Annotated in this window: 58 protein-coding genes, 1 other RNA gene and 1 pseudogene (1 of these 60 cut by a window edge); 26 read left to right on the plus strand and 34 right to left on the minus strand. The window is 37.7% G+C overall.

The features are described from left to right. Position 1: 1 nt before the first annotated feature. The 8 genes from RM545_RS13335 to RM545_RS13370 form a co-directional block, all read right to left on the minus strand. Positions 2-2284, minus strand: a complete 2283-nt coding sequence (locus RM545_RS13335; RefSeq protein ID WP_311495781.1) for a TonB-dependent receptor — start codon at positions 2282-2284, stop codon at positions 2-4. Positions 2285-2349: 65 nt separating this feature from the next. Then, on the minus strand, positions 2350-2667 hold the full coding sequence (locus RM545_RS13340; protein ID WP_311495782.1) for a hypothetical protein: 318 nt from the start codon (positions 2665-2667) through the stop codon (positions 2350-2352). Between the two features lies 1 nt (position 2668). Then, entirely contained in the window at positions 2669-2974 is a 306-nt protein-coding gene (locus RM545_RS13345; protein WP_311495783.1) for a DUF6787 family protein, read from the minus strand. 46 nt (positions 2975-3020) lie between these two features. Further along, positions 3021-3437: a DUF6146 family protein gene (locus RM545_RS13350; RefSeq protein ID WP_311495784.1), complete on the minus strand. Its 417-nt coding sequence runs from the start codon at positions 3435-3437 to the stop codon at positions 3021-3023. Positions 3438-3477: 40 nt separating this feature from the next. Further along, positions 3478-4101: a DUF937 domain-containing protein gene (locus tag RM545_RS13355; RefSeq protein WP_311495785.1), complete on the minus strand. Its 624-nt coding sequence runs from the start codon at positions 4099-4101 to the stop codon at positions 3478-3480. A gap of 140 nt (positions 4102-4241) precedes the next feature. Next, positions 4242-5201, minus strand: coding sequence for a D-2-hydroxyacid dehydrogenase (locus tag RM545_RS13360; RefSeq protein WP_311495786.1), 960 nt, complete (start codon positions 5199-5201; stop codon positions 4242-4244). 212 nt (positions 5202-5413) lie between these two features. Beyond that, positions 5414-6478, minus strand: coding sequence for a 3-phosphoserine/phosphohydroxythreonine transaminase (gene serC, locus RM545_RS13365; protein ID WP_311495787.1), 1065 nt, complete (start codon positions 6476-6478; stop codon positions 5414-5416). 78 nt (positions 6479-6556) lie between these two features. Then, positions 6557-7618 (minus strand): acyl-CoA reductase, encoded by a 1062-nt coding sequence (locus RM545_RS13370; RefSeq protein WP_311495788.1) that lies wholly within the window; start codon positions 7616-7618, stop codon positions 6557-6559. A gap of 141 nt (positions 7619-7759) precedes the next feature. On the opposite strand from RM545_RS13370, the gene RM545_RS13375 reads away from it, so the two are divergent. Further along, positions 7760-8113 (plus strand): 4Fe-4S dicluster domain-containing protein, encoded by a 354-nt coding sequence (locus tag RM545_RS13375; protein WP_311495789.1) that lies wholly within the window; start codon positions 7760-7762, stop codon positions 8111-8113. Between the two features lie 16 nt (positions 8114-8129). Here the strand turns inward: RM545_RS13375 and RM545_RS13380 are convergent, their stop codons facing one another. Beyond that, a complete protein-coding gene (locus RM545_RS13380) occupies positions 8130-8879 on the minus strand; it encodes a C40 family peptidase (RefSeq protein WP_311495790.1) in 750 nt (249 codons plus the stop codon). A gap of 21 nt (positions 8880-8900) precedes the next feature. Further along, entirely contained in the window at positions 8901-10079 is a 1179-nt protein-coding gene (locus RM545_RS13385) for an acetyl-CoA C-acyltransferase (RefSeq protein WP_311495791.1), read from the minus strand. 113 nt (positions 10080-10192) lie between these two features. On the opposite strand from RM545_RS13385, the gene RM545_RS13390 reads away from it, so the two are divergent. Continuing rightward, positions 10193-12241 (plus strand): HD family phosphohydrolase, encoded by a 2049-nt coding sequence (locus RM545_RS13390; RefSeq protein WP_311495792.1) that lies wholly within the window; start codon positions 10193-10195, stop codon positions 12239-12241. Here RM545_RS13390 and RM545_RS13395 read toward each other — a convergent pair whose 3' ends face one another. Further along, a complete protein-coding gene (locus tag RM545_RS13395; RefSeq protein ID WP_311495793.1) occupies positions 12242-12685 on the minus strand; it encodes a transcription elongation factor in 444 nt (147 codons plus the stop codon). A 220-nt stretch (positions 12686-12905) separates the two neighbouring features. On the opposite strand from RM545_RS13395, the gene RM545_RS13400 reads away from it, so the two are divergent. Beyond that, positions 12906-13571, plus strand: a complete 666-nt coding sequence (locus tag RM545_RS13400; RefSeq protein ID WP_311495794.1) for a hypothetical protein — start codon at positions 12906-12908, stop codon at positions 13569-13571. Next, positions 13568-14296, plus strand: a complete 729-nt coding sequence (locus RM545_RS13405) for a DUF3307 domain-containing protein (RefSeq protein WP_311495795.1) — start codon at positions 13568-13570, stop codon at positions 14294-14296. Before RM545_RS13400 ends, RM545_RS13405 begins: the two co-directional genes overlap by 4 nt. Here the strand turns inward: RM545_RS13405 and RM545_RS13410 are convergent. Then, positions 14273-14680 carry a glyoxalase gene (locus RM545_RS13410; protein WP_311495796.1) on the minus strand — a complete coding sequence of 136 codons (408 nt, stop codon included), beginning with the start codon at positions 14678-14680 and terminating at the stop codon, positions 14273-14275. The genes RM545_RS13405 and RM545_RS13410 overlap by 24 nt on opposite strands. A 167-nt stretch (positions 14681-14847) precedes the next feature. Between RM545_RS13410 and RM545_RS13415 the strand changes: the two genes are divergently transcribed. The 4 genes from RM545_RS13415 to RM545_RS13430 all read left to right on the plus strand — a co-directional run bounded on the left by RM545_RS13415 (position 14848) and on the right by RM545_RS13430 (position 18028). Further along, positions 14848-16206: an NAD-dependent succinate-semialdehyde dehydrogenase gene (locus tag RM545_RS13415; RefSeq protein WP_311495797.1), complete on the plus strand. Its 1359-nt coding sequence runs from the start codon at positions 14848-14850 to the stop codon at positions 16204-16206. A gap of 12 nt (positions 16207-16218) precedes the next feature. Then, positions 16219-17091: a DUF72 domain-containing protein gene (locus RM545_RS13420; RefSeq protein WP_311495798.1), complete on the plus strand. Its 873-nt coding sequence runs from the start codon at positions 16219-16221 to the stop codon at positions 17089-17091. Between the two features lies 1 nt (position 17092). After that, the gene (locus tag RM545_RS13425) at positions 17093-17506 is read left to right on the plus strand and encodes an NUDIX hydrolase (protein ID WP_311495799.1); all 414 of its coding nucleotides are present in this window, start codon (positions 17093-17095) and stop codon (positions 17504-17506) included. Positions 17507-17638: 132 nt separating this feature from the next. Continuing rightward, positions 17639-18028: an acyl-CoA thioesterase gene (locus RM545_RS13430; protein ID WP_311495800.1), complete on the plus strand. Its 390-nt coding sequence runs from the start codon at positions 17639-17641 to the stop codon at positions 18026-18028. Between the two features lie 2 nt (positions 18029-18030). Here RM545_RS13430 and RM545_RS13435 read toward each other — a convergent pair whose 3' ends face one another. The 4 genes from RM545_RS13435 to RM545_RS13450 all read right to left on the minus strand — a co-directional run bounded on the left by RM545_RS13435 (position 18031) and on the right by RM545_RS13450 (position 21758). Continuing rightward, on the minus strand, positions 18031-18945 hold the full coding sequence (locus tag RM545_RS13435; protein ID WP_311495801.1) for a mechanosensitive ion channel family protein: 915 nt from the start codon (positions 18943-18945) through the stop codon (positions 18031-18033). A 103-nt stretch (positions 18946-19048) separates the two neighbouring features. Continuing rightward, positions 19049-20146, minus strand: a complete 1098-nt coding sequence (locus RM545_RS13440; protein ID WP_311495802.1) for an endonuclease/exonuclease/phosphatase family protein — start codon at positions 20144-20146, stop codon at positions 19049-19051. Positions 20147-20171: 25 nt separating this feature from the next. Next, positions 20172-21470 carry a mechanosensitive ion channel family protein gene (locus tag RM545_RS13445; protein WP_311495803.1) on the minus strand — a complete coding sequence of 433 codons (1299 nt, stop codon included), beginning with the start codon at positions 21468-21470 and terminating at the stop codon, positions 20172-20174. 3 nt (positions 21471-21473) lie between these two features. Further along, a complete protein-coding gene (locus tag RM545_RS13450; RefSeq protein ID WP_311495804.1) occupies positions 21474-21758 on the minus strand; it encodes a DUF3817 domain-containing protein in 285 nt (94 codons plus the stop codon). Positions 21759-21923: 165 nt separating this feature from the next. Here RM545_RS13450 and galE point away from each other — a divergent pair, with 165 nt between their 5' ends. Then, the gene (galE, locus tag RM545_RS13455) at positions 21924-22958 is read left to right on the plus strand and encodes a UDP-glucose 4-epimerase GalE (protein WP_311495805.1); all 1035 of its coding nucleotides are present in this window, start codon (positions 21924-21926) and stop codon (positions 22956-22958) included. 119 nt (positions 22959-23077) lie between these two features. Here the strand turns inward: galE and RM545_RS13460 are convergent, their stop codons facing one another. The 4 genes from RM545_RS13460 to RM545_RS13475 all read right to left on the minus strand — a co-directional run bounded on the left by RM545_RS13460 (position 23078) and on the right by RM545_RS13475 (position 25252). Further along, entirely contained in the window at positions 23078-23230 is a 153-nt protein-coding gene (locus RM545_RS13460) for a YqaE/Pmp3 family membrane protein (RefSeq protein WP_311495806.1), read from the minus strand. 30 nt (positions 23231-23260) lie between these two features. After that, positions 23261-24055 carry a DUF1206 domain-containing protein gene (locus tag RM545_RS13465; protein WP_311495807.1) on the minus strand — a complete coding sequence of 265 codons (795 nt, stop codon included), beginning with the start codon at positions 24053-24055 and terminating at the stop codon, positions 23261-23263. Between the two features lie 111 nt (positions 24056-24166). Beyond that, entirely contained in the window at positions 24167-24784 is a 618-nt protein-coding gene (locus tag RM545_RS13470) for a YqaA family protein (RefSeq protein ID WP_311495808.1), read from the minus strand. Between the two features lie 93 nt (positions 24785-24877). Beyond that, a complete protein-coding gene (locus RM545_RS13475; RefSeq protein WP_311495809.1) occupies positions 24878-25252 on the minus strand; it encodes a hypothetical protein in 375 nt (124 codons plus the stop codon). A 226-nt stretch (positions 25253-25478) separates the two neighbouring features. Between RM545_RS13475 and RM545_RS13480 the strand changes: the two genes are divergently transcribed. Together RM545_RS13480 and RM545_RS13485 are read left to right on the plus strand one after the other, a co-directional pair. Next, complete coding sequence (locus tag RM545_RS13480) at positions 25479-26192, plus strand: SDR family oxidoreductase (RefSeq protein ID WP_311495810.1); 714 nt, start codon at positions 25479-25481, stop codon at positions 26190-26192. Between the two features lie 298 nt (positions 26193-26490). Next, positions 26491-27237, plus strand: a complete 747-nt coding sequence (locus RM545_RS13485; RefSeq protein ID WP_311495811.1) for an SDR family oxidoreductase — start codon at positions 26491-26493, stop codon at positions 27235-27237. A gap of 82 nt (positions 27238-27319) precedes the next feature. Here RM545_RS13485 and RM545_RS13490 read toward each other — a convergent pair whose 3' ends face one another. Then, positions 27320-28315 (minus strand): NADP-dependent oxidoreductase, encoded by a 996-nt coding sequence (locus tag RM545_RS13490; protein ID WP_311495812.1) that lies wholly within the window; start codon positions 28313-28315, stop codon positions 27320-27322. Positions 28316-28443: 128 nt separating this feature from the next. Between RM545_RS13490 and RM545_RS13495 the strand changes: the two are divergent. The 3 genes and pseudogenes from RM545_RS13495 to rpsA all read left to right on the plus strand — a co-directional run bounded on the left by RM545_RS13495 (position 28444) and on the right by rpsA (position 32357). Next, positions 28444-29318, plus strand: a pseudogene (locus RM545_RS13495) (IS1595 family transposase). A gap of 190 nt (positions 29319-29508) precedes the next feature. Beyond that, positions 29509-30213, plus strand: a complete 705-nt coding sequence (cmk, locus tag RM545_RS13500) for a (d)CMP kinase (RefSeq protein ID WP_311495813.1) — start codon at positions 29509-29511, stop codon at positions 30211-30213. A gap of 290 nt (positions 30214-30503) precedes the next feature. Next, positions 30504-32357 (plus strand): 30S ribosomal protein S1, encoded by a 1854-nt coding sequence (rpsA, locus tag RM545_RS13505; protein ID WP_311495862.1) that lies wholly within the window; start codon positions 30504-30506, stop codon positions 32355-32357. Positions 32358-32954: 597 nt separating this feature from the next. Here the strand turns inward: rpsA and RM545_RS13510 are convergent. From RM545_RS13510 to RM545_RS13520, 3 genes are all read right to left on the minus strand, one after another. Then, complete coding sequence (locus RM545_RS13510) at positions 32955-33617, minus strand: DsbA family oxidoreductase (protein WP_311495814.1); 663 nt, start codon at positions 33615-33617, stop codon at positions 32955-32957. A gap of 143 nt (positions 33618-33760) precedes the next feature. Then, on the minus strand, positions 33761-34153 hold the full coding sequence (locus tag RM545_RS13515; RefSeq protein ID WP_311495815.1) for a response regulator: 393 nt from the start codon (positions 34151-34153) through the stop codon (positions 33761-33763). Next, complete coding sequence (locus RM545_RS13520) at positions 34140-37262, minus strand: PAS domain-containing protein (protein WP_311495816.1); 3123 nt, start codon at positions 37260-37262, stop codon at positions 34140-34142. The genes RM545_RS13515 and RM545_RS13520 overlap by 14 nt, the downstream gene beginning before the upstream one ends. A 170-nt stretch (positions 37263-37432) precedes the next feature. Between RM545_RS13520 and pyrR the strand changes: the two genes are divergently transcribed. From pyrR to RM545_RS13560, 8 genes are all read left to right on the plus strand, one after another. Continuing rightward, positions 37433-37972 (plus strand): bifunctional pyr operon transcriptional regulator/uracil phosphoribosyltransferase PyrR, encoded by a 540-nt coding sequence (gene pyrR, locus RM545_RS13525; protein WP_311495817.1) that lies wholly within the window; start codon positions 37433-37435, stop codon positions 37970-37972. A 6-nt stretch (positions 37973-37978) separates the two neighbouring features. Next, a complete protein-coding gene (locus RM545_RS13530; RefSeq protein ID WP_311495818.1) occupies positions 37979-38911 on the plus strand; it encodes an aspartate carbamoyltransferase catalytic subunit in 933 nt (310 codons plus the stop codon). A 40-nt stretch (positions 38912-38951) separates the two neighbouring features. Then, positions 38952-39284, plus strand: coding sequence for a ribonuclease Z (locus RM545_RS13535; RefSeq protein WP_311495819.1), 333 nt, complete (start codon positions 38952-38954; stop codon positions 39282-39284). A 33-nt stretch (positions 39285-39317) separates the two neighbouring features. After that, a complete protein-coding gene (locus tag RM545_RS13540) occupies positions 39318-40226 on the plus strand; it encodes a ribonuclease Z (protein ID WP_311495863.1) in 909 nt (302 codons plus the stop codon). A gap of 158 nt (positions 40227-40384) precedes the next feature. Next, on the plus strand, positions 40385-41029 hold the full coding sequence (gene pdxH, locus RM545_RS13545; RefSeq protein ID WP_311495820.1) for a pyridoxamine 5'-phosphate oxidase: 645 nt from the start codon (positions 40385-40387) through the stop codon (positions 41027-41029). A gap of 2 nt (positions 41030-41031) precedes the next feature. After that, entirely contained in the window at positions 41032-41517 is a 486-nt protein-coding gene (locus RM545_RS13550; RefSeq protein WP_311495821.1) for a SixA phosphatase family protein, read from the plus strand. Between the two features lie 3 nt (positions 41518-41520). Beyond that, the gene (gene ppk1 / locus RM545_RS13555) at positions 41521-43623 is read left to right on the plus strand and encodes a polyphosphate kinase 1 (RefSeq protein WP_311495822.1); all 2103 of its coding nucleotides are present in this window, start codon (positions 41521-41523) and stop codon (positions 43621-43623) included. After that, positions 43620-44513: a Ppx/GppA phosphatase family protein gene (locus tag RM545_RS13560; RefSeq protein WP_311495823.1), complete on the plus strand. Its 894-nt coding sequence runs from the start codon at positions 43620-43622 to the stop codon at positions 44511-44513. The genes ppk1 and RM545_RS13560 overlap by 4 nt, the downstream gene beginning before the upstream one ends. 241 nt (positions 44514-44754) lie before the next feature. Here RM545_RS13560 and RM545_RS13565 read toward each other — a convergent pair whose 3' ends face one another. Continuing rightward, positions 44755-45336 (minus strand): MiaE family protein, encoded by a 582-nt coding sequence (locus RM545_RS13565; protein WP_311495824.1) that lies wholly within the window; start codon positions 45334-45336, stop codon positions 44755-44757. Positions 45337-45338: 2 nt separating this feature from the next. Further along, positions 45339-47171, minus strand: coding sequence for a DNA polymerase III subunit gamma/tau (locus RM545_RS13570; RefSeq protein ID WP_311495825.1), 1833 nt, complete (start codon positions 47169-47171; stop codon positions 45339-45341). Positions 47172-47298: 127 nt separating this feature from the next. Here RM545_RS13570 and rnpB point away from each other — a divergent pair. Continuing rightward, positions 47299-47636, plus strand: an RNA gene (rnpB, locus tag RM545_RS13575) — RNase P RNA component class A. Here rnpB and RM545_RS13580 read toward each other — a convergent pair. From RM545_RS13580 to RM545_RS13600, 5 genes are all read right to left on the minus strand, one after another. Beyond that, positions 47634-48428, minus strand: a complete 795-nt coding sequence (locus RM545_RS13580) for a glycoside hydrolase family 16 protein (protein WP_311495826.1) — start codon at positions 48426-48428, stop codon at positions 47634-47636. The genes rnpB and RM545_RS13580 overlap by 3 nt on opposite strands. Before the next feature lie 78 nt (positions 48429-48506). After that, entirely contained in the window at positions 48507-48887 is a 381-nt protein-coding gene (locus RM545_RS13585; protein ID WP_311495827.1) for a hypothetical protein, read from the minus strand. A gap of 4 nt (positions 48888-48891) precedes the next feature. Beyond that, entirely contained in the window at positions 48892-49431 is a 540-nt protein-coding gene (locus tag RM545_RS13590; protein ID WP_311495828.1) for an RsmD family RNA methyltransferase, read from the minus strand. Continuing rightward, complete coding sequence (locus tag RM545_RS13595) at positions 49431-50249, minus strand: DUF3822 family protein (RefSeq protein WP_311495829.1); 819 nt, start codon at positions 50247-50249, stop codon at positions 49431-49433. Before RM545_RS13595 ends, RM545_RS13590 begins: the two co-directional genes overlap by 1 nt. Continuing rightward, the gene (locus tag RM545_RS13600) at positions 50236-50886 is read right to left on the minus strand and encodes a hypothetical protein (protein WP_311495830.1); all 651 of its coding nucleotides are present in this window, start codon (positions 50884-50886) and stop codon (positions 50236-50238) included. Before RM545_RS13600 ends, RM545_RS13595 begins: the two co-directional genes overlap by 14 nt. A gap of 120 nt (positions 50887-51006) precedes the next feature. Between RM545_RS13600 and RM545_RS13605 the strand changes: the two genes are divergently transcribed. Continuing rightward, on the plus strand, positions 51007-52452 hold the full coding sequence (locus RM545_RS13605; RefSeq protein WP_311495831.1) for an ATP-dependent DNA helicase: 1446 nt from the start codon (positions 51007-51009) through the stop codon (positions 52450-52452). Between the two features lie 406 nt (positions 52453-52858). Next, positions 52859-53575, plus strand: a complete 717-nt coding sequence (gene kdsB, locus RM545_RS13610) for a 3-deoxy-manno-octulosonate cytidylyltransferase (protein ID WP_311495864.1) — start codon at positions 52859-52861, stop codon at positions 53573-53575. Here kdsB and RM545_RS13615 read toward each other — a convergent pair. From RM545_RS13615 to RM545_RS13625, 3 genes are read right to left on the minus strand one after another with little or no spacing between them, the layout of a single operon-like run. Next, a complete protein-coding gene (locus RM545_RS13615; RefSeq protein WP_311495832.1) occupies positions 53572-54879 on the minus strand; it encodes a cryptochrome/photolyase family protein in 1308 nt (435 codons plus the stop codon). The two genes, kdsB and RM545_RS13615, sit on opposite strands and share 4 nt — an antisense overlap. After that, positions 54880-55578 (minus strand): SDR family NAD(P)-dependent oxidoreductase, encoded by a 699-nt coding sequence (locus RM545_RS13620; protein ID WP_311495833.1) that lies wholly within the window; start codon positions 55576-55578, stop codon positions 54880-54882. 13 nt (positions 55579-55591) lie between these two features. After that, complete coding sequence (locus tag RM545_RS13625) at positions 55592-56110, minus strand: SRPBCC family protein (RefSeq protein ID WP_311495834.1); 519 nt, start codon at positions 56108-56110, stop codon at positions 55592-55594. 161 nt (positions 56111-56271) lie between these two features. On the opposite strand from RM545_RS13625, the gene RM545_RS13630 reads away from it, so the two are divergent. Next, positions 56272-56482: the 5' end (the start) of a DUF2911 domain-containing protein gene (locus RM545_RS13630; RefSeq protein WP_311495835.1), read on the plus strand. 635 nt of this gene lie beyond the right edge of the window; only the first 211 of its 846 coding nucleotides appear in the window; it begins with the start codon at positions 56272-56274; its stop codon lies off the right edge, out of view.

Genomic DNA, 56482 nt, shown 5'->3' on the forward strand with positions numbered 1-56482 from the left:
TTTAAATATTCCAGAGAAGGGAAACCAGGATGTTTCTTCCAATATTGGAAATGCCATCTGGTTTTAGCCTGGAGAGGTGTGAAATGTAGTCTTTGTTGAGAAGATTATTTCCGCTGATGTTTATTTCTACAGAAGAAGCTCCTAATTCCAATTCTCCTCCTAATCCTGCTCCTAAAAGTCCGTAGCCTCCGGTTCTTGTTTCAAAAGTACTCACGTTATTCTGATCAAAAACGTTTTTCAGCCTTATAAATGCGTACTTATTGGATAATTGCTGATCACTGTCGAATTCTACTCTAAAGGTATTTGTGAGGGAATTGGCCGGAATAAGAGGAAGGTATTCATCATTTTCCAATTTTCCTGTCACGGTTTCAAAACTGCTTTCCAGGTGCAGCCAGTCCAGTGGGTGCGGATGAATGTGGAAGCCTAGTTCCCCGCCATACAATGTAGCATCCCCTTGCGTATAATTATAAACCAGATCATCTTCAATAAATTCTCCGGAAGGACTTAGGAAGATATAATCATTTACCGAATTGTGGAAAGCATTGGCAAAAGCTTCAAAATGTTCATTTCTCCATTCCAGGGAAAGGTCTACCTGGAAATTCTGCTCATTATTAAGATTGGCATTTCCAATTTCGTACCTGTTTGCGCCATGATGTGAGCCATTGGAAGTCAGTTCGGCTAAATTAGGAGCCCGGAATCCACTGGCGAGGTTTAATCTTACAATAAATTTGCTCTGGTATTGGTATTTAGCTCCAATTGCACCATTTATACTATTAAAAGAGCGATCCACAGCTGTAATAAAAGATTCTTCTCCATCATGCCCATAGTTTTCGCTGTCGATTGTTCGGTTGTCATACCGCAGACCACCCTGAAAATCCCAGCTTTCGAGATGAAAATGTGCCGTACCAAATATTCCGAAGTCAGCCATCTCTGCATCGGGAATTAAAATTTCTTCACCAAAGTTGGAATTTGTCTGGTGCATGCCCTGCACTCCAAGTATAGTCTCGAAATTTCCCGTTTTTGGCAGGTTATACTTCAAATTATAGTTGAGGGATTCCAAATGCATTTCTAAAGCAGGATGACCTTCTTCGTGCTCCTCATGCTCCTCATGTTCTTCGTGTTCTTCTTCACCTTCATGTTCTTCTTCCTCTTCATGAGCATGCTCTTCTTCAAATTCTTTCCTGTTATTAAACTGATATCCAATTTTAAGGTCGAGGCTCGAATTTGGCAAATACAGGCGGTTGTCCAGGCTTACAATATGATTATCAATTTCCTGGTAGGGGAGAAGCGGTTCTTTTTCAGTATTTTGAATACCGATCTCTTCAGGGATTCCAATATTGGATCGGTTAAAATTATATCGTAAATCTGCTTTATACCGGGCATCCTGATAGCCAAAACCTCCTTTAAAGTCCGTTTCATTAAATCTGGTATTTGTGACTCTGGTGCCGTTTCCGGTTTCATAATCACTATGTGCAGCATAACTTCCGCGGGCGATAAACTTCAATTTATCACCAGATGTTTGGGTCATTGCACTTGCCTGATAACCTAAAGTATTGCTAAAATAACTTCCATCAACTTCTGCATTAGTGGTATTTGCCTGCGCATACCTTTCCGGATTGAGATAGAGCACACCGCCAATTGCATCGCTTCCGTAGAGAAGGGAAGCAGGGCCTTTTATAACTTCCACACTTCCTATTCCTTTTGAACTAATTCCAAGTCCGTGTTCATCTCCATATTGCTGGTTTTCCAGCCTTACGCCCTGGGTATAAACGAGAACGCGGTTAGAACTGAGTCCGCGTATTACTGGTTTGCCAATCCCAATTCCGGTGGTAATGCTTTCTACACCGGGCATTTGGGAAATTCCATCGGCCAGCGTAATAGCTCCTTTCCGGTTCAATGTTGAAACGCTTTCGCGATCTACTTTCATCACGTTCTCACTTTGCAGCTGGTGGAAAGGTGTAGAAACGATGACCTCTTCCATTTCTATAGCAGAAGGTTGAATTGTAATGCTTATTTCTTCGGAAGGAAGTCTAATTTCCCTTGAAAATGAACTGTAACCCACAGAAGAAATTACAAGCTTGTAAGTTCCTTCAGGAATATCGCTAAAACTGAAATTGCCTTTAAAATCTGAAAGTGTCCCTTTTTCCAGTTGAGGCAGGTATATTGTTGCACTTATGACAGGTTCACCTGTTTCGGCATCGGTGACGGTTCCTGAAAAGTGATTTTGGGCATATATAAACGGTGTGACTGCCAGAAGCAGCACAAATAAAATTTTGCTTTTCATGTAATATTTTAAATGATTAGTATAACATTCTTACCCAAAAGTATTTTGGGATTAAAAGACGGAAGTTATACGTGCTGAGGAGGCCCTCTTAGCTCAAAAGGAAGCTTTTGATAATCACTTAAAAACTGATAATAATTGAAAATAACTTTTTGCTGAACCTTAACTTCTACAGGTTCAAACGCAAGGAATTCCAGTTGAAGCCCGGGATTTTTATGAAACTTGTAGAGCTCACAATCCACGGATTTTGCATGATAGTGGGTTTCGGCATAATCATCACACAGTTGATGCCCGTGACCACTAAAAATATGCGCAAAGCTTACTGCCGATGGCAATAGTATCAGCACAGTAGAAAGGACAAGAAATATGTTCTGAAAGAATTTCAAATTATAGTCGGAGGAGTTTAGCCATTCCTAACCTGGAAAGCATCTTTTTTTCAAAAGCCCAGAAAAATTGAAACTGACCAAATAACCAACCAAAAGAAACAAGAAGTACCTGGTAAACAGGAAAAATAAGTAAAATCCTAAGAGACCAGTAAAGAAGCCAGTGTGAAGTTTGCTGGTGCAATCCAAGAAATTCTACTAAAGGTCCCGCAAGCTTTGCAGAAGAGGAACCCGTAACAGCAAATACGACCAGGATCACAAGAATTTGCCAGTTGGAATCTATTCCCCAATGTTTTTTTAACTTCTCCATGCTGCAAATATATTAAATGAAAGAAAACAACACGAACTTCTGTAAGTTAAATACGTGTGGGTACGGGAAACCGCTGGTTATATTGCCGGCTGAAATAGACAAAATAGTTGTAAAGCAAATAGTTTACTTCGTAACCATAATCTATACGGGGTTCATAATTTATTTCATTGACATACAAATTGGGATCGAAACGCTGTGGCTGCATAACGCGATTATTGTATTCTATAACCAGTTGGCGGTTTTTATTCTCCAGGTAGTTCTGTGAATAGTAGCCTTCTGGTTGTGCAATAGAGTTAATGAAAAGATTAAATCCGGGTTCAATAATAATTATTTCATATTCAAGGCTGTCGTTAGCAATTCTAACGGTGTCATTCTTGGCGTTTGTAAGTCGCATACTCCTTTTCGAAGACCCACAGCTATAAATAAAAAGGCCCAGAAGGAGCACGTAAATTATGTTCTTCATCACTTTATTTTAAAATTTCTATTCAAGAATTATTCCCAAATTACTTTCCGCCGGTGAACCCACCGAGAATACTTCCGCCTTCTTTTCCTTTTTTGCCACCACCAAGCACCATTCCGGTAACATCATCAATAATATTTCCATCGTTGTTTTTGTCAATCAGGCTCTTTATAAGAGAAGAGTCGTGAGCTGAGCTTGCTCCCATTAGTGATTCTATTAAACCGGGAAGTCCATCAGCTTTTACTCCGTCTATTCTTTTCTGGCTTCCAAGCAGGCTCATAATAACCGGAGCTGCCAATTTCAGAATGGTGCTAATGGAGTCTTTGCTCATTCCCAGGGTTTTCGACAAAGTTTCCTCAATAATATCTTTTTGTCCTCCCAGTACATTTTCAAGAACTTTAGCTCCTTCTCCCGTGATTTCCCCTGTTTTTGAATTCTGAAGGTTTTCCAGAAGATCACCTTTGTGTTTATCGTCACTAAGAGCTTTGTCAAGAGCTTTAGCGCCTTCTTCTTTTTCTGAATTGTTCTTTAGCGCACCGAGGATTAACGGCATTCCCATCACTAAAGCTGAAGTGATATCGTCCTTACTTTCATTGGTCTCTTTATGCGCTTTTTCAATTAAGTTTTCTCCCGGTTGCGTATTAAGAATATCTAATATTGATGCCATAACTTTTAATTTTTTTATAAAATTCAATTTACAGCTTTCAAAAGAGGGAGAGCGTTAAAGAAATACTACAATCACATTTAACAATAAACAATAAACAATAAACAATGAACAATAACTTACAGGAATAGCTTAAGAAGTATTTATGAATTATTCTTGAGGGCAGCAATTACTTTTTCTGCCAATTCTACTCCAATCCTTTCCTGCGCTTCTATTGTTGAACCACCGATATGCGGACTAAGCGAAACTTTTTCATTCATAAGCAGCTTGATGGCCGGAGAAGGTTCATTTTGGAAAGTATCAAGTCCTGCGAAGGCAAGTTTTCCGCTTTCCAGCGCTTCCAGAAGGGCTTCTTCGTCTATCACTCCTCCGCGGGAAGCATTTACAATACCTGCGCCGTCTTTCATCGCGTTTATTTCCTGCTTGCCGATAACTGGCGTTTTTTGTGCAGGAACATGAAGCGTAATAAAATCTGAATGTTTTACAAGCTGATGGATTGGTTCTGTTCTTATTGGAATGGTAATGCTTTGATGATTATAGAATTCGAGGGTGATTTTTGCTTCTCCAACTTTAATATCGCTGGCGATAACCTTCATTCCCAGGCCAAGGGCGATTTTTGCCACTTCCCGGCCAATTCTTCCAAAACCGATAATTCCCAAGGTTTTATCACGCAATTCCCGTCCCGGGGCATAAGATTTTTTTAAATCTCTAAAGCGGGAATCACCTTCCAGCGGCATATTCCTGTTTGAATCGTGTAAAAACCGGATTCCGCTGAACAAATGAGCAAAAACAAGCTCTGCTACTGCGTTGGAAGAAGCTTCAGGAGTATTAAATACTTTCAGTCCTTTACTTTCAGCATATTTTACGTCGATATTGTCCAAACCAACTCCGCCGCGGCCAATAACTTTAAGATTTGGGCACGCATCTAAAAGTTCTTTGCGTATTTGGGTGCCACTACGGACTAAAATCACATCAATTTGATGCTCATTGAGGTAATTTATGAGCTGTCCCTGCGCTACTTTGGTTACAATGACTTCAAATCCTTCTTTTTCAAGGTTATCAATGCCATTCTGCGATATTCCTTCGTTTACTAATACTTTCATCTTTTTCATTTAAAAATGGTGAGGGTTCAAAAATGCCAATTATCGACCTGCTGAAATATTTCAGATGAAATTGATAACGGCAAAATTATTTTTTCCTTTTCGGTTTTACTCGATAATCGAGATTTTAACGCTCCGGGACTTGCCTCGAAATCGAAAATTATTTCCTCTTAATGCTTTGGGCTTGAACCGAAGAAGTTTACTTTAGAAGATGTTTAAGCTTCTTTTTCCAGCTTCTTCATCACATCTACCAAAACCTGTACACTTTCCAAAGAAAGCGCATTATACATGGAAGCGCGATATCCTCCCACACTTCGGTGACCGCTTAAACCGTTAATGTTTGCGTCCTTCCACAGGCTGTCGAATTTCTCTTTTTTACTTTCATCTGTTAAATTGAAAGTTGGGTTCATTACAGAGCGATCTTCAGTCGCAGCAAAACCTTTAAAAAGAGGGTTTCTGTCAATTTCATCGTAAAGAAGAGCGGCTTTTTTATTGTTTAATGCTTCCATAGCCTTAATTCCGCCTTTATTTTTGATCCATCTAAGGGTAAGCAGAGAAACATAAACGGCGTAAACCGGCGGAGTGTTAAACATACTGTCTTTCTCGATATGCACCTGGTAATCCATCATAGAAGGGATTTGCCTGTTCACATTTCCGAGGATATTTTCTTTAATAATCACAAGCGTGGCACCTGCGGGTCCCATGTTTTTCTGAGCTCCGGCATAAATAAGGTCGAACTTAGAAAAATCCAGTTCGCGGGAAAAAATATCGCTACTCATATCGCATACCACGGGAGCATTGACAGAAGGAAAATCTTTTATCTGGGTTCCAAAAATGGTGTTGTTGCTTGTACAGTGGAAATAATTTATATCCTGCGGAATGTTATAGTTCTTTGGGATATAATTGAAGTTTTTATCCTTAGAAGATGCTACCTCTACGACCTCTCCAAATAATCTTGCTTCTTTAATTGCTTTGCTGGACCAGGTGCCTGTGTTAAGGTAAGCTGCTTTATCCTGAAGTAAATTATAGGCAGTCATTAAAAACTGCATGCTGGCACCTCCCTGAAGAAATACAGCTTTGTAACCTTTATTTTCCAGTCCCAATAATTCCAGCGCCAGTTGCCTGGCTTCTTCCATAACACTTACAAAAGCCGGACTACGGTGGGAAATTTCTAAAATAGAAAGACCTGAATTATTAAAATCTAATATAGCCTGTGAAGCTTCCTGAAAAACTTCCTGTGGCAGCACGCATGGACCTGCGCTAAAATTATGTTTTTTCATAAAAGAATTGGTTGATTTTATTAAACAAAGATGGGAAAAAATGAAATGCCAGTGGTTATTGCAGCGAGGATTTTGAGGTTATAACTTTAGTAAAAAATCCAGCGTATCTACATCGTCTGCATAATCCCACAGCTTAGGGTGCTGGGTTTCTCCAAATTTAACTTCAGTATCCATAAAACCTTCAGAAACCACGCACTGTAGTTTTTCTTTGTTGTCTTCAAGATTTGATTTTAAATCTTCTTCAGAAGAATAACGCTCGTAAAAAAGTGTGGCAATAGGAGAGCCGAAAGTTTCTTCTTCCTTCAGAAGTAAAAATCCATTATCCAGAATTTTAAATTCGCTCATTAAATATACTGCCTTGTTGTAATCGTAATTATTGGCATATTTTGCATGGTTCATAATATCGTTCCAATCGAACATTGCGGGATAAAATTGCTCAAAATTGTAATCTTCCGGCACATAAAGTTTTGAAACATTACGGCAGCCTAAACCAAAGTACCGGAAAATATCCCGGCTTAAATCCTTTAGCTGCTGCTCACTTTCCTTACCCGTAAGAACAGCTACAGAATTCCTGTTTTTTCTGATGATGCTTGCTTTATTTTTAAAATAATATTCGAAATAACGCGCGGTATTATTGCTTCCCGTGGCAATTACCGCATCAAAATCTTTTAGCTGATCCTCTGTAAAACGGATAAGGTTTTCGAATTCGGAATTTAGCTGTATCAAAAATTTGGCAATTATCGGCAGTAACAGCTTATCGTTACCGGATTGCTTTACCAGCACTTTGTGCCCCGACATAAGAACGCACAGGAAATCGTGGAAACCAACAAGTGGAATATTTCCTGCCATGATCACGGCCACAGTTTTTTGCTTTCCATGGTCACCGAGGCCATATTTTTCCAGCCAGGCGTCCAGATTTTCTTTCTGAAGTGCTTTGCTCCACTCGTTTATTGAAAAAATTATATTCTCACGGGTAAACCATCCGTTATGGTGAACGGCATTATCAATTTTAGTATTCAATTCATTGTATAATCCTTCATTTTCAACTGTCTTTTCTGAAGTTTCTTCAGTAGTAAGTGTGAATTGTCCAAGAAATCTTCCGAGTTCTATAAAATTTGATTTTCTATCGTGGAATGTCATTGCCTAATTTGGTTATGAATGCTTTTGACGTTAAATTTGCAGCGAAATTAAAATTTCCGCATGGGAAAAACTATTGATTTTTCTTAAACCTGTAGGGATTTTAATGAATGTATGATTTAAATTTTACAAATATAATAAGCTATGGCGATTGTAATAACCGACGAGTGTATAAACTGTGGTGCGTGTGAACCGGAATGCCCAAACACTGCAATTTATGAAGGAGCTGATGACTGGAGATATGCTGACGGTACAGATTTAGAGGGTAATGTGGTACTACCTAACGGGAAAGGTGCAAATGCTGAAGAATCACAGGAACCGGTAAGTGACGAAATCTATTACATAGTTCCAGATAAATGTACAGAGTGTAAAGGTTTCCACGAGGAGCCACAATGTGCTGCAGTTTGTCCCGTAGATTGTTGTGTTCCTGATGAAGACCATGTAGAATCTGAAGAAGAACTACTCGAAAAACAACGCTTTATGCACGGAAGTGAGTAAATGTCGTTTTTTTGTTTTAAATAATTTTCTTGATGACACGAAGTTTATGAGTATGTCGTTTTAGGTCAACGTTAAAGATTCCGGAATGATCAATACGATCTATTCTCACCATTCCGTCTACGTGGATAATATAATTATCCTGCATCATGATACCTACATGATCAATGATTCCTTCATTATTGTCAAAAAATGCTAAATCTCCGGGTTCGCTTTCTTCAATAAAACTTAATGCTAATCCCTGTCTTGCCTGGTCTTCAGAAGTTCTTTTGATTCTGTGGCCATTCAATTTATAGACCATTTGTGTAAAACCACTCGCGTCAATTCCTAAAGGAGATTTACCACCCCAGCAATAGGGGCAGTTTAAATATAGAAGAGCAGAATGCACTAACTTCTCTTTATTGCTTATACCTGAAGATATTTCCCCTTCAAAACTATGTTGAAGTTTTTGAACAAAATTTAAAGATGATCCTAAGGGAACAGCCATTAAATGCCCCTGCTTATTTACCACATAACTAAGCAAATCGGCCGATAATATTAGATCCTGACCTAGCAGACTGTTATATTCTTCTTCTTCTATTCTAAGATGTTGTTTGTTGCTTATCCATGCTTCAGATTCATCAAAAGCGAGACGAATTCTGCTCCATTTACCTCGCTCTTCAAGGATTTTAAAATGTTCACCATATAATACCTGGGAAACCATTTCACTTTGATGGGAAGGAGAAATTCGAATTGGAACGATACTCAAATGGCAAATACCATATTGCATTCAGTAGAAATTAAAAAGAAGTTAAGGACGTTCTATTATCATAGCTGAGGCACCACCACCGCCGTTGCAAATTGCTGCAGCACCTATTTTAGCATTATTCTGTTCCAGCACATTTAATAAAGTTACCACAATTCTGGCACCGCTGCATCCCAGTGGATGTCCCAGCGAAACAGATCCTCCGTTTACGTTGGTTATTTTATCACTAAGTCCTAAAATTTTCATGTTAGCGAGACCTACAACAGAGAAAGCTTCATTAAATTCAAAGAAATCTACCTCTTCCTGTTTAATTTTGGCTTTTGCCAATGCTTTGGGCAGTGCTTTAGCAGGGGATGTGGTAAACCATTTTGGCTCTTGAGCAGCATCTGCAAAACTTTTAATTGTTGCGAGAATTTTTAAACCTAATTCTTCAGCTTTTTCACGACTCATTAGTATCACTGCTGCAGCACCGTCATTTATTGTAGAAGCATTTGCAGCTGTTACTGTACCTTCTTTACTAAAAGCAGGTTTAAGAGAAGAAATTCTGTCCATCTTCACATTCTTATATTCTTCATCTTCTTTTACAACAATAGGGGCCCCTTTTCGCTGTGGAACTTCAACAGGAATTACTTCATTATTAAATTTACCTTCTTTCCAGGCTTTTGTGGATCGATTATAGGATTGCATTGCATATGTGTCCTGATCTTCCCTTGAGAAATTATACTCGTTTGCGCATAAGTCTGCGCATACACCCATGGCATTTTGATCGTAGGCATCTACAAGTCCGTCCTTTTGCAGGCCGTCTTCCATATTTGCGGGACCAAATTTCTTACCATTCCTAAGGTGAATATAATGCGGAATGAGACTCATATTTTCCATACCTCCGGCAACGACAATAGAAGTATCGCCCAGCATTATCGATTGAGCTCCCTGCATCATGGCTTTCATGCCACTTGCACAAACTTTATTAATGGTTGTACACGGAACTGTTGCTGGGATACCTGCACCTAAGGCAGCCTGCCTTGCAGGTGCCTGTCCCACGCCAGCCTGCACAACGTTTCCCATTAGAACTTCTTCTACAAGCTCAGGCTTCAGGTTTATTTTTTCTAATGCTCCTTGTATTGCGACAGAACCCAATTTTGTGGCGGGTACGCTGGAAAGGCTCCCAAGGAAACTTCCTATGGGAGTACGTACTGCGCTTACTATTACTACTTCTGTATTCATAATTTTTTATTGTATGTGTGGTGTTGCGAAGTTAATGATTTTATAAGGAACTTAATAATAGGTTATGATTCAGGGTGATTTTTAGTACATTTGATTACTAGCTGAATTTATGTATGAGCAATTTCGTAAATAACCTTTATAAAAACCAGGCACTTTTTTATAAAGTTTTTTTATTTATACTCACCGCAGTTTTAATAGTTTACCTGCTGCCTAAGGGAGGGAAATTTAAGTACGACATCCCCAAGAATAAACCCTGGCAATATGAAAATCTTTATGCTCCGTTTGATTTTGCAATTTTAAAGACCGAAGAGGAGATCCAGGAGGAAAGACAGGAAATCAGGAATAGTCTTATCCCTTACTATGAATTTGATACGGCTGTAGTAGAAAGAGTGAAATTCGATGGACTTCAGGAAATTCAAAGAACTTTTAGTGATAGCGTACTTGACTTAGCAGAAAGGCCGCTGAATAATTTTGTAGAAAACACAATAGAGAAAATCTACAAAAATGGCTTGTTGCAGGAGAGTAGCAGGATGCAACCTGAGCAGCTGGTTTATCTTCGAAAGGGAAATGAAGCCTACGAAGTTACCTATAAGAAGATCCTGAAGCAGGGAGATATCAGCACTTTTCTCAATAACGAAATAGATCAGGCAAATCTTGGATTCTTTAGAACCGAACTGCTGGAAGTATTTTTTAATTCCGTAGAACCCAATGTTGTTTACAATAACGATCTCACTCAAAAAGAGCTGGAAAGTAAACTCAATAATATCTCGTATACACGGGGTATTATTGAGCAGGGGAGTAGGGTTATTGCAAAAGGGGAGGTTGTGGATAATGCCAAGTATAACATTCTCAGATCCCTTAAACAGGAATATGAATCGCAGGTATGGAGCGAGGACAATCACAACTGGATTTTGGTTGGCTATAGTACTTTGGTAGCTCTGGCTTTGCTTATGTTATTGCTCTTTATTAGAAAGTATAGAAGAGATATATTTGAAAATAATGTAAAAGTTACTTTTATATTTTTTAATATTATTTTTATGGTAATGCTTACCACTTTGGTGGTAAAATTTAACATAGATTACGTCTATGTGGTTCCTCTTTGTATTTTGCCTTTAACTCTCAAAGCTTTTTTTGATGCGCGATTGGGGCTTTTTACACATGTTATAACTGTTTTGTTGCTGGGGTTTATTGTGCCTAATAGTTATGAGTATATGTTTCTGCAAATTATAGCTGGTATTGTAACAATTCTAACGGTTTCAGAATTGTATAAGCGAGCAAATCTCTTTATATCGGTGGGGCAGATAACTCTGGTATATATTATTTCCTATTTTGCCTTTACCATTATTCAGGAGGGAAGTATAGCCGATGTGGAAGGGGAGGTATTTCTTACTTTTCTACTTGGTGGACTCGCTACGCTTTTTGTTCAACCGCTTATTTATATTTACGAAAAGATCTTCGGAATGGTTTCCGATATGTCTTTGCTGGAACTATCTGATACGAATTCCAGATTACTGAAGGAACTTGCAGAAAAGGCGCCGGGAACCTTTCACCATTCATTAAATGTTGCCAATCTTGCCGAAGCTGCAGCTAACGAAATTCAGGCAAATGCAATGATGGTAAGAGTGGGTGCGCTGTACCACGATATTGGTAAAATGCAGAACCCGACCTACTTTACAGAAAATCAAACTACTGCTGTTAATTCTCACGATGAACTTTCACCCCGCGAAAGTGCAGAGATTATTATTGAACATGTAATTAAGGGTATTGAGATTGCCAAGCGGAATAATCTTCCAGATAGAGTGATAGATTTTATTAGAACCCATCATGGAACGAGCACTGTTTATTACTTTCTTATGAAAGAAAAGGAAAGTAGTAGTGAAGAAGTAAATCCTGATGACTTTCGCTATCCCGGACCCATTCCTTTTAGTAAGGAAACTGCAATTTTGATGATGTGTGATAGTGTGGAGGCTGCCAGTAAGAGTTTAAAAGAGCCAACTTCTGTACTTATAGATGACTTTGTTGAAAAAATTATTAATAAACAGATGAAAGATGGCCAGTTTTTAAACTCCAATATCACATTTAAGGAAATTCAACTTGTAAAGAAAATTCTAAAACGTAAGCTTAAGAATATTTATCACCTGAGAGTTGAGTATCCCGAATAATTAATGTACTCCTACAATCTTGAACTCCTGATCATTAAAGGTATAGCTTTCTCCTGCTTTTTTTCCTTTTAGTCCTTGGTAAATAGGAGCTTCGGTGGAGATGGCATATACTTTGCTTCCGTTCTCCATATGTAATTCTCCTATAGGGACCGCAATATAGTAGAGGTTTTTATTTGTTTCTACCACACTTCCAAAACTCACTCGTTCACTATAATGATCCAGATCGATTTCACTTAATGTTTCCTTCATTTGCCTGGAGTCATCAAGATAGCCGGCATTTTGTTCAAAATCACCAAGTAATTTGCCACGATTGTCTTCGTCATAGTCTGTTTTGATATCGTTTGCATCCATGGATTCCTTGATCATATCCATTTCCTTTTGATATTTTTCTATTCGCTCATTTACGGCATCCACTGCTTTATAGTAAATTTCTTTCTTATTCATTTTAAATTTATAATTTTTCATTTCTTAAAATTAGGTATCAATTTTTTTTTAAAAGAACAATTAGCAAAAGTTTAATAACCGCTTTTTTTTGATCATAATAAGTCATTGTACTTATAAGCTATATTTATAAGGTTTAATGCTTATAAAGTAGTTTTATAAGGTTTTATGCTTATAAAGAGATAAAATTAGCCTATGTCCTTATTTTTTGTATATTCGAACTATGATAGCCGTGATCACAGCAGACCTGGTAAACTCTTCACATTATACTAAAGATTTGCTTTCGAAGGTATTATCTACACTTAAAGAAGAGTTTAAAGAAATGAATCTAATCTATGGTTCAGGGTTAAAATTTAAGATTTACAGAGGAGACAGTTTTCAGGGAATTGTTCGAACGCCAGAAAAATCTCTGGAAATTTCACTAATCCTAAAAACAGCCATAAATGCTGTACGGGACAAAGAAAAATCCAGAGGCAAAGCATTTGTGAAACAAGCTGACTTAAAAATAGCTATAGGAATAGGAGATTATGAATTTGAGAGACCTTCTATAGCAGAGTCTAACGGACAGGCTTTTCAATTTTCAGGTCGCAGCCTTGATGAAATAAAAAATGAGTCACGGACCATTGTTCTCAAAACACCTCAAGAAAACTTAAATGCTGAATTTTATGCCAGTTTCCTTCTTTTGGATATGCTAATGGATAAGTGGAGTATTGCTTCGGCTGAAGTCATTTATCATCTTCTTAAAGGATTAAAAGAGCAGGAAATAGCAGAGAAACTTCACATTTCTCAATCTGCTGTAAATCAAAGGAAAAAAGCTGCAGGATGGGATGCAGTATCTGTCTTGTTGCAAAGATATGAGCAGGTTATTACTAAATCTTTAGAGCAATGATGGCCACCCAAATTTTGCTACAACTGTTACTCGCACATATTTTAACCGATTTTGTTTTTCAACCTACCGCATGGGTTTTACAAAAAAGAGAGAAAAGGGCTAAATCATTTTACCTATACATTCACTCCATATTAGCAGGTTTACTGACGTATATACTATTGCAACAATGGCACTTATGGTACATAGCCTTGTTTATTACTTTAACTCACTTCGGCATTGATTTATGGAAATTAAGCAGTACAAAGGACAACCTCCGCATCTTCTTGCTGGATCAGTTATTTCATATTGTAATTATTTTAATAGCCTGGATCTATATCATGGATGGTTCAGATGAAATTTTGCCATTTCTGGAAAGAAGTTTTTCTTCTTCTGCCTTTCTGGCGATCTCAATTGGTTATCTCATCGCAATATTTCCTGTAGGTTTTCTTATAGGTAAAGCTACCCAGCGATGGCATAACGAACTTAAATCAGGTAGTGGAAACGGTAGCCTGGAAGCAGCGGGACGTTATATTGGGATTTTTGAAAGAATCCTGGTGCTTACCTTTATACTAACCAATAATTTTTCTGCAATAGGATTTTTAATAGCCGCAAAATCCATTTTACGCTTTAGTGATAAATCTGAAGCAGGAGCCAGAAAACAAACAGAATATGTGCTCATCGGTACTCTTATGAGTTTCGCCATTACAATAATAATAGGGATTCTAGTACGTCAGATCGCGTTCTAAAAGCTGAATATTTGACTGCAGCCGTTCCTTTACGATATTCATCATTCGTTTATTGAGGGCAGAAGAGTTCCGGATATACAGCGCATATTCTTCCAGAGTAAACTGGCCAATGATAATACCCTTTAAGTTATTCCTGAATTTTATATCCTTTTGTATAGCATTTTCAATATATTTCAAACGTTCATCTGTCTTCAGATCGTAAAACATATTCTTATGTTTTGCAATGTAATTTCTAAAAACTGCAATTAGTAGTTCATCCTGAAGCTTGGCAACAGGACGTAAAGTGCTGTTCTGAAATTTCTCATCAGGACTCATCCTCTCGGTAATTTTTGCGGAAGGAATATGTGGTCTTGATTCCAATAAATGTAGATCGCGTGGGTTCATAGGAAGAAGTTTTTTAAATTTAATTATTTCTGAAGTAATTATGGAAGTACAACAGTGTACTTTTAAACTACTTATAAACATTCTCGTAGTTAAAATCCTCTTAATCGCTCTCATTAACCTGTCACTTCTTGTTATATTGAACGGAATCACAATAACAAATAAGTGTAATGATTATATCACATAATCCATATAATGGGGATGAAATCGCAAGGTTTGAGGAACTTAGTGAGGAGAAGGTAAAAGAAGCTCTAGAAGCTGCGGATCGAAGGTTTTCTTCCTGGAAAATAACTCCTTTTGAGGAACGTTCGAAGTTAATGAAAGCAGCAGCAAAAGAATTGATGAAGAACAAAGAGGAGTATGCGAAAGACATTACTTTAGAAATGGGTAAACCTATAAAACAATCTCTTTCTGAAGTTGAAAAGTGCTCTTGGGTTTGTGAATACTATGCAGAAAATGCAAAAGAACATCTAGCCAATGAACTAATAGAAACAGATGCGGAAAAAAGTTATATAAGCTATGAACCTATGGGAGTTGTATTGGCGGTAATGCCGTGGAATTATCCATTCTGGCAGGTATTTCGTTTTGCTGCTCCTGCATTAATGGCGGGTAATATTGGTGTTCTAAAGCATGCGAGTAATGTGATGAAAACAGCGCAGAATATTCAAAAAGTTTTTGAAAGAGCTGGATTTCCTGCAAATTGCTTTCAAAGCCTTACCATTGGCAGTAAAAAGATTGAAGCTGTTATTCGGGACAAAAGAGTTAAAGCAGTTACTTTAACCGGAAGTAAACCGGCCGGTAGTTCTGTTGCCTCGATAGCCGGCGAAGAAATAAAAAAATCTGTGCTGGAATTGGGAGGAAGTAATGCTTTGGTAGTATTTGAGGATGCAAATATTCCTGAGACAGTCAAATCCTGCGTGATGGCTCGTTTTCAGAATACAGGCCAAAGTTGCATTGCAGGAAAACGTTTACTTCTTCAGGAAAGCATAGAGCAGGAGTTTATGGGAGAGTTTGTAAAACAGGTAAAAGAGCTTAAAAGCGGGGATCCCATGGATTCAGAAACTTTTATAGGAGTATTAGCAAGAGAAGATTTAGCTGAGGACCTGGAAGATCAGGTTAAAAGAACTATAGAGCAGGGGGCTACTCTGGTTACCGGTGGAAAAAGGGAAAAGGCTTACTTTGAACCTACTGTGGTTTCGGGAGTTAAAAAAGGTATGGCCATGTTTGAGGAAGAAACTTTTGGACCGGCTATCTGTGTTACTACTTTTAAAAATCCGGATGAAGCTGTAGAACTGGTAAACAGTTCTGCTTTTGGACTGGGAGTTTCTATTTATACAGAGGACGCAGAATTTGCGGCCAAGCTGGTACCAAAGTTTGATGATGGCGCCGTCTTTGTAAATGATATGGTGAAAAGCGATCCGCGACTACCTTTCGGTGGGACCAAAGATTCGGGTTACGGTAGAGAACTTTCTGAACATGGAATTCGGGAGTTTGTAAACAGAAAAACTGTCTATTTCAACAAATTTTAAAATTAATATTAAATGAAGTTTGGAAAAGTTGATGATCCTGGCAGAGTGAATTTTGCTTTACCTGAGACTCATTTGCAAACAGAAAAAATCCTTTCTGAAAAAGGATCAAGAAATTTTTATGACGTCAGGGTGGGATGTGCAAAATGGAATAAGACAGATCTTAAAAAATTCTACCCTAGAGGAACAAAAGACGAATTAGCCTACTATAGCACGCAGTTTAACTCCATAGAACTAAATGCTTCTTTTTATAGGATGTTTCCTGAGGCACAATTTGAAAAATGGGAAGAAAAAGCCGAAGAAGGCTTTAAGTTCTTTCCTAAGATACCCAGCATTATTAGCCATATAAAGCGATTGAACAACTGTGAAGAACTTGTAGACGATGTTATCACTAACATGTTACCCTTAAAGGATAAATTGGGGATGGTCTTTCTTCAAATGCCGGATAATTTTCAGCCGAAGTTTATGGATAGGTTGGAACCATTTTTTAAACACTGGCCAAAGGAAGTTCCTCTTGCAGCAGAATTTAGACATAGCGACTGGCATAATGATAAAGTAGTTGCAAAGGAACTAAATGAGTTACTCATTAAATACAATATTTCCAATATTATTACAGACAGCGCAGGAAGAAGGGATTTATTACATATGCGCCTTACAACAGATACTGCATTTATAAGGTACAATGGAGCTAACCACGAAACTGACTACACAAGGCTGGATGACTGGCTGGAGCGTTTGGAAGAATGGTATAAGTTGGGTTTAAAGAATGTGTATTTTTTTGTCCATCAAAATATGGAATTAGCTTCTCCTTTACTTTCAGCATATTTTATTAAAAAACTTAATGAGAAGTTTGGAACAGAACTCAAAATACCAAAAACACTAAATTAAAATGGGAAAGCAAGAGATAGCGATAACGGTAGATAGTGTGGTGTTATGCCACAGTGACAGTCAATTTAAAGTTTTACTAATTAAAAGGAAGAAAGATCCATTTAAAGACCAGTGGGCGCTACCAGGTGGGTTTATAGAAGAAGGAGAGGACCTGGAACAGGCGGCAAGACGGGAACTGCTGGAGGAAACTGGAGTAAAGATAGATTCTATGGAACAAATTCGTGCTTTTGGAAAACCAGGTAGAGACCCACGGGGGAGAATGATTTCTATAGCATTCTTGAGCCGTATTTATTCTGAAGAAACATTAAAGTCAGGAGATGATGCTAAAGATGCGGGCTGGTTCGGTATAAATAATCTTCCGGACTTAGCTTTTGATCATGAAGAAATTATCACGGCTGCACGCGGGCTTCTTTAGTAGGGTAATAGTATTTTTTTATTAGCTGAAATAAAGAAAACGAAATATAATTCTCAGATTCTGATAATAATCCAATTCTAATGACAGGGTTTTATCAGCTCATGTTTTTCTATTACTTTTAAAAATAAAAAAATGAGATTTCACACTAGAAAATGGGTGAAGCCCGGGGATATGAATCCTAATCGTACTTTATTTGGAGGGAGATTGCTGGAATGGATAGATGAAGAATGTGCACTGTATAGCATAATTCAATTAGAGAACCCGAAGACAGTTACAAAATTTATGAGTGAGATAGATTTCCGCAGCTCTGCTAAAGAGGGCGATATTGTGGAAATTGGAATCGAGGTCGTGAAATTTGGTACAGCCTCTATTACCCTTCAATGTGAAGTACGAAATAAGATGACCAGGGAAACTATTATTACAATTGATAAAATAGTTATGGTCTCTTTAGATGGAAGTGGGAAGCCTAAACCTCATGGTAAAACTAAAGTTGAATTTGTGAAAGATAGATTAGAAAAATAATTTTATTTCTCTTCGGCTTTGTTCATACGTACGGGAAAATCTTTTTCCATGCCAGCACCGTATAACTTTATTTCCTGAATATCTGCAGGCATATAGAAACCGTTCTCCTCGAGAGCTTCTTTAACGGCCCTAACCACATTTCCTTTAGTAATGAGTGCTAATCTTCTAAAATCTTTAGTGTCTACCCAAAAGAAAACTTTTAGATTTACTGTACTCGTAGCAAGTTCGTCTTCTATCACAAAGTTCTGATGCTCATTATCTTCAATAACTGTAGGCTCTTTGCGTAATGCGGTCATCACAGTTTTTTTTGCCTCGTCTATATTGTTTTCATAAGCAATACCAATAGTAAAGTTCCATCTAAAGAAACCATCCTCAGTAAAATTTGTAACAGGTTTTGTTAGAACATCGCTATTTGGAATATATACGTCCTTACCATCAAAGGTTTTTAATTTAGTGTAGCGAAATTCGAGACCTTTCACCTTTCCGAAATTTTCTCCTATTTCAACCGTGTCTTCAATATCAAAAGGTCTGTTAAAAGCTAAAATAATCCCGGAAATGAAGTTCTCACCTATATCTTTAAAAGCGAAGCCAAATATTACGGCACTTGCACCGGCAGCTGTAAGAATTCCGGTAGCAATTCCTCCTAAACCTGCAGCCCTTAATGCAAGCATAACTGCGACGAGCAGGAAGATAAAACGTATTGTTTTCCCAAGAAACCGACTCATTAGTGGGTCATTAGTACGGGCAGATATTCTTCGCGTAGCAAATCTGCCAATCCAGCTTCCAATAAGCACACCAAGAATGATAATAAGCAAACCCAGACCTATGCCGGGCAATTGTTCAATAAAGTTATCATAAAATCGTTCAAACGAATCTTTTACTGTTGTTACGCTATAAGCACGACTATCTTGCTGCATTTAAATTCGCTGTTAATTCCTTCTAAAATAGCATTTACCTCATTCAAAATCCTAGAAATAATAGAGATTAAGGAATTCTTAACAGTTGAGGATGCTAAACATTTTACTCCTTTTTATTTCTATTGTTTTCTTCCTCCTGTTTTTTTTTAGCTTCAGCTATCTGGGTATTTGCCATTACTATTTGCTCCTTTGTTGGTGCTGCCGGCTTTTGCATATTGGCGTTTTCGGGTTCAAAGCTTAAAGTGAGGTAAAAAGGGAAATGATCAGAGTCAATATTGGCAATTGTTCTGCAGTCGACCAGACGAAAATCTTCTGTGACAAAAAAATGGTCCAAAGGCCAACGCAAAATAGAACTGGTAGCATCAAAAGTATTAAAAAATCCACGCCCCACTCTTACGTCGAGTAACCCACCAACAGCCTTAAAGAGTCCCGTAGTACTGGACCAGGCTACATCATTAAAATCACCGGCAACAATTACGGGTAATTTTGATGCTCTTGTTTTTTTGGCAATTATCATCATTTCTGCATCTCTGTCGGTAGAGGAGGGGTTGTGCTGTGGCATTGGAGGTGTAGGATGAATAGCAAAGAGCTGTACATCCTTACCTGATCTCAATTCTACAATAGTTTCTATGGAAGGAATACTATCATCTACCAAAAAATTGATTTTTGAATTCTTTAGAGGAAGTTTTGAGTATAAAAGCATACCATAAGTATTATCCATGGGTACTTCTATTTTAAAAGGAAAGTTTGATGTCGCTTCACTCAGGCTTTTCTTCCAGTTGTGATTTGTTTCAGTTAATAAAATTATGTCCGGATTCTGATTCTTTAGTTCCTTAATAATTAAATCTGAATTTTTGTTGTCCTGTAGAACATTTGCAGCAAAAAAGCGAAGAGTATTTTCTTGTTTAATGTCTTCTGAAGCTTCTCCAACCTCATATTGGTTGTGTGGAAGATAAGGGTAAATTTTTGACAATTGAAATATGAAGCAAGCACTGAGAACTGCAACAAAAGCATAGTCCTTCCAGGATCTCATATCGAACCTTGCGAAGTAAACCACCAGGGCTACCATGGTTAGAATAGTGAGCTGTGTATGAGGATAATCAAACATACGAATCCACCAGTAATCGGCTGCAATTATAGGTGCCAGTGTCAGTAAGACGGCAAGAATGCCAAAACCCAGTAAAAAAGTTTTTAATTTCATTCAGGAGAATATGTAGCTAAGATAACTAAATCTGATCTTGCCTTCCACTGGACTCCGTTATAATATTTTTTAAATCGTCTCCGGAAGGTGATTCAAAAAGCTTTAGATCGAAAAAAGAAACAGACGCTATCAAATGATCAAAAATATCAGCCGTTATATATTCAAAATTTTCCCATCTTTTGTCTTTGCTGAAGCAAAGAATTTCCAGTGGTAAACCTTGTGCGGTTGGCGCAAGTTGTCTTACAATAATGTATAAATCCTTATTAATTGCAGAATGCTCGTGTAGGTACGTATCGGCATATTTTCTAAATATCCCCAGATTAGTTTGATTGCGACCGTTTAGAAAAATACTTTTATCAACATTATTTTTTTCATTATACTTATCTATTTCCGCCTGACGACCTTCTACATAATTTGAAACTAATTTAATTTTCCTGAATCTTTGAAGATCTTCAGGAGTTAAAAACTTTACAGAGCTTTGTTTAAGATATATAGCTCTTTTTATACGTCTGCCAGGACTTTCCTGCATTCCCCTCCAGTTTTGGAACGAATCAGAAATGAGACTATAGGTGGGAATTGTGGTAAAGGTATTATCCCAATTTTGCACCCGCACGGTGGCGAGGTTAATCTCGGTTACATTACCATCTGCGCCATATTTACTAAAGGTGATCCAGTCTCCTATTCTTACAATATCATTCACTGAAACCTGAATAGAAGCTACAAACCCCAGGATGGTATCTTTAAATACAAGTAGTAGTATTGCGGAAGCAGCACCAAGAGATATAGCAAAACTGATGACAGATCTACCTGTAATTTCGGCAAAAATAAACATAAAGCCTATCACCCATAGAATAATAAGAACTACCTGACTGTAACTTTCTATTGGTTTATCTCCATACTCTTCCCGGGTCATCAGGTAATTTCGGGAGGTACGGATAAGACTTCGCACAAGCCATACTGCCAGAATAATAACATAGATATTGAACAGGAAAAGGATTCCTTGAAGCAGAAGAGGAAAATCTGCAAATATGTGAGGGACCGAATAAAATATGATTAGCAAAGGAATAATCTGTCCTACATATTTTGGAAAATTACTTTTTATCAGGAAATCGTCAAAGGTCGTGGTTGTTTTATCTGTAAAAGCTTTAAAAGTCTCAACCACAAAGCGTTTAATAACATAATTAATAAGTGAAATTAGAAGAATTAGAATACTTAGGTTAACCAACAAATTAATATACATCGCCAGTACCGTATTTACTCCCTGGGATACTAATAAGTTTTCTAAAAGACAGAAAATGTGCTTATAATCCTGATTAAAATTCATGATTTAAAGGTATTTTTTGTCGACGTAAAACGGCCCGAAAGGAAGTAACGAGCAGAGCAATATTATTGTAAGGTCCTTTAATTTCCACTTCATGCTTTTGTAGAGCAGCATTGCACCTAATACATAAGCAATAAATAAAACACCATGAGCCATTCCTACTAAACGAACCATCTCTGGCTGATCAAAAAAATATTTTAGAGGCATTGCAATTAGTAGTAGTATTAAGTAGGAAAGTCCTTCGAGAATGCTTATCCATTTAAACGTCTTTCTTTTGCTTTCTTTTTGCATAGTATTTAATTTCCAATGGCAAAGATAGCGGATATAAGGAATTTTGCCTCTAATTACTTTATTCTATTCTCTAAAAAATAAATAAAAATCATTCAGATTTTTTGAAAGAATAGGAAGTGGAAAGGATCTATTTTTCCTATTTTGCACAGTAAAGAACAGAAACAAATGAGCTCAAAAATATTAGTAACAGGAGGGTTAGGATTTATTGGTTCTCATACGGTAGTGGCTTTACAGGAAAAAGGCTTCGAAGTAGTAATTATTGATAATCTGTCAAATTCTTCTTTAAATGTACTGGAGGGAATAGTAAGCATAAGCCAAAAAAAACCTGCTTTTGAACAAATCGATCTCCGCGAAAAGGAGGCTGTAAAGAAATTTTTTGAAAAATACACGGATATTGATGGCGTTATACACTTTGCTGCTTCTAAGGCAGTGGGTGAAAGTGTGGGAAATCCTCTATTGTACTATGAAAACAATCTTTCCACTCTTGTGTATCTTTTGCAGGAGTTGCAGGAGAAACCGAAGGCAAATTTTATTTTTAGTTCTTCCTGTACAGTATACGGCCAGGCAGACGAACTTCCAATTAATGAGAATGCACCGGTAAAAAAGGCAGAGTCACCTTATGGAAATACGAAACAGATTGGAGAAGAGATTATAGCCGATACCTGTAAAGTAGCAACAGGTTTAAAGGCCATTTCACTCAGATATTTTAACCCTATAGGAGCACATCCTTCAGCAGCAATAGGGGAACTTCCTATTGGCACTCCTCAAAATCTTGTTCCTTTTATTACCCAGACAGCGATAGGTCGAAGACAGGAACTGTCGGTTTTCGGTGATGATTATCCCACCCGTGATGGAACATGTATAAGAGATTACATTCATGTTATGGATCTCGCTCAGGCACACGTAGTAGCCTTGGAACGATTAATTGAAGGTAAAGAAGAATCTAATTATGAAGTTTTCAACCTTGGAACAGGAAAGGGTAATACCGTTCTGGAGGTAATTAATACCTTTCAGGAATCTACGGGGGCAAAGCTGCCGTACAAAATTACGGAACGAAGAGAGGGAGACGTAATTGCTGCTTTTGCTGATACAGAAAAGGCTAATAATGTCTTAGGTTGGAATGCTAGTCGAAGCCTCTCAGAAGCTTTAAAAAGTGCATGGAAGTGGCAGAAGGAGGTGTCTAAGGATGAAGAGAATTAAAGCTATTTAATTCTCTTCATAATTTTTAAATGCAAAAAAACAGGCATTTTTCTCTTCTAAAGAAAAAAATGCCTGTTTTGGTTAATAGCTGCTAATACCCCTATCAACAGCTACTTTTCTTATTCGGTTCCATTAACCAAAAATGCATGAATTACACCCGGTATCCAGCCTATAATGGTTAATATTATACTGATTAACAGTGTAGATCCCACTCCGTGTTTCATATAAACTGCTACAGGTGGTAAAAGAATATTTAGAATTATCGTTAACATAATTAATTGATTTAGTTGATTAATATTAGATTATTCATTTTCACCGTCTTGAAATTGACGGTAACGTGCCATCATAAACATATAAATAGCATAGCACACCAGACCTGCTGCAACTGCTCCCAGTAACCAGGAACCATATGAGGAATCCTGAATAAAAGAAAAGGCATCTGTTGTGCTCTTAATGTCCGATGTGTTTGATTCTATGGCAGCCCTGATAAAGAAAAAAGCCAAAATTCCCAGAATAATACCGCGGGCAATTAGTCCAAGGTATCCAGTATTTTTAATCGTTTTTCTTCGTTTTTCTTCAGAAATAGATTTGTAATTAAACTTTTTCAAAAATTCATTGGTATAAGCTTTTTTGATTTGAAAAAAGCCTGCTACCGCCAACGCGGCACCAACAATAGCAAAAATATAGACTCCTGCTTGTCCTGCCAGAAAGGAGGAACTTTGACCACCTCCACCCCCGGAAGATCCTGCAGTAAAAAGCTGCATAAAAGCATAGACGGCTAACCCCAGGTAGATTAAGCCACTTACGAAGAAACCTGTACGTTTAGCCTTGGCTTTTTTATCTGATCCTATATCTTCAGGATCGCTAATGGACTGTATAAAACGCCAGCCTGCATAACACAAAAGCCCCAAACCTATAAGAATTAAAAGAGCATTTCCAAAGGGTTGTTTTTCGAGAAATTCGATTACCTGTAATTTTCCTGTTTTTTGTCCTCCCAGGTTAAAAGCGGCCATAAAAGTTAATACACCTGTAATGGCGTAAACACTACCTTTAGCCACATAGCCTATCCGGGCCATCTTTTTAAACTTTGAATCCATTCAATCTGATTTTGGTTCAGATTGAATTTACTTCAAATCATATAGATGCCACAGCTTATTGGGAAAATTTTAGTGCTCTTTTTGAAGATTTTAAGGACTAAGCTTAGTATTTTAAACCATTTCAAAAATAACGAGTGCATAAAGATAGAATCTTACAAATCGGAGCAATCCGAACATAAGGTAACTTAGAAAGGGAAATCTTATTATGCCGGCAGCAATACTTGTTATAGCAAACGGAATTGGAAGTAAAGCTCCAACAATAATTAAAAAACCGCCCCATTTTCTTGTATTGGCAATATGTTGAGCCATATTTACTTCCAGTTGCTCATGTACAGAAGGGATCTTGGTGATGCCTTTCCCAATAAAATAAGACACTATCCCTCCAGCATAGGAAGCAGCTGCCAACAATGAAAGATTCAGGATAGGGCTGGCTGATTTTCCAGACCAGGCAATGAATAATTCGGGAGGCACAAGACCAAGCAACGATTCAGAAATAAAGAACACACTAATAATCCCTAACGGAGAATAGGTTTCTGTAACTGTTACCAGCATTCCTTCTATGTCGAGTACAAAATAGTCGAGAGCCAGTAGAGCTCCTATAAAAAGAACGATTGGAACTATTGCTTTCTTTATACTCTTCCATACAAACTTATAGAATCCTGTATAACTATAATACTGGTGCAATAAGCGTATACGCGACTTCTTTCTAGATTTCGCTTTCCTTTTCATCAACAATTTTTTAGCAAGTATTTATTCTTAAACTGAAACGAAATCTGTCTCTTTAAAATTTATGCCAGATTTCCTTACAGAAAAAGAAAAATGCTAGTTCTCCTCCTCATAGGCTCTGAAGGCATTTACATATTCCCGAAGTTCTATCTCGTTAACTTTATTAGAAGGATCTGCCATCAAAGAAAATAAATATTCTAAACTTTCCTGTCCGCTAGTTTTCTCGGTTTCTTCAGTAGTGTCACCTTCTTCAATTGGTTCGTCGTCCGGAATCGGAATCTCAAAACCTTCACAAGCCTCGATGTGTTCATAGGCTAACCTGATAACTTTTGCCAGCAAGGGATTACCTTCTTCTACTACTAGATCTCTTAATTCTTGAAGGTCTTTTACAAGAGTATTAATGATGATTCCGTTGCGGTTTAAATCACGGTGGATTCTATTTAGTAAATTTTGAGCTTTTATATTTTCCAAGGGACTATGTTTTAAATCAGGTTAAACAGTTTTATTTTCCAAAAGCTCCAAATGAAGCTATTTTTAATTTTGTGCAAAGTTACTTTTTTTGTGCTTGTGTGAAAGATTTTAACTTACATTTTGCGCACGCTTAACGACTTAAAATTAACAAGAAATTAGTTCTCTATCTTTGAGTAGAAAGTCATTCTTCATTAGATTTAAAATAATTCAACAAATAAAGTAAAATATGAATTCATTAGAAGGAAAAGTAGCATTTATAACAGGAGCAACTAAAGGAATAGGATACGGAGTAGCAGAATCTCTTTTAAGTTTAGGGATGAAAGTTGCCATCACGAGCCGATCTGCTGAACGTGCTGAAGAAGCTGCAAAGCAACTCCAATCTAAAGGTGAGGTACTAGGTGTGGAAGCCGATGTACGTAAACTCGAAAGTCAGGAAAAGGCAATTAAAAAGGTTCACGATAAGTGGGGACAATTAGATGTCGTAATAGCGAATGCGGGGGTAGGTCACTTTGCATCTATAGAAGAACTAACCCCTGAACAATGGAAGGATACAATAGACACTAATTTAACGGGAGTGTTTTATAGTGTAAAAGCCTCTTTAGATGCTCTTAGTAAATCAAAAGGTTACCTTATTACGATTTCCAGCCTTGCAGGAACCAATTTCTTTGCGGGTGGCTCAGCTTATAACGCCAGTAAATTTGGTCTTACAGGTTTTACCCAATCGGTCATGCTGGACCTGAGACAGAAGGGAATAAACGTAAGTACAATAATGCCGGGATCTGTGGCGACTCATTTTAATGATCACACTCCAAGCCCCGAAGATAGCTGGAAAATTCAACCTGAAGATATAGGAGAACTTGTAGTAGATCTTCTAAAAATGAATCCTCGTACCTTACCAAGTAAAATTGAAGTGAGACCTTCACAACCGCCAAAGAAATAAGTTACATTTTAAAAAAGGGATTTTATAGAATCCATTCGTAAAGTTCCTTTTTTTTTATTCTGCCTATCGGGATATTCCAGTCAAGCGTTTTCAGATGGACTTACCGAATTGCTTTCGCAGAGTTCTTACTCAAGTTATTTTTTTTGGAATTTAACGGCTATCATAAAAATTTTAAGAGGCTGAAATGTCAAATATTGATATAGGTTAAGTGAAGCAGTTAAACCCATATTAAAAGTTTAAATTTGACGGTTTTGAAGCGCCTAAACCTTAACTTTTATCTGAATAAAAAATAAACAAGATGAATTTAGAAGGAAAAACACTTATTATAACCGGAGCATCTAGCGGAATTGGAGAAGCGACAGCCAAAAAATTAGCTCAGGAAGGAGCAAATGTTGTATTAAGCGCGCGCCGTGAAGAGAGATTAAAATCTTTGAAAGATGAAATCGAAAAGAATGGGGGAAAGGCTTTGGTAATTTCGGGAGACGTCACCAGTAAAGAAGATTTTAAGAAAATTGTATCAGCAACTTTAGAAGAATTCGGAAGCATTTTCGGAATTATAAATAATGCAGGATTAATGCCACTTTCATATATAAAGAACCTCCATACAGAGGAGTGGGATAAAATGATAGATGTAAACATTAAAGGAGTAACGAACGGTGTAGCCGCAGTTCTGCCCACTTTGATGGAGCAAAAAAGCGGACATATAATAAACATTTCTTCCAGCGCCGGAAGAAAATATTATCCTGGTGGTGCAGTTTACTGTGCTACAAAAGCAGCGGTAAAAATGTTTACTGAAGGCCTTAGAGCAGAATTAGCTCCACATTTCGGAATTAATGTAACTTCTATTGATCCGGGTTTTGTATCCACAGAATTAACAGATACAATTACCGATGATGAAATCAAGAAAGATATGGAGCCAATGTTTAAAGAATTAACGCCCTTGCAGGCACAGGATATTGCAGATGCGATTTACTATTCTTTAACCCAGCCAAAAAGAACGAACATTAATGATGTCTATATTATGCCAACAGACCAGGCACAATAAAAGTACAGGCTAGAATTAGAAAGAGGTTGTTTGGAATTTCCGAACAACCTCTTTTTTATTTTAAATAATTTGCTCAAAGCACCTAAACTTTTACAACCATTTTCCCCTTATTTTTTCCTTCAAAGAGATCCAGAAAAGCTTGCGGAATTTCTTCAAATCCTTCAACTATAGTCTCTTCATATTGTAGTTTATCTTCTTTTAACCATTCCGAAAGTTGTTTTATTGCAGGCTGAAAATCTTCGGCATAATCTCTAACTGTAAAGCCCTGCATTAAAATACTACTTTTAATTAAAAAAGGTTCAAGCCGGAGTCCTGTAGGTTGCTCTTCAGCATTGTAAATAGAAATAGCACCACAATTTATTACACGGCCAAACTTATTCATATTCAACACTGCCGCATCCAGTATTTCACCGCCAACGTTATCGAAGTAAACATCAATTCCGTTTGGACATGCCTTTTTAATTTCCTGCTTTATATTATCTGTAGTTTTATAATTTATACCTTCATCAAACTGAAATTCCTCGGTTATTTTTTTGATTTTCTCGTCGCTGCCGGCAATTCCCACTACTTTACAACCTTTTATTTTGCCTATTTGGCCCACAATGCTACCAACAGCACCGGCCGCTCCTGAAACCAAAAGAGTTTCTCCTTCTTTCAATTTACCTATTTTCTCCAGTCCCAGATAAGCTGTAATACCTGTGAGACCGAGTATGCCTAAATAAGCCGATAAGGGAGCATTATCTTTGCTTATTTTGTTAAGCCCTTTGCCATCTGAAACCTGGTATTCCTGCCAATCCAACATGCCGCTTACAAAGTCTCCTTTGCTGAAGTTTTCTTTTTTGGAATCCTCAACTTCAGCAACGACCATAGATTCCATTGGTTCGTTCAATTTAAATGGTGGGATATAAGACTTTTCATCCCGCATTCTTCCTCTTAGATATGGGTCTACAGAAACGTACAACGCCTTGAGAAGAACCTCTCCCTCGCCGGGTTGCGGCTTTTTTGTTTCTTTTGTTTCAAAATCATTAAGGGAAGGTTTTCCTTCCGGTCTTTTTTTCAATACAATATATTTATTCATAATAATCTTTTTTACTTTCTCCTAAACTACGTTCATTAGAGAATATTACCAAAGGTGTCCTCATAATTAAATCTTCAGAGGTCAGTATTCAATTTCATACCTTAAAAGTCAAGAAAATTAGGGAAATTATGAATATTTTCAAGGGTCAAAATCTCCTAGAGTTCTCTGATTGGTTAAAAACAGATGGAGCTTGTAAAGAATACCTGGCGGGGATTAAATGGAATGATGGTTTTATGTGCCGTAAATGTGGTCATAAAAATCCCAGGTAAAAAAGGATTTCTCAAGGACCTGCAATATTTGTTCGCACCAGTAATCCGCTACTTCCAAAACCCTTTCCATAAAGTCAAGTTTGGCGTGCGCAAGGCTTTTTTTATCGTCTTCGGGATGGCTACCAGCACCTAAAATCTTTCGGCGAGTTATGTTTCTGTACGTTTCGGGGTGACAGAAAAGACAGCGTGGCTGTTTATGCACAAAGTTCGGGAAGCCATGGAAAGCAGTGGTAACGATACTATGGATGGAACTGTCCACGTTGATGAATTTGTTCTGGGTGGGCATGAAAAGGAAAAAATCGGCAGAAGTTATAAAGCCAGGAAAAAGAAAGCGATAACGGCTGTTGAGCTAACGAATGATGGCAAGATCAAGAGAATGTAGGCAATGCGTATTGGTGATTTTTCGGCCAGATCCCTACAATATATCTTTGTTGATCATATCAGCCGTGACGCTAAAATAACAACAGATAAATGTCTCGGTTATAGGCCGATTGCAAAAGCGTGTGATTTTCTGGTTTGAATTTCAAGACCTTGCACACAAAGATCCATCAAATCAAATCCTGGATAAGAACAACATATTTTTTTGGGTCAGCGATTTCAATATCAACAGATATTTTAATAAATTTTGTTTTAGGATCAACCGCTCAAAGAGTAAGGCCACAATCTTTGATAATCTATTAACCAAAATGGTCAATAAGGACAAAGTGTATCACAAACAAATTATATGTAACTAACAACTGACTTCAAAAACCTTTATACTTACGGTTTATATTTATTATAATTTCTTAAAGCTTACATCTTTAGAGGATTATCTAAGAAAATGAGTAAATAGGTATATCTTAGAAAAAAATTTACGTAAAAACTCTTTCTAATTTTGTTTTTCAAATAAGTAAGTTTGCCGAGACTTTTAAGTATGTTGAATTTATGAATAAAAAGATAACTATAGCTATAGACGGATTTTCTTCTACAGGGAAAAGTACTATAGCAAAGCAGCTTGCAAAGGAACTGGGCTATATTTATGTTGATACCGGAGCGATGTATCGTGCGGTTACTTTATATGTAATGCGCCATCTTTTCGTGACAGAGACCAACTTTGATGAAGAAGCAATTCTTCGTCACTTGCCGTTTATTAACCTAAGGTTCGTTTTCGATGAAAAATTGGGTTATGGAGAAATCTATCTGAATAAAGAAAATGTGGAAAAAGAAATCCGTTTAATGGAAGTTTCCAACAATGTAAGTAAGGTGGCGACGGTTTCTAAAGTGAGGGAGATGCTGGTACAACAACAGCAGGAAATGGGAAAAGATAAAGGTGTGGTGATGGATGGCAGGGATATTGGAACTGTTGTTTTTCCCGATGCCGATTTAAAATTGTTTATGACCGCCTCTACGCAAACCCGTGCAGAAAGAAGATATAAAGAATTATGTGAGCGTGGTGAAAATGTAGCGTATGAAGATGTGCTTAAAAACGTAAAAGAAAGAGATTATATGGATTCTACCCGTGAAGATTCTCCTCTGATTATGGCCAAAGACGCTATAGAAATTGATAATTCTGATTTAACTCTGGAGGAACAGTCACAAAAAATTATGGAATTAGCCAAAGAGGCTATCGCTGCTGCACAAAAAAAGTAGTTAATCTTATTGAAAATCAGTTGTTTTTAATCTTTATCTTCAGAATAGGTTGTGAATTGGCTTTTTAGTTGTTTCAGTTTATCTATTTCTTTCAGAAATTTTTAAAATGATCTTCAAAAGATAAGTTTATAGGTTTGAAATTCAGAAATTAAGTTGTATTTTTGCGCTCCTTTTTGGCAATTATCCGGGAGAGCAAAAAGGGCTGAAAATCAAATACTAAAATCACTTCTGTGTTTTTAATTGCAGAATTTCTTCCGAAGAAACACAGGATACAAATATTATTATCAGCAATGGCTGAAGAAACAAACAAACAAGAATCTCAGGAATCTAACGCACCTGAAGTTCAGGAAGTGGCTGGAATGGCTACAGATTCACAACCGGAACCTGTTGCTCAACAACAAAATCCTGAACAATTCCTTAAAGAATTCAACTGGCACAATTATGAAGAGGGCATAGACCCAATTGATGACCAGAAGCTGGAAGAATTCGAAAAATTGGTAGAAGAGAATTTCGTAGATACACTTAATGATGAGGTTGTTACGGGAACTGTGATTAACATTACAGATCGTGATGCGATTATCGATATCAACGCGAAAAGTGAAGGAGTTATTTCTTTAAATGAATTCCGTTACAACCCGGATCTTAAAGAAGGAGACGCTGTTGAGGTTTTAATTGATGTTCGTGAAGACGCAACAGGACAATTGATCCTTTCTCACCGTAAAGCCCGTGTTATCAAGGCTTGGGAACGAGTAAACAAAGCACATGACGAAGGTCTTATTGTAAACGGATTTGTAAAATGTCGTACCAAAGGTGGTATGATTGTAGACGTATTTGGAATCGAGGCGTTCTTGCCAGGTTCTCAAATAGACGTTAAGCCAATTCGTGACTACGATGCTTATGTAGGTAAAACAATGGAATTTAAGGTTGTGAAAATCAACCACGAATTCAAAAACGTTGTTGTTTCTCATAAAGCGCTTATCGAAGCCGATATTGAAGAGCAGAAGAAAGAAATCATCGGTCAGCTTGAAAAAGGTCAGGTACTTGAAGGTACTGTTAAAAACATCACTTCTTACGGAGTATTTGTTGACCTTGGAGGTGTTGACGGACTTGTACATATCACCGATCTTAGCTGGTCAAGAATCAACCATCCAAACGAGATTGTTGAGCTAGACCAGAAACTTAACGTGGTAATTCTTGACTTCGATGAAGCTAAAACAAGAATCCAGTTAGGTCTTAAGCAGTTGAGTCAGCATCCTTGGGAAGCACTTGACAATGAGCTTAAAGTTGGAGATAAAGTAAAAGGTAAAGTAGTTGTAATCGCAGATTACGGTGCATTTATCGAAGTTGCTGAAGGTGTTGAAGGACTTATCCACGTTTCTGAAATGTCCTGGAGTACTCACTTACGATCTGCTCAGGATTTCGTAAATGTTGGAGATGAGGTTGAAGCTCAAATCCTTACTTTAGACAGGGAAGACCGTAAAATGTCCCTTGGTATCAAGCAATTGACTCCAGACCCATGGACAGATATTACTTCTAAATATCCTGTAGGTTCCAGACATTCTGGTATTGTACGTAACTTCACCAACTTTGGTGTGTTCGTAGAACTTGAAGAAGGAATCGACGGATTGATCTATATCTCTGATCTTTCATGGACCAAGAAAATCAAACATCCATCAGAATTCACTAATGTAGGTGATACTCTGGAAGTGGTTGTATTGGAACTTGATGTTGAAGGACGTAAACTAAGTTTAGGTCACAAACAAATTGAGAGCAATCCATGGGATAAATACGAAGATGAATTCGCTGTAGGAACTACTCATACTGCTGAAATTTCTGAAATCGTAGACAAAGGTGCTACTATCGACTTTAACGAAGATATTACTGCATTTGTTCCACAGAGACACCTTGAAAAAGAAGACGGTAACAAACTGAAGAAAGGTGAATCTGCAGAATTCCAAATCATTGAATTCAATAAAGAATTCAAGAGAGTAGTGGCGTCTCACGCTGCTGTTCACAGAGAGGAAGAGCAGAAGATCGTTAAGCAGGCTGCGAAGAAAGCTGCCGCGCAAAACAGCTCAAACACCACTATTGGTGATGTTAATGCAGATCTTCAGGCATTGAAAGACAAAATGGAAGGAAAATAATCCTGATATTTTATAACAATGAAAAGCTCTCTGGGAAACCAGGGAGCTTTTTTTATATCTAATAATTTAAATCGAAAAAATTCCCAGGTCCTCGAAAAGGGTGCAGCTCAAAATTTGCCAATTTTCGTGCCTCAGAATTTTGTAAGCCAGAGCCTGTCGAAGGCTAAGCTGAAGAATGTCGTTTTATTGTGCTTTCGGAAAAATGCAACTTGATAAGCTTTTTAAACAGGGTCGAAATTTACCAATTTTCGTACTTTATTCTGGTTTTTGTGAGCCATCGCTTGTAGAAGCTAGAGAGTAAAAGTAAGAATGGGCTTCGACAGGCTCAGCCTGACTGTTTTTCCAGGTATTTACACTTATCCCGCTCCATAAGAAAGATTACAGTGGTCGTAGATAAAAGTCAATGTCGATAATTGCCAATTTTCGTGCTTAATTCAAGCTTGTGTCAGCCAGAGCTTGTCGAAGGCTAAGATGAGAATCTTGTTTTTAACCCTTTTGAAATTTCATTAAAAGCTCCTTAGGTCAATGCCGAAAATTGCCAATTTTCGTACCTCATTTTGGAGCAGGATCAAAAAACAGATTGTTCTTCAGAAAAATTTATGCTGAAGTTTCCTGCCATACCTTTTGCAGCACTTCCAAAAAGGTATCTGAAGCCTGCGCGCCTGAAACTGCATATTTATTATTGAAAACGAAGAAAGGAACACCTCTTACTCCAATTCTTTGGGCCTGCAGTTCATCTTCTTTTACCGCAGCAGCAAAATTTGAAGAATTTAAGGCTTCTCTTGCTTCAGTTTCGGCTATACCAAGAAATTTGGCTATTTCAGCAAGCACTTCTTTATCATCAATGTTTTTTGCATCTGTGAAATGTGCTTTAAAAAGTGCTTCTTCCACCTCATTTGCTAAATTTTTGGACTTTCCCAGCTGGATGAGGAGATGTGATTTATAAGAATTTGCCACTACAGAAGTTTCGAGGTTCATTTCCAGTCCGGTTTCTGAAGCCATTTTTTGTGCACCGGCAAACATTTCCTTTGCCTGTTCCGCAGAAATATTTTTAGCCTTTGCAAGGTACTCCAGAGTAGAAATCTCCGGATTCGTCTCGATATTCGCATCAAGCTGAAAGCTATGCCATTCAATTTCTACATCTTCTTTATGCGAAAAATTCTCCAAAGCGCTCTCAAACCTATGCTTTCCGATGTAACAAAAAGGGCATCGAACATCGGACCATATATCTACCTGAATCATAACTTTTGTTTTGTTCAATATAGCATTTTTGTCCCGATTTTTATCCTATCTAAAATAGCACAGGTAAACTGCTTCGGGGCAAGCCCACGAAGCATTAAGAAGAAATAATTTTCGATTTTGAGGCAAGCCTCAGAGCATTAAAATCTCGATTATCGAGTAAATTAGCTATCCTCAAGTATTTTTCGCAGGCCTTCAATAGAAATCGGTTTTACGAGATAATTTGTAACCCTGTTGTAGGATTTAGCCCTGTTTATATCCTCTGGGTCTATAGAGGAAGTAACGATATATATGGTGATCTCATGTTCAGCAGGAATTTGGGTGAACTCATCCAGGAACTGCCAGCCATCCATAATGGGCATGTTGAGATCGAGCAGAATAATATCCGGTAATTTCTCTTTGGCAAGAATGATGGATTTTAGGCCATTAATGGCTTCTTCACCGTTATGGTAAACCATAAAACTATTACAAAAGTCAGCAAACTGCATAATTTTCTTTGCTCCAAATACAAAAATAGGATCATCATCAATTATACAGGCGAGATCAATTTTCTTCATATTTTAAATATAACTTAAATGTTGTTCCTTTACCAACTTCACTTTCTACTTCAATTTTTCCGCCAATAGCTTCGATCTGGTTTTTTGTGATAAAAAGCCCGATTCCGCGAGCGTCTTTATGACGATGGAATGTTTTATACATTCCGAATAATTTGTTTCCATACTTCTTAAGATCTATTCCCAGCCCATTGTCTTCAATTTTTAGAATTGTAAAGTGTTGATTTTTCTTTGCATTAAGTTTAATATAGCTTTTTCTGTCCGGGGATCTGTATTTGATTCCGTTAGTAAGAAAATTAAGCAAAATGCTCTCTACATATGCAGGTATTCCAAGTATTTCAAAATTGGCGTCAACATTATTAGTGATTTTGAGGTTTACTTCTTTGGAAAGCGCAGAAACGTTCTTCGTTGCTCTGTTAATAGCATTCTTCAGGTTAATGGGAAGTAAGTTATCAGCTACTTTAGTATTCATTAGAACAACTTCATTAAGGTGGGCGACGGTTTCCTTCAAATTATCTGAAGCCGTACCCAGTAACTGTACTATTTCATTCTCGGCTGCCTCCGGATGATCCTGTTTGTAAAGATCCAGTAACATCCCGAAGTTCCCGGAGTGGGAACGCAAGTTGTGCGATACAATATGTGCAAAATTCCGAAGGCGCTGGTTCTGGTCTTTCGTTACGTCCAGTAAAGATTTGATCTCCTGTTCTACTTTTTTTATTTCACTAATATCTGCAGCCACTCCCAGGTAACCAATAATTTCATTATTATCGCGTATGGCTGTAAAAGTGAGCTGGACCGGAAACTGTGTGCCATCTTTCCTTGTATAGGTCCATTCGCGGGTGTCATAATCCCCATTTTTGGCAAGGGCTGTAAAAACTTCCCAACCTTTAATTTCCCGACCAAAGTGCGCGCTGAGTTCTTTGCCTATCTCCTCTATTTCTTCCGGAAGATGAACAAGGGCAGGCGATTTTTTTCCTTCCATTTCCTCTCTGGAGTATCCTAATAAGTTTTCGGCTCCACGATTAAAATTTGTAATTATACCATTAATATCGGCACTTATTACACCCACTTGGCTACTTGCTTCAAAAATTCCTTTTAGTTGTGCGAGAGCTTGCTGTAATTTTTTTTCGGCATTTCTTCTCTTCGTAATATCGGTAATATGAGAAACGAAATAAAGAGGTTTGCTTTTAGTATTTCTTACAATTGAAACTGCAAGTATAATATTTACCTGGTATCCTTCTTTATGAATGTACCTCTTCTCCATTTGATAACTATTACCTTTCCCTGAAAACAGGTGCTGTAAATTTTCCAAATCTTTATTTAAGTCTTCTGGATGAGTGATGTCCTGAAATGTTAAATCTACAAGCTCATCCTGCGTGTAACCAACAATATCACACAGGGCTTCATTCACTTCTATCCATTCTCCTTTAAGCCCTACGATGGCCATTCCAATAGCGGCATTCTCGAAATTTCCACGGAAGGTTTGTTCGCTTATTCTTAGTTTATCTTCTGTTTCCTTCCTGGAAGTAATGTCGTGCATCGCCACAACGGCTCCCCTGACATTCCCGTTAGCATCTTTTAACTGCGATCCATTTACACTTACAAGCTTTGCACTGCCATTGCGCTGTTTAATGAGTATTTCCTCATTTTCTATTTTTCCGGTTGCCAATGTTTTTAATAAAGGCGTTTCTTCCTGTGTCAGCATCGTTTTACCGTCTGCAGTAAAGAGACCGTAATATTCTGGATACTTCGAAAGTGGAACGTTTTTGAGAGGAATTCCGTGCCATTTCTTGGTGGCTTTGTTAAAAGAAGTCAGTCTTCCATCCTTGTCACAAGAAATAATACCTACTTCCACATTGTCCAAAATGGTCTGCATTAGCACCTGTTTTTCCAGGTTTTCCTTTTCAGCAGATTTTAAAGCGGTAGTATCGCTGGTATGCATAAGAATACCTCCAATCTGGTTGTTGTTATTGTACCAGGGCCTTACTTCCCAGCTTAACCATTGCTCTTTTCCGTTTTTATCTAAATACCGGTCTTCGTCACTTCTGCTTACAGAACCCTGCAGGGCCTGGCTATGAATCTCACGCCATTCTTCCTTTATATGCGGAAAAACTTCATAATGACACTTACCTATAAGGTCTTTAGCTTCAATATTATTTTCTTCCAGCCACTTTTGGGAAGCTGCAAGATAATTCATGTTCTTATCAAACATGGCAATTGCACTGGGTGCCTGATCTATAAAGAGTTTATTTCTTTCAAATTCTTTTTTTCTCTCCGTAATTTCTTCATGAAAACCTGTCATCCATTCCGGTTTTCCATCAGCAGTCCAGCTTACGACTTTTCCTTTGTCTAATACCCAAATCCATTCTCCTGCTTTATTTTTCATTCGGGCTTCACTTTCATAGAAATCGGTTTCTCCGGCAAAATGTTTTTGAAAAAGCAGGTCACATTTTACCATATCTTCAGGGTGAGCAAACCTCTTCCACGTATTAGGCGATGTGGGTTCGATTTCTTCTAAAGTATAACCAAGAACGTTTGCCCACCGCTCATTGAACTTGGCTTCTCCCGTTTGAATATTCCATTCCCAGACACCTATATTTGTTCCTTCTATAATATGCTCATAACGCTGAAGCTCCTGTATGAGCGGTTGATTTTTATTATTATATTTGGTAACATCTACCAAACCTATAAGGAGCAGGGGATTTTTATTTTGCGCACGTATAATGGTGGTGCGACATTTCATCCAGACAGGGTACCCTGCGGTACTCTGGAGTTTTACAATTTCAGAGTCTTTAATGGACGTAAAATTTAGCCAATTTTCGACCTTGTAGTGATCTTCCGAGTTTACAAAATCCTGCCAGCGATAATTTTGAGAGTCGTGCTCCTGATTAATTCCAAGTACCTCACGAAACTTTGGATTCATCCAACAAATCACAGGATTTTGAAGATCGATTATCCAGGTGCCATCCCTGGAATTTTCCTGAATAAAATCAAAAACAGACTCATTTTCCCTGATGTTTTGATAAAGAACATCTTTTAATTTCTTCTGTTGTTTTTCTTTGTTTTGATGTGAAGCGGTTAACTCCAGAGCTTTTGGAAATCTGGCTCTCATGCAATTGTTAGTTTTAGGCTATAAAAGTAAGGATTTATACGGATAGTTAACTTTCTATTAACATTAAATGCACCAGTGCTCCGCGTAACCTACAAACTTTTTTAAGCCATCCCGACGCGGAAGAAAAAAAATACTACTTTTGTTTTTCAAATACTTCATTTAAAATAAATATGAGTCAGAAAGTCTTATTAAGTTCCAAAGAAATAGACATCATATTGCATCGATTGGCATGCCAGTTAGTAGAAAATCATACCACTTTTGAAAATACTGTTTTAGTAGGAATACAACCAAGAGGTGTTTTTTTAGCATCCAGAATAGAAGACATTCTAAAAAGTGAATATAATATTAAGGAGGTCAGGTCCGGGCAGCTGGATATTACCTTTTATCGGGATGATTTTAGAAGAGGAGAAAAACCACTGGAAGCCAATAAAACGAAAATTGATTTTGTGGTAGAGGATAGAAGAGTGGTTTTTATAGATGATGTTCTCTATACCGGCAGAAGTATAAGAAGTGCTTTAACTGCAATCCAGTCTTTTGGGAGGCCAAGGGAAATAGAGCTACTAACCCTTATCGATCGTAGATTTAGCAGGCATTTACCGATACAGCCAGATTATAATGGCAGACAGGTAGATGCAATAAATGAAGAAAAAGTAAAAGTAAACTGGAAGGAAAATGAAGGTGAAGATGTTGTTTATCTGATTTCAAAATAGAAGAAAATGAGGAGCGAACTAAGTGTGGATCACTTACTTGGGATTAAATATCTCGATAAAGAAGATATAGAGTTAATTTTTAAAACTGCAGATCATTTTAAGGAAGTGATCAACAGGCCAATTAAAAAAGTTCCTTCTCTTCGTGATATTACCATTGCCAACCTTTTTTTTGAAAACAGTACCCGTACCCGCTTATCTTTCGAACTCGCCGAAAAACGTTTAAGTGCGGATATAATAAATTTTTCTGCGGCATCGTCTTCTGTTAAAAAGGGAGAAACGCTTATTGATACAGTTAACAATATCCTTTCTATGAAAGTGGATATGGTGGTAATGAGGCATCCTAATCCGGGAGCAGGAATCTTTCTTTCAAAGCACGTCAATGCAAGAATAATTAATGCAGGGGATGGTGCACATGAGCATCCTACTCAGGCTTTGCTTGATTCTTACTCTATCAGGGAAAAACTGGGAACTGTAAAAGGAAAGAAGGTGGTGATAGTTGGTGATATCCTTCATAGTCGTGTTGCGCTTTCAAATATTTTTGCCCTGAAGCTTCTTGGAGCTGAAGTTAAAGTTTGTGGTCCCAAAACCCTTATTCCGAAGCATATCGAATCTCTGGGAGTGAAGGTAGAAACAAATCTTAAAGCCGCACTGGAATGGTGCGATGTGGCAAATATGCTAAGGGTGCAGAACGAAAGAATGGACATAAGTTACTTTCCCAGTACCAGAGAATATATCCAGCAGTACGGACTAAACAGAAAAATACTTGAAAGCCTGTCCAAAGAGATTGTGGTGATGCATCCCGGCCCTATAAACAGGGGAGTGGAGATTACAAGTGACGTTGCAGATTCCAGCCAGGCCATTATTCTGGACCAGGTTCAAAATGGAGTGGCAGTGAGAATGGCTGTAATTTATTTACTTGCTTCAAAAATAAAGCAATAATGTCCTTTGTCTTTTTTAACTTTAAGCTTAAAGAAAAAATATGAAGACTATAGAAAAAGAAAATCATCTCCTTATTGAGAATGACCAGGACTCCATCACATCTTTTGCATCTTATCTCACAAAGCATCATGATGAATTTATAGCGTATAATGTTGTTATAGATATTCAGAAGTATGAAAATCTTCGACTTGATGAATTACTTGGCTTCTTAGAGTTATCCAATATTCACAAGAAGCAGAAGAAGTCTTTTGTAATCGTAAATAACGCGCTTCACATGGATAAAGTTCCGGAGGAACTAATGGTAGTACCTACATTACAGGAAGCTGAAGATGTGGTACAAATGGAAGAAATTGAAAGGGATCTGGGGTTTTAATACCTCTTGTATTAGATGTATGGAAATATTATGATGAAACTTACCATTCTGGGTTGCTATGCTGCTACTCCACGAACTTTTACTAATCCTACTTCCCAGGTTTTAGAAATTAGAAACCATATTTTTTTAATTGATTGCGGTGAGGGAACCCAGGTGCAGCTAAGAAGAAATAAAATTAAATTTTCCAAAATTCAACATATTTTTATTTCCCATCTTCATGGGGACCACTGTTTTGGGCTTGTCGGACTAATTTCTACTTTTCGGCTTTTGAATCGGGAAATTGATCTTCATGTTTATGGTCCAAAGGGTATTAAAGAAATTATCACCCTGCAGTTAAAACTCTCGAATTCCTGGACAAATTATTCGCTTTACTTCCATGAACTGGAGAGTAAATCTTCAGAAATAATATATGAAGATGCGAAGGTTACAGTAGAGACAATCCCTCTGAATCACAGAGTCTATACTAATGGCTTCTTATTCAGGGAGAAGCCGGGTGAAAGGAAGTTGCTCATTCAGAAGGCACAGGAGTATAATATAGATGTCAGCCTTTATAACAGCTTAAAGAAAGGTAAGAATGTGATTTCTGAAGATGGAGAGCTTATACCAAACACAGAGGTTACCACAGATCCGGCTCCGGTAAAAAGCTATGCCTACTGTAGCGACACTGCATTTTATCCGGAAATTGTACCACAGATAAAAGGGGCAACAGTGTTATATCACGAATCCACTTTTTTAGATGACAAGCTTGAACTTGCCGCACCTACCAAACATTCTACAGCGAAGCAAGCTGCTGCAATTGCGAAGGAGGCCGGTGTCTCACAACTTCTCTTAGGCCATTACTCTACACGCTATCCTAATATTGAAGATTTTCAAGAAGAAGCTTCTGAAATATTTCCTAATAGCGAAATTTGCGATGACGGAAAAGTTTTCATTTTTGAATAGATTATAGAGAAGAATCTTTTACTCATTTACTTGTAAATTTTTTCTTATGATAATTTCTTAAGCTTGTTCTTTAAAGGTTATTTTTTACTCAAATAAAGTTCCTTATTCTCATTTCTACTTCTCTCTAAAACCCGTAAATTGCAGTAAAGTATTTAGAAATGGAAAAAGATCTTCAGAATTATAGAAAATCATATGAGAAATATGAGTTTTCAGAAAAACCTATTCCCGTTTCTCCCCTTGTTTTGTTCGGCGAATGGTTCGTGGAGGCAGAAAATGATGATAGCGTGGGAGAAGTAAACGCCATGAACGTTGCTACTATCGGGCTTAATGGATTTCCCAAAAACCGGATTGTTTTACTGAAGAAATATGACAAAAACGGATTCACCTTTTACACAAATTATAAGTCTGAGAAAGGACTGGATATAGAAAAAAACCCTCATGTCTGTCTTTCTTTTTTCTGGCCTAATATGGAGCGACAGGTAATAATTAAAGGAGTTGCAACAAAAAATACAAAAGAAGAATCTATAAAATATTTTCATTCCAGGCCCAGAGGTAGCCAATTAGGTGCTTTAGCTTCCAACCAAAGTGAGCCAATATCTTCACGGGAAGAGTTGGAGGTGAAAATAGAGCAGCTAACAAAGGAATATGAGGGACAAACAATACCTAAACCAGAAGAATGGGGAGGTTATAATGTTTCTCCTGTGAGTTATGAGTTTTGGCAGGGCAGGCAAAATCGCCTGCACGACCGGATTCTCTTTTCTAAATTAGAAGAGAAATGGAAAGTTGAACGTTTAGCACCTTAACTATGAAAAGATTGATTCTGGTAAGACATGGTAAGTCGTCCTGGAAACATGATCTTCCCGATCATGAGAGGCCTTTAAAGAAAAGGGCTTACAGAGATGGAAGAAAGGTTGCAGGTACTTTTAAAGAATTTTATTCGCCTACGGCTACGTTATGGAGCAGCCCTGCCACACGAGCGCTGGAGACTGCAAAAATGTTTAAAGAGGAATTAAAAGTACCTGATAAGATGTTTACGATTCGGCAGGATCTCTATACTTTTGATGCTAAAGAGCTGCTGGAAATAATTAAATCTTGCCCAGATACTATAGATAAGTTAATAATCTTTGGCCATAACCCGGCTATTACTAATGCTGTAAATTCACTGGGAGATAAAAACCTGGATAACTTCCCTACCACAGGTCTCTGCGTGATCGATTTTGAAAATTATAAGTGGGAGCGTATTAAAACCGGAAGAACAATTATTACGTTACTTCCTAAGAATTTGAGATAATTTATGCTGAACAAAAAATATATTAATCGGGAACTTAGCTGGTTACAATTTAATTCCAGAGTGCTTCAGGAAGCTGAAGATGAAACTGTCCCTTTAATAGAACGATTGAGGTTTTTAGGAATATTTTCAAATAACCTGGATGAATTTTTTAAAGTACGATATGCCACGGTAAAACGTATAGATCTGGCAGGTAAAGCAGGGAAAAGTGCTTTGGGAGGAATTAAGGCCAGTAAATTACTGGAAAAAATTACTCAAATAGTAATCCGTCAGCAATCAGAAAGTTTAAAAATTCTCGAGGATATCCAGACAAGGCTCAGGAATCACAACATAAATATCATTAAAGAGACCGAAGTCTCAGAATCACAGGAGGAATTTATCAAGGAATTTTTTCTTGCTAAAGTGAGCCCTGCACTGGTCACCATTATTCTAAATGACCTTCCGGAAATACCCAGCCTTAAAGATAGTGCAGCATATTTGGCTGTGAAAATGGTGATGAAAGAAGATGTTCCCAAACATGGAATCACCCAGCTTATTGATCGATCTGTTAAGGAAAGGAAATATGTCCTTATTGAAATTCCCAGGAGTATCGAGCGTTTTGTGGTTCTGCCTGAGGAGGATGGGAAGCAGTACATCATGTTACTGGATGATCTTATAAGATATAATCTTCATCGTATTTTCAACATTTTTGAATATGAGAGTATAACAGCTCATATGATTAAAATAACAAGAGATGCAGAGCTGGATATCGATAGCGACCTAAGTAAAAGTTTTATAGAAAAAATATCCAGTAGTGTAAAAGACAGAATTAAAGGCGATCCTGTGCGTTTTGTTTATGATATGAATATTGATGAGGATACCCTTTCCTATTTAATGAATAAGATGGGAATTGATTCTACAGACAGTATCATTCCCGGCGGAAGGTATCATAATAGAAGAGACTATATGAATTTTCCCAGTCTTGGCGCCAGCGAGTTGTATTACGAAGTGCGTGATCCTTTGCCTATTCCGGGTCTTATTTTACAGGCCAGCCTCCTTTCAGGTATTGCTGCAAAAGATTTCCTGCTTTACACTCCTTATCAAACCTTCGCTTATACCGTTAAATTTCTGAGGGAAGCAGCTTTGGATCCCAAGGTAAAAACCATTAAAATAACGATCTACAGGCTGGCAAAAATTTCCCATATCGCTAGTTCTTTGATAAATGCGGTGAAAAATGGTAAAAAGGTAACTGTACAAATTGAATTGAGAGCGAGATTCGACGAGGTAGCGAATATCCGTTATGCAGAACAAATGCAGCAGGAAGGAGTGAACCTTATTTTTGGAGTGCCCGGGCTTAAAGTCCATTGTAAAGCCTGTGTAATAGAAAGGGAAGAGGAAGGAAGAACACGCCGGTACGGATTTTTAAGTACCGGAAATTTCAATGAATCCACGTCCAGGGTGTATACAGATTATACACTTTTCACTGCAGATCCCGAAATCCTGAAAGAAGTGAATAAGGTTTTCGACTTTTTTGAAACAAATTATAAAGTAAACAAATACAAACATCTTTTAGTTTCTCCTCATTATACCAGAACAGCTTTGATGGGACTGATTCAGAGGGAGATAGACGCAGCCAAAAAAGGTATTGATGCTGAAATCAAATTAAAGCTGAACAGCCTTTCAGATTATAAAATGATTGATAAGCTTTATCAGGCTAGCTCAGCAGGGGTGAAGATTAAACTTATTGTACGTGGAATATGCTGCCTGATTCCGGGAGTTAAAGGGATGAGCGAAAATATTGAAGCTATAAGCATTGTAGATAAATTTTTAGAACATCCCAGGCTTTACATTTTTGAGAACTCAGGAAATCCAAAAGTATATATTTCTTCAGCAGACTGGATGACCAGGAATTTAGATCAAAGAGTGGAGATCTCGTGTCCCATTTATGATGAAGATATTAAAAAAGAAATCCTGGAGACCTTTGAGATAAGCTGGAAAGACAATGTGAAAGCAAGAATTTTTGATACGGAGCAGACAAATAGTCGAAGAATAGACGATAAACCTCCTCTGCGCTCTCAGTTTGCATTATACGATTACTATTTAAAAAAAATTGAAACAATAACAGAGTGATTTCACAAAAGAACTACGCAGCTATAGATATAGGTTCCAACGCCGTAAGGTTACTTGTATCTACTATTACCGAAAAAGAAGGACAAGACCCAACCTTCAGAAAAACCTCGCTTGTAAGGGTGCCAATTCGCCTGGGGGCTGATGTTTTTCTGAAAAAAAATATTTCCGAAAGAAATATTTCCAGAATGGTGGATACAATGAGTGCCTTTGACCTATTAATGAAATCTCATGGCGTAGAAAAATACAAAGCTTGTGCAACTTCAGCAATGAGAGAAGCTGAAAATGGGGAAAAAGTAACCCAGATGATCAGGGAAAAATCTGGTGTGGATATCGAAATAATAGATGGAAATCATGAAGCAGCCATTATCGCAGCTACAGATTTGCATGCGCTTATTCAAAATGACTGTAATTATCTTTATGTAGATGTTGGTGGAGGTAGTACCGAATATACGCTCTATAGTAACGGCAAGACCGTGGCTTCAAAATCCTTTAAAGTCGGTACAGTGAGGTTGCTAAACGATCTGGTAAAAAACAGTACCTGGAAAGAAATGGAAAGCTGGGTGAAGGACACTACAAAAGGATTTAATGATATAGATCTTATTGGTTCCGGCGGTAACATAAACAATATTTTTAAGACCAGTGGAAAGAAAGAAGGTAAACCTTTAAGTCTGGCTTATTTAAAGAAATATGATGAATTGATCAACTCTTACACCTACGAAGAAAGGATCACAGAGCTGGATCTTAAAAGCGATAGGGCAGATGTTATTATTCCTGCATCCAAGATTTATGTAAATTCTATGAGATGGGCTAAAGCAAATCAGATCTATGTTCCAAAAATTGGCCTTTCTGATGGAATCATTAAATCGTTATATAATGAGAATCAGAGTTAGTTGTTGTAAGGAATGAAAAATTAAGAGCAGGTAAGAATTTGCCAATTTTCGATATACTGAAGCAGTCGGCAATAAAAACCTTGATATTTACTTGAAATCAGCTATAATTTAGAATTTTTTTCGGATTTCTGGCAGCGATTATCAGCGGAAAAAACCCAATTTGTGCCTGTAAATTACCTGGAGATCGAAAATTGCCAATTATCAAGCTCCCTTATACTGGGGAACGAAAAGCTTTATAAGATTACCCGTGAATGCTTTCTTTTTTTCCAAGATCTTTCATTACTTCAGCTTCAAATTCGAGCAAATCCTGCCACTTTTGGTCTACAACTTCACGATCTCCGTACTTTCGCGCAAATTGAAGAAACATTGTATAGTGATTAGCTTCACTTACCATTAAGCTACGGTAAAATTCGGCAAGTTCTTTATCTTCCAGTTTTTCTGAAAGTAACCGGAAACGTTCACAACTTCTGGCTTCAATTAATCCGGCAATCAGCAACCTGTGTACTAGTTGGGTTGCACGGCTACCACCTTTGGGGAAAAAACTTCGTAACTGGATCACATATTCGTCCTTTCTGTCATGACCCATTGTATAGCCTCTCTTAAGAATCCTGTCATGAACCATTTTAAAGTGTCCCATTTCTTCCCTTGCCAGAGCAGTCATAGCTGTCACAAGTTCTGAATATTCGGGATAGGTAACAATTAGAGAAATTGCAGTTGATGCTGCTTTTTGTTCACAATAAGCATGGTCAATAAGAATTTCATCTATGTTTTTTTCAGCAATATCGACCCATCTTGGATCTGTTGGTAATTTTAATCCTAACATAGTTATACATCTAAATCAAAAGTTGATCTCAGTTTGTCAATTAAAGGATTTTTTTCCTTCAGTTTATTATATTTTTCCATTGGAGTAAAAGCAAATTTCTTGGCACTGCTTTCGTTCACCAGGATGGTGAGTGATATCTGGGAATTGTGAAGCTTGCTCTTCAAAAATCCCATCAGCTTGTTTTGAGCTCTCTCCAGGTCAATCTTCATGGTTTCGGCAGGAAGTTCTATAATAATTTCTTTTTCCTTAAGTTTTGGCAGATCGGTCTCAAGGATAGAGGCAAGAATTTTTTCTCCGCTTTTTTTAAGCCTTTGTACATATTCGTTCCAGGCCATTTGCAGCTGTGTTTCAGAAAAATCACCCGTCATTTCTTTTTCGGTAGGAGTATTCGCCTGCTGTTTAGCTGCAATTTCTTTTTTGGCCCGGATACTCTTCAGGGAAAGACCGGACACTTTTTCATTCTTTATGGAAGTACCTTTTACTGGCTCTGTCTTAGGATTTGTAGCAGCAAGGGACGCTATTACAGCTCTGTCCTGCTTTGGCTCTTCTGCGGGACTGTTATTGGAATAATATTCCGGATTCTCCTTAACAGGCGCACAAGCTCCGTTTTCAGTGTTGTTTTGTTCGGAAGGCAGCTGAGATTCTTTGGGAGCTACAGCATCATTTGATGCATATTCGTTATTCTGGACCAGCTTTTTTTCTTCCGAAGAAAGGGGGGAAGGTGCATTTTCAAAATGAGTTGCAGGAATTATACGCCGCTCAGACTTTTTTTTTTCTCCATCAAAAGTGATAGAGGCGAGTTGCATAAGACATAATTCCACCAGAAGACGCTGATTGCGGCTACTTTTATACTTTAGGTCACAGTCGTTCGCCAGATTAATTCCCTCCAGTAAAAACTGATGCGAAGTTTTTTGTGATTGCTCAAAATATTTCGTCTTGGTCTGTTCCCCAACTTCCAGCAGAGAGATCGTTTTTTGATCTTTGCATACCAGCAAATCCCTGAAGTGGGAAGCAAGTCCTGCAATAAAGTGGTGGCCGTCAAACCCACTGGATAAAATCTCGTTATATGCGACCAGTAGCCCGGGAATGTTATTTTCCAGGACAAGATCTGTAATCTTCATATAGGTGTCGTAATCCAGAACATTCAGGTTCTCTGTTACGGCCTGTCGGGTGAGTTCATTTCCGCTAAAACTTACTACGCGGTCATAGATAGAAAGTGCATCGCGCATTGCTCCATCTGCCTTTTGAGCAATAATTTGGAGTGCGTCGTCATCGGCAACCACACCTTCCTGTTCAGCAATATAAGCGAGATAATTTTTAGCGTCGGTTACTCCTATTCTTTTGAAGTCGAAAATCTGACATCTTGAAAGGATAGTGGGAATAATTTTGTGCTTTTCGGTTGTGGCAAGTATGAAAATTGCATGTTTTGGAGGTTCTTCCAGGGTTTTCAGAAAAGCATTAAAAGCCGAAGCCGAAAGCATGTGCACCTCGTCAATAATATAGACTTTATAATTTCCCACCTGCGGCGGAATTCTAACCTGGTCTATTAAATTACGAATATCATCCACAGAGTTATTGGAGGCGGCATCTAATTCAAAAATATTAAATGCAAAATCCTCATCTGGAGCATGATTTTCATCTTGGTTGATCATTTTTGCCAAGATACGGGCACAGGTCGTCTTGCCTACACCACGAGGGCCGGTAAAAAGCAACGCCTGTGCAAGATGGTTGTGCTGTATAGCGTTGGCAAGGGTGTTGGTGATAGCCTGCTGACCCACAACATCTTTAAATGTTTGGGGCCGGTATTTCCTGGCTGATACTACAAAATGCTCCATTAAATTCTATTGGACAACAAATATAAAAATCACAAGGTTAAGTTCTATGCTAGATTTCTTTATTTTTGAACAAAAGCAAATAAGAAATCAACAATTTAATCCAACTAATTTGAAGTATCTTTGCGCCAAAGCAGGTCGCCTTGTCGCTTGATCTAATAATTTCGGTTTATCCGGAAATGCGAGGTTGAGAGGAAAGTCCGGACACCATAGGGCAGCATAGTGGGTAACGCCCACCGGCCGTGAGGTTAGGACAAGTGCAACAGAAAGAATGTACAGGTAATGCTGTAGTGAAACCAGGTAAACTCTATGCGGTGCAATGCCATGTAAACCGGTACTGCAGACGGCCCGTCTGCTTCCGGAGGGTAGGCAGCTAAAGGCTTTTGGCAACAAAAGTTTCAGATAAATGATAAGGGCTTCCGAATCTTTTCGGAAGAACAGAATCCGGCTTACAGACCTGCTTTTTTATTCTTTTTCCTGATAAATCCTTACGTAATCTATTAAAAACTGCTGAGGAAGAATAGCTTCATCCAGCTCTCCTGCCCAACCTCCACCAAGGGCCAGGTTTATAAGTAAAAAATAAGGTTTTCTGAAAATATATGCCATACTGCCTGCTTCTTCTATTTTAAAGGTGTGGTAGATTTCACCGTCTATGAGAAATTCAATTTTATCTTTCGTCCAATTAATGCCATAGACGTGAAAATCTCTATGAAGATCAGCAACAAACAATTTAGCACCATCTGATGAATACTGTACCTCATTATCTGCGGGATAATGAACCGTACCATGAATATGGTTATTATCTTTTCCCACAAATTCCATAATATCTATTTCTCCGGAAAAAGGCCATTCTACCTCGTTCACATCTCTTCCAAGCATCCATATCGCTGGCCATACGCCCTGTCCCTGCGGAAGTTTTGCACGAACCCGAACCCTTCCATATTGAAAACTGAATTTGCCAAACGTCTTAATGCTGGCTGAAGTATAAGACGTCTTTTTTGATTTTGTTCGCCAGTGGGTGCTTCCTTCTTTATAGAAATCGTTTTTGATCTTATCTTTCCGGCCTTTAATGATCAGGTTTCCGTCTTTAACCCTGGCATTTTTCTTTCGCTCCTTGGTATAATATTGTGGTTCCATGTTTCTGACAAAACCTTCTTCAAAGCTCCATTTTTCAGGATTGGGGAGTCCTCTGTAATTAAATTCGTCAGAAAAAGTTAATTCAAAGCTGCGGTCTTGTGAAGTGGCTTCAAAGTTTGTCATGAGCAAAAGAAATATTATAAAATTTTTTGAAGTCATTAAAGACTTAGTTGAAGTTATTGAAAAATCACAATTGTTGGATTATTTTTCCAGAAGCTCTTCAGCCCATTCGACTGCATCATCCAGTTCAGTAAAAATTTCAAATTCGAAAGGAGCAAACAAGCGTTCAAACTTTGCAGATTTTAGAGCTGCAGTATTTTCTGCTACTACTGCTATTCCCCGTAGTTGTCCGTCTTTGGGCATACTGGATATATACACAGTAGGGTCTACATTGCATTTATTTATTCTATGAGAAATATAAACAAAACGTTTGGTCTCATAGAATTTTGTACAGATTTCGCTAAGGGTATTTGCTTCTTCTTTTTCTACGCTCTTATCCTCTTTTAAATTGGAAATAACATATTTACTGAAGAATTCCAGGGTGGTAAAGTCTAACTCTATTTTATGCGCAACCTCGGCCATGACCTTAAGTTACATAAAAAAAACTAAAAACTGAATTTCCGTATTTTCGGGCTTCCTGAAAATTTATAGTCTTAGAAAGATCTGTGTGTTTAGAATGTTCAATGATAAGTTGCCCTTGCAGATTTAAAAGATCTTTTTCAAAAGTTATTTCTACAATTCTTTCGAAAGTTTTTTCTTCAAAATCATAAGGTGGATCGGCAAAGATTATATCAGCTTTTACAGAAGCTTTTTCGAGATATTTAAAGACATCACTTTTTATAACGGTAATATCGAAATCAAGTTCTAAAGCTGTCTTCTTGATAAATTTCACACATTCAAAATTGCTGTCCACGGCCGTAATATTTTCTGTACCACGGGAAGCAAATTCATAAGCAATATTTCCGGTACCGGAAAAGAGATCAAGCACTTTTAAATTACTAATTTGAAAATGGTTGTTCAGGATATTGAAAAGCGCTTCCTTGGACATATCCTGTGTTGGCCTTACAGGAAGTTTTTTTGGAGCATTAATTCTCCGGCCTTTATTTGTTCCCGAAATTATTCTCATTACAAAGATTTTAAAAGTATGTATTCGTCAGACTGCTCTGTAGGTTTGCCTGTCTTTTCGCTATATTCAAATGAATAGAAGATATCAGGAAAACTAATATTTTTTATATAATCATAAGCAATCTTATAGAACGGAGAATCGCGATTTATATTACCCAAAAAGAGAAGATCCATTTCCATAGGATCAAGATTTAATTGTTCCGCAGTAAAAAGGATATAATAGAGAAAGTCTTCTCGTGTATTATAAGAGAAAGTATTACAAAGCAAAAGCTTTCCATTTTTAACGATCACCAGATCATATTCGTTATTCCTGTTATAAAGATAAATTTTTGGCTCGTCATATTCGGGTAATTTTAAGAGCTCTTCAATTAAAACAGTTATAGAATGCCGGTATTCGAACTCACCATACTTGTCGAAAAAGTAATTGATGATATTGGTGTACGGAATGTAAACATTTACAATATCTTTTATTTCAAGTTCATCGTAAGCAATAAAATCGGTTCTAAGAATCTTGGTGTTAAATTTTAAATAGTTCGAGACATTTTCTTCACTAAAGAGAGAAGCGGGAACAAGGGAGTAGAAACTGTTGCTGAAGATTACAATCACTTCGTCCACTTCCTGTTGTAAGCCGGATTCTTTTTGGTAGAGTAGCTTAATCTCTGCTAAAACTTTGGCGGGATTGAGCTGGGCAGTAAAGATTTGCTTCTTATAAAAAATTATAGTTTTACTTTCTGTATTTAGTACACAAAAAGAAAGTCCATTCAGGCTAACCTGAATGGACAGTTTTAAAAAAGTCTTTTTTTGCTTACTCTTCACCATACGACTGTGGCCAGTTCCCGTTGGTATTGACCTCCTGCATAGATCCTACACTTATGTAACGACCGTTCACGTCATCCACAGACTGGATTTCATTTTCCTGGAGAACAAGGGTTCTATCCTGGTCATATAAAATTTTACTCTTTGCAATCTTGGCTTCAAATACAGGTATCTTGTTATCACCTTTTGTAATTGTCCCTGCTTCAAGATCAAATTCTGCATCTGTACCTTCAATAGGTACATTAATCATACTCCTGTAACGTTCCTCATTTCCATTGTATAAAGAATCTTTAACAGAAACGAAAGATAAAGTATCAATAACGATATCTTCTATGTACTGGTCAACGCCATAAGTTCTTCTGTATTCCTCATCAAGGTAAGTGGTATCACGACGTTGGGTGATAGCAAACTCAGCAGTATCAATAAAACGGACCAGTTTGTCAAAATCTCCTTCAAATCTTCCGGTCACTTCTCTATGAGCAAGTTCACCAGCTCTTAGATCTTTTAAGTTTTCAATTACTTTAGCGTAGCGCTTCTCTTTAACTTTGTTAAACTGGATAGGTCGGTAAACGGCATCAAATGTAAGATAGGCCAGGAAAATTATCACCAACCAAAGGAGTAACTGAATTACAAGTCTCATGCTTTAATAATTTATTTAAGTAAAATTTATACTGTATAGGACAAATCTACAATTTTTTTTTATTCGTAAAAGTTTCTTCCCTAAAAATCCATTGTATATTTGATAATTTACCCAACTACTATGGAAGTACCTTCTGCCGCCTCATTTTATAAATTACTTTTAGACGATCTGGGTTTTCCTGCAAAAGCCAAACAGGATATCGCTTTACAACAGTTATCAACCTTTGCAACAGAGGGAGGGAATAACTCTCTTTTTGTTTTAAAGGGTTTTGCGGGAACAGGAAAAACCACCATTATAAGTTCCCTTGTCAAAAACCTGTGGAAGATAAAAAAATCCGGAGTTTTACTGGCTCCAACAGGAAGGGCTGCAAAAGTAATTTCCAATTATTCAAAGCAGGAAGCCTTTACAATACATAAGAAAATTTACTTTCCGAAGAAGTCGGGGGGAGGAGGAGTAAGCTTCGTACTTCAGCCTAATAAGCACAAAAACAGTTTGTTTATTGTGGATGAAGCCTCTATGATTTCTGATGAAAATGCCGATTCTAAACTTTTTGAAAACGGATCGCTACTGGATGACCTAATGCAATTTGTTTATTCCGGAAAAAATTGTCAGCTTATTTTAATTGGAGACACCGCGCAGTTGCCGCCGGTTAAAATGGATATGAGTCCTGCCTTGCAGGAGGAAAAACTTCGGTTTAGCTATAATAAAGAAGTAAAACACATAGAGCTGGACGAGGTTGTACGGCAAAGCGAAGAAAGCGATATATTGCTTAATGCCACCAGGATACGGGAATGCCTTCAGGAGGAATTCTATGAGAGCTTTAAATTTAAACTGACTTCTAAAAAGGATGTGATTCGCCTTACAGACGGCTACGACATTATGGAAGCCATTCAGGATTCCTATGACAATCTGGGTAATGAAGAAACCAGTATTATCGTGCGTTCCAACAAACGTGCAAACCAATATAATCAGCAGATTAGGAATAGAATTTTATTTCAGGAGGAAGAGATTTCTGCCGGAGATTATTTAATGGTGGTGAAAAACAATTATTTCTGGATAAAACCTGCTTCTGAAGCGGGTTTTATCGCAAACGGTGACATTGTTAAAGTGCTGGAAATCTTCGGAATTAAAGAATTATACGGTTTCCGTTTTGCTGAAGTGCAGGTGCAAATGGTGGATTATCCAAAAATGCAGCCATTTGAAACGGTAGTATTGCTGGATACCTTAACCAGCAACACGCCCTCCCTTTCCTATGAAGAATCTAATAATCTTTACCAGGAAGTAATGAAGGATTACGCTGAAGAAACTTCAAAATATAAGAAGTTCCTGAAGGTTAAAAACAACAAATATTTTAATGCTTTGCAGATTAAATTCTCTTATGCAATGACCTGTCACAAATCACAGGGTGGGCAGTGGAATACAGTATTTATTGAGCAGCCATATTTGCCAAACGGAGTAGGCAAGGAGTACCTGAGATGGCTTTATACCGCAGTTACCCGGGCTACCGATAAGCTTTATCTGATAGGTTTTAAAGATGATTTTTTTGTTGAAAACTTAACGAGTTAAGGAGTTAAAGAGGAAAAAAGAAAAAAGACTGTTTCGCTCAAAGAACAGAGACTTATAAAAGAGCCCGCACACCGTAAACAAACCTATATTATTCTCAAGGTCGAAAATTGCCATTTTCGGAGAATGGCTTTAGGAGAAGACGAAAAGAGTGAAATGTGAAATGTTCAAAGACTGCTATACTGCAGGAGAAGAGAGTTTTAGAAGGTCAGGCCAGGGCTTTAAGTCGAAACTTGCCATCTATAAGCTATAATTTAATTTTTTCGACAAACCACAAACCACAAACCACAAACCACAAACCACAAACTCTTTAAATTAACTAAACCTAAACAAGGCCACCTCTTTAAAATGGCTATTTTTGAACAACTAAAAAACACAACAATTGGATAAACAACTCAGAATAATAGCAATGATCCCTGCAAGATACGATGCAGCAAGATTTCCGGGAAAGTTACTTCAGGATCTAAATGGAAAAACAGTTATTAGAAGAACATATGAAGCAGCCAAAGAAACAAACCTTTTTGAGGAAGTTTATGTGGTGACCGACAGTGATAAAATTGCTTCTGAAATATCTGACTTTGGCGGAAAGGTGATAATGAGCAAAAAAGAGCATGAATGCGGGAGTGACCGCCTTGCTGAAGCTGTTGAGGATATGGATGTTGATATTGTTGTTAATGTTCAGGGAGATGAACCTTTTATAGACAGGGAAAGCCTTGCTAAACTTCTGGTTGTCTTCAGGGAAGATGAGAAAGAAGAAATTGATCTTGCTTCATTAAAAACTGCAATGAGTGTAAGTGACGAGATCACTAATGCCAATAATGTAAAAGTAATTACAGATAAAAATAACCTGGCCCTGTACTTTTCCAGGTTCCCTATTCCTTATCCTCGTGATAACGATGCGCCAATGACGTACTTTAGGCATATTGGGATTTACGCCTTTAGAAAGCAGGCATTAATCGATTTTCATAATTTACCAATGTTGCCGCTGGAAGCCACAGAGAAGATTGAAGCTATTCGGTTCCTGGAATACGGAAAAAAGATTAAGATGGTGGAAACCAATATGAGTACTATCGGGATCGATACTCCTGAAGATCTTGAAAAAGCAAGGAAATTAATGCAGGATTAGTTACTTACAGCCTGTTTGTAAGTTCTTAATGCTCTTTCCCGGGCTTCTTTATGGTCTACCATTGGCTTGGGGTAGTCATCAGTACCAAATTCCGGTACCCACTTTTTGATGTACTTTCGTTCCTTATCGAATTTTTCGACCTGGGTAGTAGGATTAAAAATTCTAAAGTAAGGCGCTGCGTCAACTCCGCTTCCGGCTACCCATTGCCAGTTCCCCACGTTGGAAGACATTTCGTAATCCAACAGTTTTTCAGCGAAATAAGCTTCACCCCAGCGCCAGTCAATTAACAAATGCTTACATAAAAAACTGCCCACCAGCATTCTTACCCGGTTGTGCATAAACCCGACTGCATTCAGTTCCCGCATTCCGGCATCAACGAGTGGATATCCGGTTTTTCCTTCTTTCCACAACCTAAATTCATCTTTATTATTTCGCCAGTTGATGCGATCATATTTAGGTTTAAAAGATTCAGTTACTGTTTGTGGATTATAATCCAGAACCTGCATAAAGAATTCCCGCCATATCAATTCCTGAAGAAATGTCTTATTTTTTTCAGCGTTAGCTTTTTTTACCATTTTACGAATACTTACCGTTCCAAACCTGAGATGTGGTCCTAATCTTGATGTGCCATGTTCTGCCGGTATGTCGCGCGTATCCTCATACTCCTGTATAAGCGTGGGGGTGACATCATAATCTGGAAATTCCAGGGAAGATTCCTTGAAACCAATATCTCTAAGTTCCAGATTAGGCAGTGTTGTATTCTGAATAAGATTGTCAAGATAATTATTCGTATAATGTATCTTAAAATCCAGGTTTTTAAAATTTTCCTTCCAGGTTTTCATGTATGGAGTATAAACTACATAAGGGCCGCCATCCTGTTTGGTGATTTCATTTTTCTCAAAAATCACCTGATCTTTGAAAGTCTCGAATTCTATATTATTCTCTTCTAAAAAACCGCCTATTTCTTTATCCCGTTCCTTTGCGTAAGGCTCATAATCATGATTGGTAAAGACCTTTACTATTGAAAACTCTTTAACCAGTTTTTTAAAAATTTCAGAAGGTTTTCCATAATACATGGCCAAGGAACTGCTATATTCCTCCTTCAGAACCTTTCGCATTTGCTGAAGGGTTTTGTAAATAAATGTTACCCTGGCGTCGTCCTCTGGAAGGCTATCTAAAATTTCAGTATCAAATATAAAAATTGGAAGAATCGGATGATCATCTTTTAAAGCTTCTAAAAAACCAACATTATCGTCAAGGCGTAAATCTCTTCGGAACCAGAAAACGTTTATTTTTTCACTCATTCAGGAAAGATTTAAGGTTGAAAGTCCGCCGTCTACGCCCATTACCTGTCCGGTAATCCAGCTGCTTTCGTCGCTAAGGAGAAAGGTCGCGAGATTTGCAATATCTGAAGCTTCTCCAACGCGTTTTAGAGGGTGGCGTTCATTCATTTTCTCCTTCTTTTTATCATTGTTCAGCAATTTTTCCGCAAGTCCGGTATCTGTAAGCGAAGGGGCAACAACATTAACACGTAACGCCGGCGCATATTCTGCAGCGAGGGATCGCGCAAAACCCTCAATAGCTCCTTTTGCGGCAGCCACGCTGGTATGAAAAGGCATTCCGACTTTTACGGCTACAGTACTAAAGAAAATAAGGCTGGCATTTTCGGCATTTTGCAATTTAGGCATAACTCCCTGTACTGTTTTCACTAACCCGAAAAAATTTAAATCCATCTCCTTTTTAAAATCTTCTAACCTGTGCATTTTGAAAGGTTTCAGATTAATACTTCCGGGACAATATACAAGTCCGTCAAGCTTTTCAGGTAACTCCAGGTCTTCAATATTGTCTTTAGTGACATCAAATTCCAGATGAGTAATGTCCAGTTCCTCCAATTTCCCGGGATTTCTTGAGGCCACCGTAACATTGTGCTCCTGACTAAGTCTTTCAGCAATTTTATAACCGATTCCTGTAGAACCGCCTATAAGTAGGATTTCTTTTTTCATAGTTCGTTATTTTTTATTTTAATGAATGCTGCTCTTTCTCACTAATTTTTGTCTTAGGTTTAGTAGAATCCTCAAACTCTCCAAATAATTCAATAAGCTTTTTATGACGGTAGTCAAAAATTTCTTTCAGTTTTGGCTGCACCAGGAAAGGATGTGCCATGCTGCCCAGAAATCCCATCGGGAGTTTGTAATCCACAATGTCTTCCATCTCCACACCGCCTTCGATTTCTTTTAAAAAATGCTTATGATGCCATAAGGCATAGGGGCCGAATCGCTGTTCGTCCACAAAATATTCTTTATCCCGAACATGGGTGATCTCTGTAACCCACTTTGTCTTAATTCCGGCAATAGGTGTTACTATATACTGTATTATCTGACCTTCGAACATTGGCCGATCTGCACCCGATAAAATGTCGAAGCTCATGTAATCTGGAGTGATCACTTTTAAATTGGCGGGGTCTGATAAGAATTCCCAGGCCTTATCTAAAGGAATGGGTAATCGCTGTTTACTTTTTAAGGTGTAAATTTTCATTGCTGAATTTTAACCAAAAATAAAGCTTATTATGTTCAATGTTTATTAATTAAAGTTAAACAATTTAAAAAGTTTTAGTTCTTAAGATTCTTTGATAATATTTTAAAATTCAGAACTTCTTCTGCTTATATTTGGTGGACTACTTTACAAACTAAACAATTATGAAAAAAATCTTATTATTTCTGGCAGTTTCTGCTATCAGCTTTAATGGCAAAGCTCAAATTCAGACTCCGCAACCGAGTCCTTCAGCAAAGATTGAACAAAAGGTTGGACTTACTGATGTGACACTAGAGTATTCCCGTCCCGGGGTTCGTGGACGCGATGTTTTTGGAGATCTTGTTCCTTATGGCGAAGTATGGCGTACCGGTGCGA

It is taken from the genome of Autumnicola lenta, assembly GCF_031846515.1.
GTDB classification, from domain to species: Bacteria; Bacteroidota; Bacteroidia; order Flavobacteriales; family Flavobacteriaceae; genus Autumnicola; species Autumnicola lenta.

Excerpts from the sequence above, each read along its gene's own strand:
- rpsA (WP_311495862.1), top strand. The coding sequence starts at position 30,504 with ATGGCTGAAGAAACAAACAAACAAGAATCTCAGGAATCTAACGCACCT.
- RM545_RS13395 (WP_311495793.1), bottom strand. The coding sequence starts at position 12,685 with ATGAATAAGAAAGAAATTTACTATAAAGCAGTGGATGCCGTAAATGAG.
- RM545_RS13590 (WP_311495828.1), bottom strand. The coding sequence starts at position 49,431 with ATGAGAATAATTTCGGGAACAAATAAAGGCCGGAGAATTAATGCTCCA.
- RM545_RS13530 (WP_311495818.1), top strand. The coding sequence starts at position 37,979 with ATGAGGAGCGAACTAAGTGTGGATCACTTACTTGGGATTAAATATCTC.
- RM545_RS13580 (WP_311495826.1), bottom strand. The coding sequence starts at position 48,428 with ATGACAAACTTTGAAGCCACTTCACAAGACCGCAGCTTTGAATTAACT.
- RM545_RS13345 (WP_311495783.1), bottom strand. The coding sequence starts at position 2,974 with ATGGAGAAGTTAAAAAAACATTGGGGAATAGATTCCAACTGGCAAATT.
- RM545_RS13515 (WP_311495815.1), bottom strand. The coding sequence starts at position 34,153 with ATGAAGAAAATTGATCTCGCCTGTATAATTGATGATGATCCTATTTTT.
- RM545_RS13620 (WP_311495833.1), bottom strand. The coding sequence starts at position 55,578 with ATGAAAAAAGAAATCCTACTTATAGGCGGTTCTACAGGAATCGGTTAT.
- RM545_RS13420 (WP_311495798.1), top strand. The coding sequence starts at position 16,219 with ATGAAGTTTGGAAAAGTTGATGATCCTGGCAGAGTGAATTTTGCTTTA.
- RM545_RS13460 (WP_311495806.1), bottom strand. The coding sequence starts at position 23,230 with ATGTTAACGATAATTCTAAATATTCTTTTACCACCTGTAGCAGTTTAT.
- RM545_RS13615 (WP_311495832.1), bottom strand. The coding sequence starts at position 54,879 with ATGAGTGAAAAAATAAACGTTTTCTGGTTCCGAAGAGATTTACGCCTT.
- RM545_RS13430 (WP_311495800.1), top strand. The coding sequence starts at position 17,639 with ATGAGATTTCACACTAGAAAATGGGTGAAGCCCGGGGATATGAATCCT.
- RM545_RS13390 (WP_311495792.1), top strand. The coding sequence starts at position 10,193 with ATGAGCAATTTCGTAAATAACCTTTATAAAAACCAGGCACTTTTTTAT.
- RM545_RS13565 (WP_311495824.1), bottom strand. The coding sequence starts at position 45,336 with ATGTTAGGATTAAAATTACCAACAGATCCAAGATGGGTCGATATTGCT.
- RM545_RS13485 (WP_311495811.1), top strand. The coding sequence starts at position 26,491 with ATGAATTTAGAAGGAAAAACACTTATTATAACCGGAGCATCTAGCGGA.
- kdsB (WP_311495864.1), top strand. The coding sequence starts at position 52,859 with ATGATCCCTGCAAGATACGATGCAGCAAGATTTCCGGGAAAGTTACTT.
- RM545_RS13335 (WP_311495781.1), bottom strand. The coding sequence starts at position 2,284 with ATGAAAAGCAAAATTTTATTTGTGCTGCTTCTGGCAGTCACACCGTTT.
- RM545_RS13360 (WP_311495786.1), bottom strand. The coding sequence starts at position 5,201 with ATGAAAGTATTAGTAAACGAAGGAATATCGCAGAATGGCATTGATAAC.
- RM545_RS13600 (WP_311495830.1), bottom strand. The coding sequence starts at position 50,886 with ATGAGACTTGTAATTCAGTTACTCCTTTGGTTGGTGATAATTTTCCTG.
- RM545_RS13605 (WP_311495831.1), top strand. The coding sequence starts at position 51,007 with ATGGAAGTACCTTCTGCCGCCTCATTTTATAAATTACTTTTAGACGAT.
- RM545_RS13410 (WP_311495796.1), bottom strand. The coding sequence starts at position 14,680 with ATGAACCCACGCGATCTACATTTATTGGAATCAAGACCACATATTCCT.
- RM545_RS13540 (WP_311495863.1), top strand. The coding sequence starts at position 39,318 with ATGAAACTTACCATTCTGGGTTGCTATGCTGCTACTCCACGAACTTTT.
- RM545_RS13415 (WP_311495797.1), top strand. The coding sequence starts at position 14,848 with ATGATTATATCACATAATCCATATAATGGGGATGAAATCGCAAGGTTT.
- cmk (WP_311495813.1), top strand. The coding sequence starts at position 29,509 with ATGAATAAAAAGATAACTATAGCTATAGACGGATTTTCTTCTACAGGG.
- serC (WP_311495787.1), bottom strand. The coding sequence starts at position 6,478 with ATGAAAAAACATAATTTTAGCGCAGGTCCATGCGTGCTGCCACAGGAA.
- RM545_RS13435 (WP_311495801.1), bottom strand. The coding sequence starts at position 18,945 with ATGCAGCAAGATAGTCGTGCTTATAGCGTAACAACAGTAAAAGATTCG.
- RM545_RS13480 (WP_311495810.1), top strand. The coding sequence starts at position 25,479 with ATGAATTCATTAGAAGGAAAAGTAGCATTTATAACAGGAGCAACTAAA.
- RM545_RS13550 (WP_311495821.1), top strand. The coding sequence starts at position 41,032 with ATGAAAAGATTGATTCTGGTAAGACATGGTAAGTCGTCCTGGAAACAT.
- galE (WP_311495805.1), top strand. The coding sequence starts at position 21,924 with ATGAGCTCAAAAATATTAGTAACAGGAGGGTTAGGATTTATTGGTTCT.
- RM545_RS13355 (WP_311495785.1), bottom strand. The coding sequence starts at position 4,101 with ATGGCATCAATATTAGATATTCTTAATACGCAACCGGGAGAAAACTTA.
- RM545_RS13440 (WP_311495802.1), bottom strand. The coding sequence starts at position 20,146 with ATGAAATTAAAAACTTTTTTACTGGGTTTTGGCATTCTTGCCGTCTTA.
- pdxH (WP_311495820.1), top strand. The coding sequence starts at position 40,385 with ATGGAAAAAGATCTTCAGAATTATAGAAAATCATATGAGAAATATGAG.
- RM545_RS13465 (WP_311495807.1), bottom strand. The coding sequence starts at position 24,055 with ATGGATTCAAAGTTTAAAAAGATGGCCCGGATAGGCTATGTGGCTAAA.
- pyrR (WP_311495817.1), top strand. The coding sequence starts at position 37,433 with ATGAGTCAGAAAGTCTTATTAAGTTCCAAAGAAATAGACATCATATTG.
- RM545_RS13400 (WP_311495794.1), top strand. The coding sequence starts at position 12,906 with ATGATAGCCGTGATCACAGCAGACCTGGTAAACTCTTCACATTATACT.
- RM545_RS13405 (WP_311495795.1), top strand. The coding sequence starts at position 13,568 with ATGATGGCCACCCAAATTTTGCTACAACTGTTACTCGCACATATTTTA.
- RM545_RS13625 (WP_311495834.1), bottom strand. The coding sequence starts at position 56,110 with ATGAAAATTTACACCTTAAAAAGTAAACAGCGATTACCCATTCCTTTA.
- RM545_RS13450 (WP_311495804.1), bottom strand. The coding sequence starts at position 21,758 with ATGCAAAAAGAAAGCAAAAGAAAGACGTTTAAATGGATAAGCATTCTC.
- RM545_RS13490 (WP_311495812.1), bottom strand. The coding sequence starts at position 28,315 with ATGAATAAATATATTGTATTGAAAAAAAGACCGGAAGGAAAACCTTCC.
- RM545_RS13445 (WP_311495803.1), bottom strand. The coding sequence starts at position 21,470 with ATGAATTTTAATCAGGATTATAAGCACATTTTCTGTCTTTTAGAAAAC.
- RM545_RS13520 (WP_311495816.1), bottom strand. The coding sequence starts at position 37,262 with ATGAGAGCCAGATTTCCAAAAGCTCTGGAGTTAACCGCTTCACATCAA.
- RM545_RS13595 (WP_311495829.1), bottom strand. The coding sequence starts at position 50,249 with ATGGTGAAGAGTAAGCAAAAAAAGACTTTTTTAAAACTGTCCATTCAG.
- RM545_RS13350 (WP_311495784.1), bottom strand. The coding sequence starts at position 3,437 with ATGAAGAACATAATTTACGTGCTCCTTCTGGGCCTTTTTATTTATAGC.
- ppk1 (WP_311495822.1), top strand. The coding sequence starts at position 41,521 with ATGCTGAACAAAAAATATATTAATCGGGAACTTAGCTGGTTACAATTT.
- RM545_RS13385 (WP_311495791.1), bottom strand. The coding sequence starts at position 10,079 with ATGAATACAGAAGTAGTAATAGTAAGCGCAGTACGTACTCCCATAGGA.
- RM545_RS13585 (WP_311495827.1), bottom strand. The coding sequence starts at position 48,887 with ATGGCCGAGGTTGCGCATAAAATAGAGTTAGACTTTACCACCCTGGAA.
- RM545_RS13470 (WP_311495808.1), bottom strand. The coding sequence starts at position 24,784 with ATGAAAAGGAAAGCGAAATCTAGAAAGAAGTCGCGTATACGCTTATTG.
- RM545_RS13370 (WP_311495788.1), bottom strand. The coding sequence starts at position 7,618 with ATGACATTCCACGATAGAAAATCAAATTTTATAGAACTCGGAAGATTT.
- RM545_RS13535 (WP_311495819.1), top strand. The coding sequence starts at position 38,952 with ATGAAGACTATAGAAAAAGAAAATCATCTCCTTATTGAGAATGACCAG.
- RM545_RS13570 (WP_311495825.1), bottom strand. The coding sequence starts at position 47,171 with ATGGAGCATTTTGTAGTATCAGCCAGGAAATACCGGCCCCAAACATTT.
- RM545_RS13380 (WP_311495790.1), bottom strand. The coding sequence starts at position 8,879 with ATGCAATATGGTATTTGCCATTTGAGTATCGTTCCAATTCGAATTTCT.
- RM545_RS13425 (WP_311495799.1), top strand. The coding sequence starts at position 17,093 with ATGGGAAAGCAAGAGATAGCGATAACGGTAGATAGTGTGGTGTTATGC.
- RM545_RS13375 (WP_311495789.1), top strand. The coding sequence starts at position 7,760 with ATGGCGATTGTAATAACCGACGAGTGTATAAACTGTGGTGCGTGTGAA.